45 protein-coding genes, 1 tRNA gene and 1 pseudogene (2 of these 47 cut by a window edge) are annotated in these 57671 nt (G+C 63.2%); 25 read left to right on the top strand and 22 right to left on the bottom strand.

The features are described from left to right. From AC6H0W_RS07845 to AC6H0W_RS07830, 4 genes are all read left to right on the top strand, one after another. Positions 1 to 933 carry the 3' portion of a CoA-acylating methylmalonate-semialdehyde dehydrogenase gene (locus AC6H0W_RS07845; protein ID WP_497576603.1) on the top strand. It extends 561 nt beyond the left edge of the window, so 933 of the gene's 1494 nt are visible here — the last part of the coding sequence; the start codon falls outside the window, past its left edge; its stop codon occupies positions 931 to 933. Between the two features lie 25 nt (positions 934 to 958). Further along, positions 959 to 2071: an S-(hydroxymethyl)glutathione dehydrogenase/class III alcohol dehydrogenase gene (locus AC6H0W_RS07840; protein WP_497576602.1), complete on the top strand. Its 1113-nt coding sequence runs from the start codon at positions 959 to 961 to the stop codon at positions 2069 to 2071. Continuing rightward, complete coding sequence (gene fghA / locus AC6H0W_RS07835) at positions 2071 to 2922, top strand: S-formylglutathione hydrolase (protein WP_497576601.1); 852 nt, start codon at positions 2071 to 2073, stop codon at positions 2920 to 2922. Before AC6H0W_RS07840 ends, fghA begins: the two co-directional genes overlap by 1 nt. A 153-nt stretch (positions 2923 to 3075) precedes the next feature. Next, on the top strand, positions 3076 to 5979 hold the full coding sequence (locus AC6H0W_RS07830) for an EAL domain-containing protein (protein WP_497576600.1): 2904 nt from the start codon (positions 3076 to 3078) through the stop codon (positions 5977 to 5979). Between the two features lie 307 nt (positions 5980 to 6286). On the opposite strand, the gene AC6H0W_RS07825 is transcribed toward AC6H0W_RS07830, so the two are convergent. From AC6H0W_RS07825 to AC6H0W_RS07800, 6 genes and pseudogenes are all read right to left on the bottom strand, one after another. Further along, positions 6287 to 6844, bottom strand: a complete 558-nt coding sequence (locus tag AC6H0W_RS07825; protein WP_497576599.1) for an invasion associated locus B family protein — start codon at positions 6842 to 6844, stop codon at positions 6287 to 6289. Between the two features lie 2 nt (positions 6845 to 6846). Next, positions 6847 to 17721, bottom strand: coding sequence for a hypothetical protein (locus AC6H0W_RS07820; RefSeq protein WP_497576770.1), 10875 nt, complete (start codon positions 17719 to 17721; stop codon positions 6847 to 6849). Positions 17722 to 17946: 225 nt separating this feature from the next. Then, positions 17947 to 18399 (bottom strand): annotated as a pseudogene (locus AC6H0W_RS07815) (two-partner secretion domain-containing protein); the annotation flags it as partial. 64 nt (positions 18400 to 18463) lie between these two features. Then, positions 18464 to 20092 (bottom strand): ShlB/FhaC/HecB family hemolysin secretion/activation protein, encoded by a 1629-nt coding sequence (locus AC6H0W_RS07810; protein ID WP_497576598.1) that lies wholly within the window; start codon positions 20090 to 20092, stop codon positions 18464 to 18466. A gap of 650 nt (positions 20093 to 20742) precedes the next feature. Continuing rightward, positions 20743 to 20835: transfer RNA gene (locus AC6H0W_RS07805), tRNA-Ser, on the bottom strand. A 60-nt stretch (positions 20836 to 20895) separates the two neighbouring features. Next, the gene (locus tag AC6H0W_RS07800) at positions 20896 to 22119 is read right to left on the bottom strand and encodes an aspartate kinase (protein WP_497576597.1); all 1224 of its coding nucleotides are present in this window, start codon (positions 22117 to 22119) and stop codon (positions 20896 to 20898) included. A 251-nt stretch (positions 22120 to 22370) separates the two neighbouring features. Between AC6H0W_RS07800 and AC6H0W_RS07795 the strand changes: the two genes are divergently transcribed. Beyond that, positions 22371 to 22673 carry a helix-turn-helix domain-containing protein gene (locus AC6H0W_RS07795; protein WP_497576596.1) on the top strand — a complete coding sequence of 101 codons (303 nt, stop codon included), beginning with the start codon at positions 22371 to 22373 and terminating at the stop codon, positions 22671 to 22673. A gap of 130 nt (positions 22674 to 22803) precedes the next feature. Continuing rightward, positions 22804 to 23268, top strand: coding sequence for a 6-carboxytetrahydropterin synthase QueD (queD, locus tag AC6H0W_RS07790; protein ID WP_497576595.1), 465 nt, complete (start codon positions 22804 to 22806; stop codon positions 23266 to 23268). 68 nt (positions 23269 to 23336) lie between these two features. On the opposite strand, the gene AC6H0W_RS07785 is transcribed toward queD, so the two are convergent. The 6 genes from AC6H0W_RS07785 to AC6H0W_RS07760 form a co-directional block, all read right to left on the bottom strand. After that, positions 23337 to 24506 (bottom strand): DesA family fatty acid desaturase, encoded by a 1170-nt coding sequence (locus AC6H0W_RS07785; RefSeq protein ID WP_497576594.1) that lies wholly within the window; start codon positions 24504 to 24506, stop codon positions 23337 to 23339. Positions 24507 to 24599: 93 nt separating this feature from the next. After that, a complete protein-coding gene (locus tag AC6H0W_RS07780; RefSeq protein ID WP_497576593.1) occupies positions 24600 to 25181 on the bottom strand; it encodes a phospholipase D family nuclease in 582 nt (193 codons plus the stop codon). Then, a complete protein-coding gene (locus AC6H0W_RS07775; RefSeq protein ID WP_497576592.1) occupies positions 25165 to 26493 on the bottom strand; it encodes an RsmB/NOP family class I SAM-dependent RNA methyltransferase in 1329 nt (442 codons plus the stop codon). The genes AC6H0W_RS07780 and AC6H0W_RS07775 overlap by 17 nt, the downstream gene beginning before the upstream one ends. 31 nt (positions 26494 to 26524) lie before the next feature. Beyond that, positions 26525 to 27214 carry a DUF3108 domain-containing protein gene (locus tag AC6H0W_RS07770; protein ID WP_497576591.1) on the bottom strand — a complete coding sequence of 230 codons (690 nt, stop codon included), beginning with the start codon at positions 27212 to 27214 and terminating at the stop codon, positions 26525 to 26527. Positions 27215 to 27249: 35 nt separating this feature from the next. Continuing rightward, positions 27250 to 27900, bottom strand: a complete 651-nt coding sequence (purN, locus tag AC6H0W_RS07765) for a phosphoribosylglycinamide formyltransferase (protein WP_497576590.1) — start codon at positions 27898 to 27900, stop codon at positions 27250 to 27252. Between the two features lie 9 nt (positions 27901 to 27909). Continuing rightward, positions 27910 to 28644, bottom strand: a complete 735-nt coding sequence (locus AC6H0W_RS07760; RefSeq protein WP_497576589.1) for a hypothetical protein — start codon at positions 28642 to 28644, stop codon at positions 27910 to 27912. Between the two features lie 102 nt (positions 28645 to 28746). Between AC6H0W_RS07760 and mutL the strand changes: the two genes are divergently transcribed. Then, positions 28747 to 30543: a DNA mismatch repair endonuclease MutL gene (mutL, locus tag AC6H0W_RS07755; RefSeq protein ID WP_497576588.1), complete on the top strand. Its 1797-nt coding sequence runs from the start codon at positions 28747 to 28749 to the stop codon at positions 30541 to 30543. Here the strand turns inward: mutL and AC6H0W_RS07750 are convergent, their stop codons facing one another. Then, complete coding sequence (locus tag AC6H0W_RS07750; protein WP_497576587.1) at positions 30544 to 31134, bottom strand: YqaA family protein; 591 nt, start codon at positions 31132 to 31134, stop codon at positions 30544 to 30546. Positions 31135 to 31262: 128 nt separating this feature from the next. Between AC6H0W_RS07750 and miaA the strand changes: the two genes are divergently transcribed. Beyond that, a complete protein-coding gene (miaA, locus tag AC6H0W_RS07745; protein ID WP_497576586.1) occupies positions 31263 to 32213 on the top strand; it encodes a tRNA (adenosine(37)-N6)-dimethylallyltransferase MiaA in 951 nt (316 codons plus the stop codon). 122 nt (positions 32214 to 32335) lie between these two features. On the opposite strand, the gene AC6H0W_RS07740 is transcribed toward miaA, so the two are convergent. Together AC6H0W_RS07740 and purM are read right to left on the bottom strand one after the other, a co-directional pair. Next, positions 32336 to 33193, bottom strand: coding sequence for an SDR family oxidoreductase (locus AC6H0W_RS07740; RefSeq protein ID WP_497576585.1), 858 nt, complete (start codon positions 33191 to 33193; stop codon positions 32336 to 32338). Positions 33194 to 33198: 5 nt separating this feature from the next. Continuing rightward, complete coding sequence (purM, locus tag AC6H0W_RS07735) at positions 33199 to 34233, bottom strand: phosphoribosylformylglycinamidine cyclo-ligase (RefSeq protein ID WP_497576584.1); 1035 nt, start codon at positions 34231 to 34233, stop codon at positions 33199 to 33201. A gap of 150 nt (positions 34234 to 34383) precedes the next feature. Here purM and AC6H0W_RS07730 point away from each other — a divergent pair, with 150 nt between their 5' ends. The 9 genes from AC6H0W_RS07730 (at position 34384) to AC6H0W_RS07690 (ending at position 43190) form a co-directional block, all read left to right on the top strand. Further along, a complete protein-coding gene (locus AC6H0W_RS07730) occupies positions 34384 to 35469 on the top strand; it encodes an AI-2E family transporter (RefSeq protein ID WP_497576583.1) in 1086 nt (361 codons plus the stop codon). Beyond that, on the top strand, positions 35466 to 36137 hold the full coding sequence (hda, locus tag AC6H0W_RS07725; RefSeq protein WP_497576582.1) for a DnaA regulatory inactivator Hda: 672 nt from the start codon (positions 35466 to 35468) through the stop codon (positions 36135 to 36137). The genes AC6H0W_RS07730 and hda overlap by 4 nt, the downstream gene beginning before the upstream one ends. Positions 36138 to 36156: 19 nt before the next feature. Beyond that, entirely contained in the window at positions 36157 to 36828 is a 672-nt protein-coding gene (locus AC6H0W_RS07720; RefSeq protein ID WP_497576581.1) for a histidinol-phosphatase, read from the top strand. Positions 36829 to 36920: 92 nt separating this feature from the next. Then, on the top strand, positions 36921 to 38279 hold the full coding sequence (pcnB, locus tag AC6H0W_RS07715; protein ID WP_497576580.1) for a polynucleotide adenylyltransferase PcnB: 1359 nt from the start codon (positions 36921 to 36923) through the stop codon (positions 38277 to 38279). After that, on the top strand, positions 38276 to 38770 hold the full coding sequence (gene folK / locus AC6H0W_RS07710; protein WP_497576579.1) for a 2-amino-4-hydroxy-6-hydroxymethyldihydropteridine diphosphokinase: 495 nt from the start codon (positions 38276 to 38278) through the stop codon (positions 38768 to 38770). Before pcnB ends, folK begins: the two co-directional genes overlap by 4 nt. An 11-nt stretch (positions 38771 to 38781) precedes the next feature. Then, positions 38782 to 39423: a deoxynucleoside kinase gene (locus tag AC6H0W_RS07705; protein WP_497576578.1), complete on the top strand. Its 642-nt coding sequence runs from the start codon at positions 38782 to 38784 to the stop codon at positions 39421 to 39423. Positions 39424 to 39543: 120 nt separating this feature from the next. Beyond that, on the top strand, positions 39544 to 40359 hold the full coding sequence (gene panB, locus AC6H0W_RS07700; RefSeq protein WP_497576577.1) for a 3-methyl-2-oxobutanoate hydroxymethyltransferase: 816 nt from the start codon (positions 39544 to 39546) through the stop codon (positions 40357 to 40359). Between the two features lie 91 nt (positions 40360 to 40450). After that, positions 40451 to 41278, top strand: a complete 828-nt coding sequence (gene panC / locus AC6H0W_RS07695; RefSeq protein WP_497576576.1) for a pantoate--beta-alanine ligase — start codon at positions 40451 to 40453, stop codon at positions 41276 to 41278. Between the two features lie 154 nt (positions 41279 to 41432). Then, entirely contained in the window at positions 41433 to 43190 is a 1758-nt protein-coding gene (locus AC6H0W_RS07690) for a methyl-accepting chemotaxis protein (protein WP_497576575.1), read from the top strand. A gap of 190 nt (positions 43191 to 43380) precedes the next feature. Here AC6H0W_RS07690 and AC6H0W_RS07685 read toward each other — a convergent pair whose 3' ends face one another. Next, on the bottom strand, positions 43381 to 44001 hold the full coding sequence (locus AC6H0W_RS07685) for a class I SAM-dependent methyltransferase (RefSeq protein WP_497576574.1): 621 nt from the start codon (positions 43999 to 44001) through the stop codon (positions 43381 to 43383). A gap of 120 nt (positions 44002 to 44121) precedes the next feature. Continuing rightward, on the bottom strand, positions 44122 to 45222 hold the full coding sequence (locus AC6H0W_RS07680; protein WP_497576573.1) for an NADH:flavin oxidoreductase/NADH oxidase: 1101 nt from the start codon (positions 45220 to 45222) through the stop codon (positions 44122 to 44124). Between the two features lie 107 nt (positions 45223 to 45329). Here AC6H0W_RS07680 and AC6H0W_RS07675 point away from each other — a divergent pair, with 107 nt between their 5' ends. From AC6H0W_RS07675 to AC6H0W_RS07665, 3 genes are all read left to right on the top strand, one after another. Continuing rightward, a complete protein-coding gene (locus AC6H0W_RS07675; protein ID WP_497576572.1) occupies positions 45330 to 46217 on the top strand; it encodes a LysR family transcriptional regulator in 888 nt (295 codons plus the stop codon). 93 nt (positions 46218 to 46310) lie between these two features. Beyond that, on the top strand, positions 46311 to 47105 hold the full coding sequence (locus AC6H0W_RS07670) for a hypothetical protein (RefSeq protein WP_497576571.1): 795 nt from the start codon (positions 46311 to 46313) through the stop codon (positions 47103 to 47105). Next, positions 47017 to 47295: an HNH endonuclease gene (locus tag AC6H0W_RS07665; RefSeq protein ID WP_497576570.1), complete on the top strand. Its 279-nt coding sequence runs from the start codon at positions 47017 to 47019 to the stop codon at positions 47293 to 47295. The genes AC6H0W_RS07670 and AC6H0W_RS07665 overlap by 89 nt, the downstream gene beginning before the upstream one ends. Positions 47296 to 47419: 124 nt before the next feature. On the opposite strand, the gene pdxR is transcribed toward AC6H0W_RS07665, so the two are convergent. After that, entirely contained in the window at positions 47420 to 48907 is a 1488-nt protein-coding gene (gene pdxR, locus AC6H0W_RS07660; RefSeq protein ID WP_497576569.1) for a MocR-like pyridoxine biosynthesis transcription factor PdxR, read from the bottom strand. Positions 48908 to 48936: 29 nt separating this feature from the next. Here pdxR and AC6H0W_RS07655 point away from each other — a divergent pair, with 29 nt between their 5' ends. Further along, complete coding sequence (locus AC6H0W_RS07655) at positions 48937 to 49446, top strand: carboxymuconolactone decarboxylase family protein (protein WP_497576568.1); 510 nt, start codon at positions 48937 to 48939, stop codon at positions 49444 to 49446. A 254-nt stretch (positions 49447 to 49700) separates the two neighbouring features. On the opposite strand, the gene AC6H0W_RS07650 is transcribed toward AC6H0W_RS07655, so the two are convergent. From AC6H0W_RS07650 to AC6H0W_RS07635, 4 genes are all read right to left on the bottom strand, one after another. Next, positions 49701 to 49916: a hypothetical protein gene (locus tag AC6H0W_RS07650; RefSeq protein ID WP_497576567.1), complete on the bottom strand. Its 216-nt coding sequence runs from the start codon at positions 49914 to 49916 to the stop codon at positions 49701 to 49703. 56 nt (positions 49917 to 49972) lie between these two features. Further along, positions 49973 to 52645, bottom strand: coding sequence for an aminopeptidase N (gene pepN, locus AC6H0W_RS07645; RefSeq protein WP_497576566.1), 2673 nt, complete (start codon positions 52643 to 52645; stop codon positions 49973 to 49975). Positions 52646 to 52881: 236 nt separating this feature from the next. Next, complete coding sequence (locus AC6H0W_RS07640) at positions 52882 to 53361, bottom strand: RDD family protein (protein ID WP_497576565.1); 480 nt, start codon at positions 53359 to 53361, stop codon at positions 52882 to 52884. Between the two features lie 40 nt (positions 53362 to 53401). After that, the gene (locus AC6H0W_RS07635; protein WP_497576769.1) at positions 53402 to 53647 is read right to left on the bottom strand and encodes a hypothetical protein; all 246 of its coding nucleotides are present in this window, start codon (positions 53645 to 53647) and stop codon (positions 53402 to 53404) included. Here AC6H0W_RS07635 and AC6H0W_RS07630 point away from each other — a divergent pair. From AC6H0W_RS07630 to pssA, 4 genes are all read left to right on the top strand, one after another. Continuing rightward, entirely contained in the window at positions 53537 to 55228 is a 1692-nt protein-coding gene (locus AC6H0W_RS07630; protein ID WP_497576764.1) for an acetolactate synthase 3 catalytic subunit, read from the top strand. The two genes, AC6H0W_RS07635 and AC6H0W_RS07630, sit on opposite strands and share 111 nt — an antisense overlap. A gap of 147 nt (positions 55229 to 55375) precedes the next feature. Continuing rightward, positions 55376 to 55867, top strand: a complete 492-nt coding sequence (ilvN, locus tag AC6H0W_RS07625; protein WP_497576564.1) for an acetolactate synthase small subunit — start codon at positions 55376 to 55378, stop codon at positions 55865 to 55867. Between the two features lie 84 nt (positions 55868 to 55951). Further along, positions 55952 to 56968, top strand: a complete 1017-nt coding sequence (gene ilvC, locus AC6H0W_RS07620) for a ketol-acid reductoisomerase (protein ID WP_497576563.1) — start codon at positions 55952 to 55954, stop codon at positions 56966 to 56968. A 114-nt stretch (positions 56969 to 57082) separates the two neighbouring features. Further along, a protein-coding gene (gene pssA / locus AC6H0W_RS07615) for a CDP-diacylglycerol--serine O-phosphatidyltransferase (RefSeq protein ID WP_497576562.1) crosses the window boundary here: on the top strand, positions 57083 to 57671 show its 5' portion. 224 nt of this gene lie beyond the right edge of the window; only the first 589 of its 813 coding nucleotides appear in the window; its start codon is at positions 57083 to 57085; its stop codon lies beyond the right edge, outside the window.

Below are 57671 nucleotides of genomic sequence, written 5' to 3'. Positions count from 1 at the left end.
CTGACCGAAGCCGGTCTGCCGCCGGGCGTGTTCAACGTGATCAACGGCGACAAGGAAGCCGTCGATGCGCTGCTGGCCGACCCGCGCGTGAAGGCCGTGAGTTTCGTCGGTTCCACGCCGGTTGCCGAATACATCTACACCACCGGCACAGCCCACGGAAAACGCGTGCAGGCACTGGGCGGCGCGAAAAACCACGCCGTGGTGATGCCCGACGCCGATCTCGACAACGCCGTGAATGCCATCATGGGCGCGGCCTACGGCTCATGCGGCGAGCGCTGCATGGCCATTTCGGTGGTGGTCGCGGTGAGTGATGCGGTGGGCGACGAGCTTGCCCGGCGTCTGGCGCCACGCGTCGAAAGCCTGCGCATTGGCAACGGCACGCAGCGCGGCCTCGACATGGGCCCGCTGGTGAGCGGTCCGCATCGCGACAAGGTACGCAACTACATCGACCAGGGCGTGGATGAAGGCGCGAAGATCGTCGTGGACGGTCGCGCACTGCGCGTGTCGGGACATGACCACGGGTTTTTCCTGGGCGGCACGCTTTTCGACCACGTACGACCGCACATGCACATCTACCGCGAAGAGATCTTCGGCCCGGTGCTCGGCATCGTGCGCGTGCGCGACCTTGCCGAAGCGATTGCGCTGATCGACGCGCACGAGTTCGGCAACGGCACCTGCGTGTTCACGCGTGACGGTGCCGTGGCGCGCCACTTCACCGATGCGGTGCAAGTCGGTATGGTCGGGGTGAACGTGCCGCTGCCGGTGCCCGTGGCTTGCCAGAGCTTCGGCGGCTGGAAGCGTTCGCTGTTCGGCGACCTGTATGCCTATGGCCCGGACGCCGTGCGCTTTTACACACGTCGCAAGACAATCACTCAGCGCTGGGCCGTGCGCGGCGTCGAGAAGGCGCAATTCGCCTTCCCGAGCAACGGCTGAACACCCTCAAAATCAGGAGAATCGCATGATCAAGTCCCGTGCCGCAGTTGCCTGGGCCGCCGGCCAACCGCTGGAAATCACCGAAATCGACGTCGCCCCACCGCAGGCCGGCGAGGTGCTCGTGCGCATCGTCGCCAGTGGCGTTTGCCACACCGACGCCTTCACGCTGTCGGGCGACGACCCCGAAGGCATCTTTCCGGCCATTCTCGGCCACGAAGGCGGCGGCATCGTCGAGGCAGTCGGCCCCGGCGTGACGTCAGTGGAAGTCGGTGACCACGTGATTCCGCTCTACACGCCGGAATGCCGCACCTGCAAGTTCTGCACCTCGGGCAAGACCAACCTGTGCCAGGCCATCCGCTCGACGCAGGGCAAGGGCCTCATGCCCGACGGCACCACGCGTTTCTCGAAAGACGGCAAGCCCATCTACCACTACATGGGCACCTCGACCTTCTCCGAATACACCGTGCTGCCCGAGATCGCGCTGGCCAAGATCAACAAGGAAGCCCCGCTGGAGAAGGTCTGCCTGCTCGGCTGCGGCGTCACAACCGGCATCGGTGCGGTGCTCAACACCGCCAAGGTCGAAGCCGGCGCCACGGTGGCGATCTTCGGTCTGGGCGGCATCGGTCTTGCTGCCATCATCGGTGCCGTAATGGCCAAGGCCTCGCGCATCATCGCCATCGACATCAACCCGGACAAGTTCGAGATCGCCCGCCAGCTGGGTGCCACCGATTGTGTGAACCCCAAGGACTACGACAAGCCCATCCAGCAGGTCATCGTGGACCTCACCGACGGCGGCGTGGACTACTCCTTCGAATGCGTCGGCAACGTGCAGCTGATGCGCGCCGCGCTGGAATGCGCCCACAAGGGTTGGGGTGAATCGGTAATCATCGGCGTGGCCGGCGCCGGACAGGAAATCTCGACCCGCCCGTTCCAGCTCGTCACCGGCCGCGTGTGGCGCGGCTCGGCCTTCGGCGGCGTGCGCGGGCGCACCGAACTGCCGCGCTATGTCGAGCAAGCCCAGAAAGGCGAGATCCCGCTCGACACCTTCATCACCCACACGATGGGGCTCGACGACATCAACCACGCCTTCGAGCTGATGCATGAAGGCAAGAGCATTCGTTCGGTGGTGCACTTCTGATGAGCACCCCGACGCTTGAAACCGTAGCGGCCAACAAGAGCTTCGGCGGCTGGCACAAACGTGTGCGCCACCATGCGGCGACGCTCGGCTGCGACATGATCTTCGCCATCTACCTGCCGCCGCAGGCCGAGGCCGGCCCGGTGCCGGTGATGTACTGGCTGTCAGGCCTGACCTGCAACGACGAGAACTTCATGCAGAAGGCCGGTGCCCAGCGCATTGCCGCCGAACTCGGCATTGCCATCGTGTGCCCCGACACCAGCCCGCGCGGGGAGAACGTGCCGGGCGACCCGGCCGGCGGCTGGGACTTCGGCCTCGGCGCGGGCTTTTACGTGAATGCCACCCAAGCGCCCTTCGACCGTAACTACCGCATGTATGACTACGTGGTGAGCGAGCTTCCGGCGCTCGTCGAGGGCAACTTCCCGGTAAGCGAGCGGCGCTCGGTCGCAGGGCACTCGATGGGGGGCCACGGCGCCCTCATCTGCGCCCTGAAGAACCCTGGCCGCTACTGCGCCGTATCGGCCTTCGCGCCGATCGTGCACCCGGCCGGCGTGCCGTGGGGTGAAAAGGCCTTCAGCGGCTATCTCGGCAACGACCGCTCCACCTGGAAAGCCTGGGACACTTGCGAGTTGATCGCCAACGCGCCCGAACGCCTGCACCTGCTGGTGGATCAAGGCTCGGCCGACGGTTTTCTGCAGAACCAGCTCAAACCCGAGTTGCTGCAGGCGGCCTGCGACCAGGCAGGCCACCCGCTGACGCTGCGCCTGCAAGACGGCTACGACCACAGCTACTACTTCATCGCCAGCTTCATCGGCGACCACCTCCTGCACCACGCCGCAGCCCTGCGCGCATGACCACCACGCGGCCGTTGTTTGCACAACAGCGGCCGCGTGCATTCTTCCGGCGAATTGACCCGAATCAATAAAGGGTTTTTCGCTTGTCTCATGGTTTGAGCTTTACCTCTACACTCGTTGCCGAGTCAGCGACGCGTAAGGCGGCAGCACCGGATGTCGATCCGTCATCTTTTCTTCACCATGATTGCCCTGCTCACCGCCCTCGCGGTCGCCATTGCGGCACGCGAAGTGGTGGACATGAGTGCGCGCAGCTCGGCCATCGACTGGCTCGAGCACAGCAACCACGTCTCTGGCCTGGCGCAGCGAGCGGGCGGTGCGTTGGCGCGCGAGCGCGGCCTGACTCTGATGCTTCTGTCTGCAGGCCAGCCAACGCCACCACTGCACGGGCAATTGGCCGAGGTTCGCCAGTCGGCCAATCAGGCGCTGGAGGCCCTTACCAAGCAGGCGGCCACCACTGCGCGCATGGCGCCGGAGCATTCTCTGGTGAGCGGACTGCTGGAAGTACGCGCGCTGCAGAGCGAACTCGAAAGCTATCGCACTGCGGTGGATGCCAGCCTGGCGGGCCGGGCGCCCGGGGCCGAGATCGACCCACGCCGCTGGATGGAGCTGGTCACCCGGCACATCGAATTCCTGCACCACGTGGTGAGCACAAGCATTGCCCCGGTCGGCGACAACAGTGCACGCACCACGGCTCAACCCCTGATCAAGGACGCGCTGTTCACACTGAGTGAGCTGCTCGGGCAGGAGCGCGCCCTGATTGCCTCGGCGCTCGCACGCGAAGAAGCGATCGGCCCGATACGTCAGCGCGAGCTTGAGCATTTCCGCTCGAACATTCTCCACACCTGGAAGCGGGCTGACAGCCTGTTGGGGCATTTCGCGGGCCAGCCGCGCATTGAAGAAGCGGTGGACCGCTTCTGGGCAGACCTCTTCGTGCATTACGAAGACCTTCGCCGCTCCGTGCTCGACGCCAGCGAGAGCGGGCAGCCCTATCCCGTCACAGCGAGCCAGTGGTTCGCCGACGCCACCCGCGGCATCGAGGCCGTGCTGGCCCTGTCGGATGCGCTCGGGACCGAGATCGAATTGCGTGCCAAGCGCCTGCGCGCAGAAGCCAACGCCGAGTTCCTGCTGGCCATGGCCACTCTGCTGCTGACCTTGGGGGCCTTCGTAATCGCCGCCCTGGTGATTCAGCGGCGCGTGCTGCGCCCTTTGCTTACGCTCGAACAGTCTGCGCGGGAGATCTCCTCGGGCAAGCTCGACCACCCCATTCCGCCCTTCGGCAACGACGAGTTGGGGCGGCTGGCCAACGCTTTCGAGCACATGCGCCAGTCACTGCTGGCCGTCATGCAGGAGCACGAAGTGACCCTGCATGAGATGCGCAAGCTCAGCACGGCCATTGAGAACAGCGTCAGTTCCATCATCATCACCGATGCTCTCGGCATCATCGAGTACGTGAACCCGCAGTTCACCATCACCAGCGGCTACCGCCCCGAGGAAGTCATCGGAAGTCACGTCGGCATTCTGAAATCGGGCTACACGCCACCCGGCCATTATCAGGAGATGTGGGGCACGTTGCAGGGCGGCAAAGCCTGGAAGGGCGATCTGCTGAACCGTCGCAAGGATGGCGAGCTGTACTGGGAGGCGGTGTCGATCAGCCCGATCTGCGATGAAGAGGGGCGCACCATCCACTTCATCAGCATCCAGCACGACATTTCCGAACGCAAACGCATCGAGGCGCGCCTGGATTTCATGTCGTCGTACGATCCGCTGACCCGTCTGCCCAATCGGGCCTTGCTCAATCTGCGCTTCAGTGAAGCACGCTCCAGCGCCCGCCAGATGCAGCAGCAAGTTGCCCTGCTCACCCTCGGCATCCGCCACTTCAAACGCATCAATGACAGCCTCGGCCACGATGTAGGTGATCAGCTTCTGTGCGAAATCGCAACGCGCCTGAGCCACGCCACGCGGGAGCACGACACCGTCTCGCGCCTGTCGGGCAGCGAGTTCGCCGTGCTGCTGACGCACATCGACAGCATCGAAGAGGCCACGGCACGCACGCGTGCCTTGCTCGACTGGCTGCGCAAGCCGCTCAACATCGACGACCACGTGCTGCAGCCCAATCTGCACGCCGGCATCGCCATGCTGCCGGCCGACGGCGACACGCTCGATCAGTTGCTCGCCAGCTCCAGCATGGCTTTGCACCAAGCCGAGCGCGAAGGCAACGAGGCCTTCATGTTCTTCACCCAAGCGCTCAACGCCGAGGCGCAATCACGACTCGCGCTCGAATCGGCGTTACGTCAGGCTCTGGCAACCGAACAACTGGAGCTGCACTACCAGCCCAGGGTCGATCTGTCGTCGGGGCAGATCATCGGCGCAGAAGCACTGGCACGCTGGCGCCACCCGGAGACGGGTGAATACGTGCCGCCCGACCGCTTCATCGCAATTTCCGAGGAAAGCGGCCTGATTCACGCATTGGGTGAATGGGCTCTGCGTGAAGCCTGCCGACAGAACCGCGCCTGGCAAGACGCCGGCCTGCCGGCCATCACTGTGGCCGTGAATATCTCGGCGCTGCAACTGCAACAGCGCAGCCTGCCCGAACAGATCGCGCACACCCTGCAGCAAACCGGCCTGACCGCAGGGCATCTCGAGATCGAACTGACCGAAACCACGGTCATGGACAACCCGGAAGAAGCCGTCATCGCCCTGCAACGCCTCAAATCGATCGGCTTGAGCATCTCGATCGACGACTTCGGCACGGGCTATTCCAGCTTGGCTTACCTCAACCGCTTCCCGGTGGATCTGCTCAAAATCGACCGCAGCTTCATCCGCAACCTGGACACCGACCCCAACGCCGCCACGATCGCCAGCTCAGTCATTGCGCTGGCCCATCGCATGGACCTGCGCGTGGTCGCGGAAGGCGTCGAAAACGCGCTGCAACTCGACTTCCTGCGGTCGCAGGCGTGTGACGAAATTCAGGGGTATTACTTCAGCCCACCCATTCCACCCGAGGCGTTCGCGCGGCTGCTGGCCGAGCGCCCGGCTCTGACGGCTGCACTCGACTGAGCTCTGCCCGCGCCTCTTTGCGCGGCGCCGGCATCCTTGAGCCGAGCGGTCCGTTGGTCCTCGCACGGCCCCGGCGTCCGTACAGGCGCTCATTCAACATGCCACAGCGGTCTTGTCACCCGGCCAAAACGCACTGGGCGCAAACCGGCTCAGCCAGGCATGTGACTCCACAAAAAAACACCGGCTCAAGGCCGGTGTCGGGAATCAAAGACTTGTTCGTTCAGCTCACAAGCATCACCACTCGTGAAGACCACGCCCAAGTTCGTTCCAGGGTACGGAAGTCACGATGTGTGTTCGGCACGTCGGATCAAATACCGGCCAATGCCTTGGTGACGCCATCCAGCGACACCTCCACCACCATCACGTTTTCCGAGCCCAGCGGGCGGAAGCCGACTTTCATTTGCTTGCCTGCTCTGAGCTGCTGCCGCAATTCATCAGACAGCAGGGTGCTTGCAACGCATCCGCCCGGCGTGCATACGAGGAAGGGAAGCGCCGCTTCAGCGTTTGCATCGATCTGATAGACCATGCCCGGCCGCAGGTCGAGGCCCAACGGCAACTCGAAACTGAAGACCATGCCTTGCGCCCCGCGCTGGGCGACAACCCGCAGCAAGCGGCGGCCGGTGGCCGCCCCCTCCCCTTCACCTGTCATTTGCAGCACTTGCACGGCCTGGCATTGCTCTTTGCCGCCCAGCGTGGCGCAGATCACCTCCCACTTCCCGTGGGTCGCTTTCTGCTTCCACTCCGGCGCCGGTGCCGGCCGGGTGGGCGTGGCCGAGGGGGCTTGTGCGAACGTCGCACCACCCACCCCCAGGCCAGCCATCCAGCACGCCAACAGCGCAGCCTTGCGAACAGCAAGCGGTCTCATGATCACTGTGCCTGCTCCGTGCTCTCTTCCGCGCTTTCCTCCTCCATGCGCAACCCACCGTCGAGGCTGACGATGTACGTCCTCAAACGAGAGTTCTCATCGGCCGCGATCTGCGCTACCGCCAGATTGAGCAAGGATTCGCTGGACTGGTTTGAAGAACCCACCCCAGCTCCGCCCGGAGACGTGACATTCACCAGATTCAGATCACCGACGCCTGGCTGTTGCGAACCAGTGTTGTTCTGCTGCGCAAAGGCCGTGGGCGGCAGGGTGCCATTGCTCTGTGCATGCTGGTTACCCAGCGAGAACAAGGTCGGCAGGTAGCTCTTCAGGTTGTCCAGATTGCCCGGGCGACCGAACTGAATGCGCCCGCCTGCCGTCACGTCCAGCAGCGATTTGCCGGTTTTCGCATCGCCGTAGAACAGCGCGTCGCCACCGACGTTCACCACCACCGGATTATGCACATGCACCGGCTCTTCAAAGGTCAGCGTGCCGGTCAGCGTGATGGACGGACCTTGCAGATCGATCTTGCCCCTGCCCGAGCCTCCGTTCAGGTTGGCCAGCGGTGCCGTGCTGCCGATGGCCCCGCCGAAGGTCGTCACGCCCGGAGTTCTGACGGTGACGTCCCACGGGCCGTCCAAGGTGCTGACGAAGGTGATCGGGCCGTTGGACGAGAACACCGTGTTCGCGCCGACCGTGACGCCGTCGTTGAAGGTCTGCGCGCCGGTCGTGCGGATCAGGCCGCCGTTGATCACCGCCTCGCCATCGGCATCGGTGGTCAGACTGCGCAGCGCCGTGACATTGCCGACTGCGCCGTTGAAGACCGAGGCGCCGCCGGTTTCAACCATCAGGTTGTGCGCACCATTCAGCGTACCGTTGAAGGTGATGTCGCCCTGGTGGCTGCTTGCCAGCACCGTATCCGCGCCAAGCCGCACGGCATTGCCGTAGGTCTGATCACCGCGGGTCTTCACGCCACCGCCGTTGATCGCCACGCTGCCCGCGCCGCCGGTGGTCAGGCTGAGCAGCTCACTCGTGTCACCAACCGCCTCATTGAAGCGCGCAGTGCCGCCAGTGATCACCGTCAGATCATGCGGGCCATCGACCGTGCCGTTGAACACGATGTCGCCGTCGTCGGTGCTCTCCAGGACGGCGTTTGCGCCCAGGGTCATTGCATCGCCGTAGGTCTGCTCACCGGTCGTGATGACCCCGCCACCGCTGATGACAACGCTGCCGCCGGCATCGGTGGTCAGGCTCGCCAGCGCGGTATTTCCACCCACCTGTGCCTCGAACTCCGTCTTGCCATCGGTATTGACGGTCAGGCCAGCCGGGCCATCCAGCGTGCTCTGGAAGGTGATGTCGCCGCCGTCGGTGCTTTCCAGCACGGCGTCCGCGGTGATTTCCACGGCATCGCCATAGGTCTGCGCGCCGGTGGTCGTCACGCTGCCGCCACTGATTTTGGTGACACCCGGGCCATCGGTGCTCAGACTGGCCAGCGCGATGGTGCCGCCCACCGCTGCCGCGAACACGCTTTCGCCAGCGGTATTCACCGCCAGATCGTGCGGCCCGTCGACCGTGCCGTTGAACACGATGTCGCCGCTGCCCGTGCTCGAGAAGGTCGCATCAGCGCCCAAGGTGACTGCGTCGCCGAAGCTCTGGTCACCCGAGGTGCGCACACCGCCGCCGTTGACCTCGACACTGCCGCCCTCATCGGTCGTCAGGCTGGCCAGTTCGGTCGTGCCGCCGACCATGCCGTCGAAGCGCGTCACGCCGGAGGTAGCTACCGTCAGAGCGCCCGAGCCATCGACGGTATCGCCGAAGACGATGTCTTCGCCGTATTCGCTGGTCAGCACTGCGTCCGCGGTGATCTGTACCGCATCGTTGTAGGTCTGCGCACCGGTGGTGGTCACGCTGCCGCCGCTGATCGTGGTCAGGCCGGGGCCATCGGTCGTCAGACTGCTCAGCGCCGTGTCGCCACCCACGATACCGGCCAGATTGGTGGTGCCGGCGGTATTGATGGTCAGGCCGTGCGCGCCATCGACCTTGCCCAGCGTGATGTCGCCGGCAGCGCCAATGCCCGTGCTCTGCAGCACGACATCCGAGCCGAGCACCACGTCGCTGATGTAGGTCTGCGTGCCGGTGGTGGCGATGGTGCCGGTGACGTTGGTGACACCCTCGCCGTCGCTGGTCAGGTTGCGCACGCCGGTGAATTTCTCACCCTCCAGCTCGGTCGGGCCGGAGAAGCGCAGCGTGAGGTCATTGCCTTGGCCGTTGAGGCCGACGTCAAACGTACCGGTGGTGCCGGTCAGAATCGCGTCGTTGCCAAGTGCCACCTGCTGGCGATACACCTGCGTGCCAGCGGTATTCACGCCTCCGCCGTTGATCCGCACGGTGCCGTCGATACTTTCGCCAGTGTCGAGGCTGGCCAGACGCTGGTCGTTGTCGCCAACTGCGCCGTTGAAGACGATGTCGCCGGAGGTATCGACGGTCAGCGACTGCACGCCGTCGTCCTTCGCGCGCACCGGCCCCTGGAAACTGATCGTGCCCTGCCCCAGGCTCTTCAGCGAGGTGTCAGTGTCAAGAATCGCCAGTTCGCCGTAGGTCTGGTCGCCCAGCGTGATCACGGTGCCATTGGCGAAGCGAACCGTGTTGGTGGCCGACGGTGCGCCATCAGTGGTTACGCTCCACAACGGCCTGTAGGTGCCGACTGCACCGCCGAAGACGGTCTCGCCCTGGGTCAGTACATTCAGGGACGCCACGGTGCAGATTGCCGCATCGACGTCACCGTTGAGCGCGATGGAACCGCCGAGGGTGCTCTGCAACGTCGTGTTTCCACCGAGGATGATGGTACCGCTGTTGTAGGTCTGCCCTTCCGTGGTGATGAAGTTGCCGCCGTTCATCAGAAGCGTGCCGTGCTGGGCGGCTACTGCGATGGACGACAGCGCGCGGCTCGCACCCATCGCACCGTTGAAGCTCGTGGTTCCCTCAGTATTGACCGTCAGACCGTAGTGGCTGCCGGCAACACTGTTGACGGTGCCACCGAAGGTGACGGCATCACCGCCGGTGCTGGTGAAGGTGGTGTCCGCGCCCAGTTGCACGTTGTCGGCGTAGGTCTGGCTGCCGGTGGTAGTGACGTTACCGTTGAACACGGTGGTCCCGTCTGCATCCGTTGCGAGGCTGGTCAGGGCCGTCGTGCCGCCGACCGCGCTGCCGAAAGTCGTGGTGCCGCTGGTATTAACGGCCAGGTTGCCTGCACCGTTGACGGTACCCCAGAGCGTGACCTCTCCCGAGCCTCCGTTCAGCGTGGCGTCGCCGCCCAGAATGACCGCGCTGCTGTAGCTCTGGCCCTGAGTCGTATTGACTTCCGCGCCGCCAGCCAGCGTAGTCGTTCCACCACCGCGGGTGAGGCTGCGGCTGCTGAAGGCGTTCAGTTCAAGATCTTGCCCCGAAGTCAGGCCCACATTACCCAGCGCCTTGTCCTCGCCGACCGCAGCGTTGAACACGATCTTGCCGCCGCCCGTGATGATGGACAGGGTGCTGTTGTCCGATGCGAGTGCGCTGTCGAGCGTGCTGCCGAAGACGACGTTGCCGCTTGCCGTCGAACCGGTGTAGAGGTTGAGGTTGCCGTTCGTCCGGGTCGCACCCGTGAAGCTGATGTTGGTGTCGTCGGTGGTAATCCTACCGGCCAACAGGTTGTCGCCTGCACCGTTCTGGATGAAGCCGCCGTTCGTGGTGATGTTGGCAGACGGGCCGGTCGTGAACAGCCCGGAGTTGGTCACCGTAGCGCTAGCCGCGGTGAGAGCCTGATTGATGGTCAGCGCGTTGCCGGTAAAGCTCAACGCGTTGTCCAGCGTGCTCGTGCCGCCGAAGGTCGTGGTGCCCGCACCCGCGTTCTGCGTGAACGACGCGGCCTGGAAGGTGCTCGACGTCGTCACGTTGTTGGCGGAATTGACGGTCACGGCGCCCATCTTGCCGGTATTACCGACTTGGCCGTTGAAGACCACGTCACCGCCGGTGCCGGCCGTGATCGTCAGATCACGCGCGCCGCCGCTCGAATCGAGCTTGCCGCGGAATTCGACATTGCCGCCCGTTGCGACAGTGCCGCCCCCGGTGGTATCGATCGCCAGGTTGTTCTGCACCGTCGTGTCCGAGCGGAAGATGACGCCCGAGCCCGCGGTTTGCATCGTTCCGCCGGAGAGCGTGATGCCGCCGTCCGCCTTCAGGTCGATGTTGCCCTTTGCGTTGAAGGCCGAGGTGTTCGCCAGGGTCAGCACACCCTTGGTGGCAAGCTTGATGTCGCCGCCCGTGGCGGTGTAGACCATGCTCGGATTGGCGCTGATGGCATTGCTGTCGATGCTGATGCCGTTTGTGCCGCTCGTCGTGAGATTGCCGTTTGCCGTTGCGGTGCCCTTGTTGGTGATGGAAAGGCCGGCGCCGCGGAAGCTCGTCAGGCTCACGTCCTGCACGTTGTTCAGCGTCAGGTTGCCGATCGCTTCGCCATTTCCTATCGTCGAACCGAAGGTGACGCTGCCATACGACGGCGTGGTGCCCGAACGCATGGAACTGATCGTGAGATTGCTGCCGACACCATCGCGGCCGTTCACCACGCTGTTGAACGTCACGTTGCCGCCACCGGCATCGATCTTCGCGCTGGAGGTGGTCCCCGTCAGCGAACCGAGCATGACGATGTCGTTGAAGGTGAGGTTACTGCCCGCACCGTATGCGCTCTGGCCGTAGCCGCCAGTCAGGTTGATCTCGGTGCCGTCGAGCAGAATGGTGCCGCCAACCTCGGTTGCATCAACGATCAGCGAGCCGGCGGCTCCACCGGTGCCGCCGTTAGTCGAGTTGTAGGTTCCGATGCTGTTGATCTTGGCATTGCCAAGCTCGACGATGCGGCCGTACAGCCTGATCGCCCCGCCCTGCTGCGCTTGGTTACTGCTGTACGAGTACCCGTTGGAGGTAATGTCGCCCTGCACCCGCAGCGTGGCGCCACTCGAAGTGAGCGTAATAGTGCCGCCCGTTGCATTTACTCCGTTTCCGCTTGCCGTGGCATTGACGGCCGAGCTGACAATCATGTTGCCGCTCGTGATGACGTCAATACTGCCGCCGTTGCTGGTTATCCCTTTTACATCGAGATAGCCGCTGCTGTTAACCAGGGAAACGTTCCCTCTGGTGCTTGCCGTGAAGCCTGCAAGCTCATTCCCGGTCTGATTCAAGACGACGTTGCCGCTGTTGAGCGAGACGTCGAGTGCGCCGACTTTGAACGCCCCGCTCTGCCCCACCGAGCCGGACCAACTGCGCAAGTCGATCTGCTGGATATGCGCATTCGTCAGATCCGCTACGGCCAGCGTGATGGCGCCGCTCGTGGCGTAGGTCTGGCTGTTGCGACCAATCACTAGCTTGCTGGCCTCGATCCGACCGAGTTCCGCCGCTGTCAGCGACAGGCTGCCCGCCGCGTCGGATGCGCCACCGATCTGAATGGCCCGACTGGAGGAAACTTCAGCACGCGTGTCGATGGATACGGTTCCATCCCCGCCATTCGCGATCAACTTGCTGCCCGAACCGAGCGCGACATCGTCCGCCGAGATGTTGATATTGCCCGTGCTCGACAGCGTTCCGCTGCCGACCTCAAATACGCCGCCGACCCCGTCCGCGCGCAAGCCCAGAGTGCCGGCCGCGTTGAGGGAAGCGGTGCCGTTGAAGCCAATGTTTGCGGCCGCCTGAAGACTGGTATTGCCGCTGGAAATCGCGACACCGTTGTTGACCGTCACATCACCGGACGTGGCGCGCAGAGTGAGTGCGCCACCATTCAGGTTCGAGCTGGCATCCACCGCAATCGAGCGATTGCCCACGAAGCTGAAATCAATCGGCGAAGAGCCCGTCGCGTTGGCGTTGACGGCATAGCTGCTACCGGTACCGGTAGCCATATAGCTCAAGCCACCGCCGACAATGCGGTACGTCAGGTCCAGACCGGTAGACGACGAGTTGATGCTCACCGAACGCAGGTCAATCAGGTCTGTTGCAGACGTGTCATCGGTATATGCCTCGACATTGAACTGCCCGGGAGAGGACACGTTCAGCCGGTTGGCACCGCGTACGAGGATTGCGTTGGCGAGGGAACCCGCGCTGGCGCCGTTGAGCGTCAGCGTGCCTTGGTTGTTGGTGTCCGACAGGGTCAGATAGTTTGCCCCTGCATTGGAAATTGCACCGGTGGCGCTGAGCGTCAGCGCGTTGATGTGCTTGAACTCGGTATCGGCGGTAACGGTGGCCGTGCCTGTGGTCGCCAGCTCCAGTTCGTTGGCGTGGATCTTGTCGAGCAGCTCACTGGTGAAGCCCAGCGCCGCTCCGTTGTTGCTGCCGACATCGATGTTCCGGGCGGCCGTAGCACCATCCGAACGGCCGGTCATCCAGACTTTCACGTTGCGGTTGTCGTCATTGGTTACGCGGTCGCCAATTCGCTTGCCGTCGGCGATGCCGACCGTGTTGGCTGCGATCTTCAACGTGCCTGACGCCATTTCGATCGATTCATTGACCGTCAGCGTGTTGATGTCAAAGAGGCCGACTTCGGACGTGGTGGTATCGGAGAAGCCTTCACGGCCGTTGACTACGCCAATCGTCAGGTTGTTGCCGCCGTTGTCGAAATGGAAGCCGCCGCGCACGTCGCCGGCCAACGTGCCGACGTTGTTGTTGTTCGTCAGATAAGCCCAACCGCTGGTCGTCACCACTTCCAGGCCGGCTGCAGTGATGATGCCGGCGCCGGACTGGTCGATTGCCCGTGCCGGAGTATTGTTGATGCCGGAGGTTGCCGTGGCGGTCAGCTTGACGCTACCGGAGGAGTTGGTGATCGCGCCGCCCGATGCCAGGACGATGCCGTCGCTGGTGCCCGTGGACACATGCCCGGACCCCGACCCTCCCGTGCCGCTGATGGCGATGGTGCCGCCCGCCGCCTCCACGCGCGAGTTGGTACCGGTGATGACGACGCCGTCGCTGTTGCCGCCATATTGGCCGGTCTGGTAGTTGGCACCGGTAGAGCCGCCCCGGCCGGTGATATCTACCGAGCCGGAACCGGTCGCGCGCACGCTGGCGCCGTTGGCGATCTGAACACCGATCTGGTTGGAGCTCGTCGAATACTCGTCGCTGTTCTGGCCGGTGCCGCCCCTGCCGTCGAGCGTAACGCTGCCGTTCGTGGTGGCGATCGAAGTGCCGTTCAGGTTGATACCGATGTAATTGCCGGTCGTACCGCCAGCCTTGAGCGAGATTGCTCCGGTAGTACCCGTGATGTTGCCCAGGACATTGATACCGTAGGTCGTCTGCACGGCAAAATCGGCGGCTCCAATGTTCGAAGCGCCAACGTTGATCGGTGCGTTACCGATAAAACGGAAATCGAGCCCGTCGGCGTTGCTCAAGTCAAGGTTATAGGTGCCAAGCGCCGGCGGATTCGTTCCCCGGTACCAAGTGGGTCCAGCGTCGGTTGTCAAAGCAAGCGTGGCGCTCGACAAAATACTGAAGTCACTGTTGCTCGCTGCGGCTGACTTCGAATCGATGTGGAGTTTGTCCAGATTGGCTGAGCCGGAGCCGCCCAAACGGGTGCGGGCATCAACATGGATGTCGCGCGACGAGGTGAGGGTGAGCTCCGATGCACCCACCGTAACTAGGCGGTTGGCGGCGGAGGTACCGATGCCTTGACCGTCGGCAGTGCCGGTACTCGCCAGGGTCAGCGAGCCATTGTCGATATGACTGAAACCGAGCTGGCCGGTACCCGAGCGGGTGATGCCCTGACCGGCCTCGATCGTCATGGCCGCCACTGCGCCTGCGCGCACATCTGCAGAGTTGGTAACGTTGCCGCTCGTCTTCAGCGTCAGCGACTGTGCCGAGATACGGTCGATTTCAGCGTCGGTCAGCGAAAGCCTGGCTTCGTCTTCAGTGCCGAGATCGATATTGCGGCTGGTCGTGACGGTCACGCCTGTGCCGGCGCTGACGTTTTCCGTGATCTCCAGGTCGCGGATGTTGTTGAGGGTGACGGAACCGGTGCTGCTCACGCCGACGGTATCGCCAACTGTGCCGATGGTCAGCGCGCCGGAGATCTTGCCGCTGTTATTGAACGTGAAGTTGCCACCGTTGGCATCCACGGCCAGCGTACCGACGTTGTTGCCCTGGTTGAGCGAGACACCGCCGTTGGAGGTGGTGACCTCCAGCGCTTCTGTCGTGATCAAGCCCCAGTTTTGGTCAATGGAACCAGCATGCAGGTGCACCGAAGCGCCTGACAAGTTGCCGTTCAAGTCGAGGTGGTTTCCACCGTTGTCGAAGGTGATTGCCCCGGTTGCCGTCGCCGCCAGAGCACCAACCGAGTTGCTGGCACCTTCCAGCGTGATGTGGCCACCATTGCTGCGCAAATTGGCCGAACCCAGCGTAAAGCTGCCGCCCGTTTCGGACTGGTTGATGTTGCCGGATGCCGTCGCGGTCAGGTTGCTGGCGGCAATCGCGTCATTCAGATCGATGTTTCCGCCGATCAGCGTGATCGAACCACTGTCCATATCGAGCGCCAGCGACTGATCGATCTCGATATCCGCCGTGTTGCCGCTCTGCCCGATCGCAAGCGCCCCCAACTCGCTGAACCCACTGCTGGTGGTGCCGCCATTGTTGACGTTGAAGCCTTCGGTGAACTCCGACAGCTTGAACGGCGACTCAAAACTCGATGCGGCCTTCACGGCCAGCGTGCCTGTGGTGTTCAGGCTGATTTGGGCATCACCGCTCACTCCCTGCGTATTACCTTGCAGGGTCAAGTCACTGGAGCCGGCCGTGATGACAGCCCCCGCTGCGTCGGTGGCGAATGCCGTGCTGCTGTCGCCAGCGCCCGCTTGGGTGGTGATGGACACGGCCTGATCACCATCCTCACGGCCGATTCGCGCGAAATTGCGGAAGACGATTGCATTGTTGTCGTCGCCACCCGAGCCACCCGTCGCCCGCAGGTCAATGTCGCCACCGTCCGTGAGGAGGCTGCTGCCTTCGATGACGAGTCCGTGGTTTTCACCCGCTTCACCGGAGCCACCCGCGGCAACCACTTCCAGGCTGCCAAGACCGCCTGCCGATACGGTCGCGTTGGTGAGCATCACACCGTTTTGACCACCATCGGCAGCATCACCGCCTCGGCCGTAGATATAGATGTGCCCGTTGGTCGTGCTGACCTCGGTACCGTTGATGACCACCCCGCTGAAATCCCCGGGCTGCAGGCCCTGATCGCCGTCGAGCGTGATCGAGCCGTTCTGGCTGGAGACCCGGGAGTTGATCAGCAGATTCCGTGCGCTGAGCTGAATGGCTCCAGCACCACCGGTGGACACACCACTGGTGCCCTCGATGTCGGTCACGGTCAAACCGGCCGTCCCCACATTGCGGAAGTAGATATCGCCCGAATCGGACGAGGCTGCGAAGGCCTCAACCTGGTTGCTGCCGTCATCCAGATAGATGGAACCGGCACCGGCCTGCACGAGCAACTCACGCCCGACAATGCGGCTGCCCCCGTTCTGAGTAATGTCGTTGTTGGTGGAGATGAGGCTGACGCGCCCGCCTGCGCCGGTCGCGCCACTGCCATCGGCAGCACCACCCTGAGCAAGCAGCTGCCCATTGTTCAGTCGGATACCCGCCGTGCTGTTGAGTGTAATGGCGCCTGCCGCACCGCCAGCGGCATCACTGCCCGCCACGGCGGCCGAACCGCCAGTGTTGATGACAGCACCATTGCCGAATACGACGGCGCCGTTGCCGGTAGTCAGATTGACGTTACCACCCACCAGGCCCGCCCCGGTGGCTGCACCACCGCTGGTCGTGATGTTGGCGTTAACGTAGATGTCGCCGTTGTGTTGCGTCGTGCCGGCGATAACGTTGAAGTCACCGCCCTTCGCACCGTCAGCGCCGATCGACGTGATGGCTGCGTTGATGGTCACGCTGCCGGTCGCGTCCAGCGTCAAGGCGCGGCCGCTGTTCCAGGTGATGGCATCGATAACCGTAATGTTGCCGGCACATTCGGAGATATCGCACGCGGACTGAACAGTAATGTCGTTGTTGGCCAGCGCGGCCAGCAGCACGTCTACGCGTAGGAAAGAGAAGTCGTGCGCGGGGTTCGGGTCGGTGTCGTTAGTGAAGTCGCCGAACGTGTTGTTTTCATTCGTGATCCAGCCGGACGTACCGACGTTCCCGATGGTCAGGTTGGTCGGGTCGAGCAACAGTGTGCCATTGCGGCCGTTCGCGGCAGAGGTATCGACCGTACCCTGGAAATCTAGGAATTGCTTGCCCGACACCTCGACGAAGCCGCCGTCACCGCTCGCGGCGCCACCTTTTGCCTCGATCGTGCCGCTGAAGGCCGTACGGTCGTCCGACCAGACGATGACCTGGCCGCCATCGCCCTCGCGCGTTGCATTGGCGCGGACTGTCGCGCTTTCACCCACGAAGGTGCGCTTGGCGTTGGCCACCTCGGCATTCTTGCCCTGATAATCACCGCCCAGCAAAACGGTACCGCCACCGGTGGCACCGGACGCATCGACCACGCTGCCATCAAGAATGCCGACGACTTCGCCGGTCACTTCGATGTGGCCACCCTTGCCGTCGGCCGCGCTCACGTTCAGCACACCACTGTTGGCGACGGTGCCTCCGTCCGCGAACAGGCTGATCGTGCCGCCATCGCCGCGCGCCAGGCTGGTAGCCTCGATCATGCCTTCGTTGTTGATGGCGAAGCTGGCCAGCTCCCCGGCCGCCTTGACCGTCATCATGACGGTACCGCCTTCAGCCCTGATCAGACCGCCGTTGCGGATGTAACCCTCCACCACCGCTTCATCGACTTCGATCTTGGCCGGGCCGCCAAGGTCCAGGCGCACCTTGCGGCCGGAGCCCATCAGCACTTCACCGCCGCGCACGCTGATGTCGCCCACGTTCTCGATCTTCGCCGCGATCAGCGCAACGAAACCGCCGTCGGCCGCCGTGATCGAGCCCTGGTTGACGACCGACTTCAGCGAGTCGCCTTCCAGGCGGAAGTTGCCCGACATGAAGTCTTCGTTGGTGATGTTCAGCGTCGATGCCAGCAACGACGCCACTTCGACGTTGGAGGTAGGGCCGAACATGATGCCGTTGGGGTTCAACAGCACGACACGGCCGTTGGCGCTGATCGTGCCGCGGATGACCGAGGGGTCGCCACCGAGCACGCGGTTCAGCGCGATCGCATCAGCCGAGGGCTGGATGTACTGGACGCTGTTGCCGCTGCCGATGCTGTAGCTGGTCCAATCGATGACCATCTTGTTGCTGTTCTGGTTGATCACCAGGTGGCCGTTGGTCGGCGTGCCGATCTGGCCGTTGCCGGCGGTGATCTGCCCACCTGTAGGTAGTTCCGCCAGTGCCCCTGTGCTGCACAGCATCAGGATGCTGCCAGCAGCCAACGCTGCCAGACCGCGCGCACCGCTGCGCTGCGCCTTGGTTTTTCCTCGGCCACGCGCGTGCTCGGAGGCCACTTGCCATTGGCCAAGAGCGACGTTCCAGACGATGCGGAAGATACGATTGAGTGAGCCGTGGCCGTTCATTGTTTTTTACCCTAGAGGTGAAATCTTTAAGTCGTGACTGCTGCGATTGGATCGGTCAGGAAAATCAGAAGCGCTTGACCAGCGACGCCCAAACGCGCGCTCCGCCATCCTTCCGGTCGACTTGCGACGGCGAGCCTCTTTCGGCCCACGCCGCCATCACGTCGAAGCTCCAGTCGCCGTTAAAGTAGCGCGCACCGACGCCGTAGCCCGCCAAGGTGCGACTCAAGGTGGTGGTGGTGTTCCGGGCGTAGCCCTTGTCATAGAAAACGTACGGCGAGACGTTGTACTTGGCGATGTTGTAGGCCAGCTCCGTCTGAGCGGCCCAGCCACGATGCCCGCTGAATTCACCCACGGGGAATGCACGCACGGCGTTCGGGCCGGAGATCGACAGAAACTCGGTCGCATCAATGTCGTCATCGGTGTGCTGACCGGACAGCCGAACGGTGGCCTGCAGGTTCTGCGTTACGCGTTGGATACGCGCCACGTCGAGGTTGATCTTGCTGAAATCGCGGTCCCGACTTGCGGTGGGGGTGTTGTCGTTGCTGACGCGCCCGTTCAAATACGTCAGCGCACCGAATGTGATGGCACCGCCGTTGAAACCGTCACGCGCATCGAAGTTCAGCGTGACCGGCACTGCATTGACGTTGTAACGCTCACGCGTGCCGATTTCGTTGACATACTTCTTGTGCTGAAAACCACCGCTAATCGACAGGTTGCGACCCTGCGAGCGAATGATGGGGTAGCTCAGCGCGGCCCCCATGATGTCGGCCTTGCCCTTGAACCCCGCGCCGGTCATCCAGTCGCCGGACAATTCGTAGCGGCTGTGAATGGCGGACAGATCCAGCCTCAAGCCATTCGGTGCCACCGGCACGCTGTAGCCGAGCGCCGCCAGGCCGGTGTCGCCGTTGGTCAGCAACCCGGTGACACGCAATTCGTCACCGAAGACGAAATTGCGCGAACGCGCTACATCAACACGTGCGCGATTGCGGCCGGTGAAACGGCTACCGTGGTTATCCAGGCCGATCGAGCCACGCGTCTGTTGGCCCTCCACCATGCGCAGTTCAAGATCGCCGGTACCCACTTCAGCACCCGGCCGCACGATGGGCACGGCGGTGTAACCGGGCAGGTCGTTCATGATCAAGGCGATGCGCTCGATTTCCGCGGCGGAGATCACTTCGCCCGACTTCAGCGGCTTAAGGTACTTCTGCGCCGCAGCGTCGGGGCGCTGCACGCCGTCTGACTCGACCGTTGCCGCCACATCACCGAAGCGCCCTTCGACCACAGCCATGACGACCACACCGCCGGAGATATCCTGCCGCGGCAAGTACGCCCGAGCGAAGGGATAACCAGCGGCACGGTAGCGCTCACTCACCAACCTGGCGATGTTCTGCAATCCGGCGAGATCCACCGGTTTGCCGATGAAGGGATCAACCACGGCAGCCAACTGCTCATCGCTGAATTGCGTGTTCCCCTCAAACCGCACATCCGCGAGGGTGAATGTTTCACCCCCCGGCGCGGTCGCGCCCGGCAACGGCGAACCATCCAGATTGAACGACGGAGAGGGCTCCGGCGGCGCCAGGCGCGGCTTCGTCTCGGGATACAACACACTTGCGTCGGGCAACTGCTGCGCGTGTGCGCAAACAACCGGAGCGAGCAGGATCGTGGTGAGTGCAAGTTTCAGACGAGGCAGCATATGGATTCAGGGTGAAGATTGAAGGCCCTTCCGGTCGCCCGGCCTCTGAACCGAAACGACGCAACAGCTTTGCTTGAAGGAGCGGGTGGCTGCAGCCCCAAATTTACATTTGGAGACATGCCGCGAGAATTTTTGTGAGAGTACGGATTAATTTCTTAAAACTTGCGAGCAACTCGAAAAAAACGTGATGTAGTTGTCGAAAATCACAAAAAACTGCAGCCCTTTTACAACGGTAATTTTTACCGCATCAGAAGGGCTGGGAAACCCTGCCTTTTCAAGCAGGGCGCGGCTTCCACGAGGCTGAAGATTCTGAAAAATCGACTAATGAAGCGGAGCTTTTATGACGTAGCGCGAAAGTCCTGCGCTGATCGCGCGCCCACTTGTCATAGGCGTTGAAGCCCCCTGAAAACGCCTGGGGTTGAACCGTGACACTCACGTTCGAGCCTGGCCATTCCGGGCAAGGACTTCAAGCAGCGGACCTGCGACCAAAGTCCGATGCAGACAGTCTCGGTATGGACCGCTTTTCGCGGCGGGCGACCGTCCCGCGGCTCTCGGCACGCAAGACAAGCATTTGAATCCCGGGGAAGGTGGGCGGGGATGGATTGCGCAGACGAAAAAAAACCGCCGGAACCGGCGGTTTTTTCTCGTACTGGCGGAGACGGAGGGATTCGAACCCTCGAGACAGGTTTTGCCCGTCTGCTCCCTTAGCAGGGGAGTGCCTTCGACCTCTCGGCCACGTCTCCTCAAACAAGAGGCGCGATCATAGCGATTCCGCGCCCCCCGGTCAAACCTGCAATGCGGCTTCAGTCCTTGTCCAGACCGAAAGCCTTGTGCAGCACGCGCGCTGCCAGTTCGAGATACTTCTCTTCGATGACCACGGCGATCTTGATTTCGGAAGTCGAGATCATCTGGATGTTGATGCGCTCGTTGGCAAGCGTCTCGAACACCTTAGACGCCACGCCCGGATGCGAGCGCATGCCGACCCCGACCACCGAGATCTTGGCCATGGTGTCGTCGATCTCGATTTCCTTCGGCTTGAACTCGGCCGTACTGGCCTCAAGCACTTTACGGGCCTTGGCCAGGTCACCACGGGCAACGGTGAAGGAGAAGTCCGTGGCACCGGCATGACCGACGTTCTGCACAATCATGTCTACGTCGATGTTGGCATCCGCGATGGGGCCGAGAATCTTGTAGGCAATGCCCGGCACGTCAGGCGCGCCGACCACGGTGATCTTGGCTTCGTCGCGGCTGAACGCGATACCGGTGATGACGGGTTGTTCCATTTTGCTATCTTCCTCAACGGTGATGAGCGTGCCCTCGCCCTCTTCTTCAAAGCTGGACAGGACACGCAGCTTGACCTTGTACTTGCCGGCGAACTCGACCGAGCGAATCTGCAGAACCTTCGAACCCTGGCTGGCAAGCTCCAGCATTTCCTCGAAGGTGATGGTGTCGAGCTTGCGTGCTTTGGGCACGACACGCGGGTCAGTGGTGTAGACGCCATCGACGTCGGTGTAAATCTGGCATTCGTCAGCCTTCAGCGCGGCGGCCAGCGCCACGCCCGTGGTGTCGGAGCCGCCACGACCCAGTGTGGTGATGTTGCCGGCAGCATCCATGCCCTGGAAACCGGCCACCACCACCACGGAACCCGCTTCGAGATCCTTGCGGATCGGAGCGTCGTCGATCTCGAGAATGCGCGCCTTGGTGTGCAGCGAATCGGTCAGGATGCGCACCTGGCCGCCGGTGTAACTCTTCGCGCTCACGCCCTCCTCGTTCAGGGCCATACACAGCAAACCAATGGTGACTTGCTCGCCGGTGGAGATCACCACATCAAGCTCACGCGCGAGCGGATTGGGCGAAACTTCCTTGGCCAGACCGATGAGGCGATTGGTCTCCCCGCTCATTGCGGAAACCACCACGACCACCTGGTCGCCGCGCGCATGAAACTTCGCCACGCGCCTGGCGACATTTCGGATGCGCTCCGGCGAGCCCACCGAGGTACCGCCGTATTTCTGAACTATCAGAGCCATGTCTGCAACCAACCTGCTAAATGCAAAAGTTCATGATTTTACCCGTCTTCCGGAACAATTTGGAGCCCGGCAAATCCCTTGCTACAAAGCATCTTTGACGCCATCAGGGTTAGTAAAAACCCATATCAGTTAGTTCTTGTATGTGAAACGAATGCGCCCTATACTGCCATGTCACTATGACCTTAGTCATACATGTCAGGCGTCGCGAAAGCGGCTGGGCACAACCCAAAAAGACCATAGAGGAAACGGAAATGAAAGCAACCGACAAGATCGACGTGCGGGAAATCCGTCGCAAGCTCGGCATGAATCAGTCGCAGTTCTGGTCCAAGATCGGCGTAACTCAGAGTGGCGGCTCCCGCTACGAAAGCGGCCGCAACATCCCGCGCCCGGTCCAGGCTCTGCTGCGCTTGGTACATATCGAGCAGATCGACATCAGCAAGATCCGCAAGGAAGATGTCGAAGTCACCGAATACCTGAAAGCAAGCGACCCGGACGCCTACAAGACGTTGAAGAAAGAAGCTCGCGCCGCCCGCAAGGAAAAAGCCTCCCGCTGAGCGCTTTGCCGGATCAAGCGGCCAGTTCGGCTGATGCCCGAACTGGCCGCTTGCCGTTTACCGCAGCCGATCCGGCCCCACGCCTGACGATGCTATACTGCACGCCCTGTTTTCTCAGGATTCGCGCAGCATGCGCATCACCCGCAAACTCGAATTCGACGCCGGTCACCGCATACCCGACCACGCCAGTCAGTGCAGGCACCTGCACGGCCATCGTTATGTGCTCGAGGTGACCCTTGCGGGCGACATCATCCGTGCCGACGGCCAAGCCGTTAACGGCATGGTGATGGACTTTGCCGACGTCAAGGCGGTGGCGGCAAAGCATGTGGTCGATCCTTGGGATCATGCCTTTCTGGCCTGGCGCAACGACACCGTGGTGACCGACTTTCTGGCCTCCATGCCCGGCCACAAAACGGTGCTGCTGGATGTCGTTCCGACAGTTGAAAACCTCGCCACCGAAGCCTTCCGCATCCTCGACCGGCACTATCGCGATGTGTACGGCAATGACCTGCGTCTGGAGCGCGTGCGCATGTATGAAACGCCCAACTGCTGGGCCGACGCGCTGCGCTCCGAGATCAAGCCGGACGAGTGTTGAGCTTGCGCCCTGGCCAAAAATGAAAAAGCCCGCTTTCGCGGGCTTTTTTGCTGCTGCGGGTCACTCGATCACATCGCGTAACGACGCAGCTTCATAGAGAACTCCTGCAGTTGGTGGATACCGCTCTGCTCCGCGCGGGTTATCCAATCCTGCAGTTGATGCAGCAGCTGCTCGCTGGTAGCCGTCGAACGCCCCCAAATGGCGCTCAACTCTTCCCGCATCGACTTGATGGTGGCCAGCGCCTGGCTGTTCTGCAGCACGCTTTCGAGATGGGCACGCTCCTTGTCGCACAGCTTGCGCGTATTCGACGACAGGATGAGGCGGCGCAGGCTCTTGGGGTTGAAGCTCTCACCACTCCCCGCCGTGAGGCGCTCGATCTCTTCACCGCAGGTATGACGCAGCGAGCGCACGTAGCGCGTCATCACATCGTAGCGATGGGTCAGCACCGCCTGCAGCGTATCCAGATCGGCCACGCTCTTGTCGTCGGCAAAACGCGGCGTCGGAATCACGCGGCGCGCCTTGGCCAGCCCCACCATTTCAAGCAGGCGGATATACATCCAGCCAGCATCGAACTCGTACCACTTGGCCGACAACTTGGCCGAGGTGGCAAAGCTGTGGTGGTTGTTGTGCAGCTCTTCGCCGCCCACGATGATGCCCCACGGCACGAGGTTGGTCGAAGCGTCGGTGCAATCGAAGTTGCGATAGCCCCAGAAGTGCCCCAGGCCGTTGATGACGCCGGCAGCCCAGAACGGAATCCAGATCATCTGCACGGCCCAGATCGTCAAGCCGATGGCGCCGAACAACAGCACGTCGATGATCAGCATCAAGCTCACGCCCAGCACCGAGTGCTTGTAGACGTTCCGCTCCAACCAATCATTCGGCGTTCCGTGCCCGTAGCGTTCCAGCGTCTCGAGGTTCTTCGACTCGGCGCGATACAGCTCGGCCCCCTCCCACATCACCTTGCGGATGCCCTTGACCTGCGGGCTGTGCGGATCTTCTGCGGTCTCGCACTTGGCGTGGTGCTTGCGGTGGATGGCGGTCCACTCCTTCGTGACCATACCGGTGGTCAGCCACAGCCAGAAGCGGAAGAAGTGACTCGGAATCGCGTGCAGCTCAAGCGCACGGTGCGCCTGGTGACGATGCAGATAAACGGTGACGGAGATGATGGTGATGTGGGTCAAAACAAGCGCTACGACCACATATCCCCACCAGGGGAGATCAATCAAACCACTGAACATTCGGCTGTACATCCGGGAGTTGCAATAATTTGATTCTACGCCATCCCCTGAAAATTGCAGGACAGCCGACAAATCGCTTGCGTGCGGAAGGTCTCAGCGTGCCTCGAACGGCAGGCGGGTGACCTTGACGGCCTCGGCGCGATGCCGCAGCCAGTTGCTGCGATACAGCTGCGCCAGCTCGCAGTGATCGCGCAGCACGATCATGTTCTCGGAGTTGCGGTTCTCCGCCGACCACGTGAAGTTGTACGACCCCGTCAGCACCGCGCAACCGGGGCCGTCGGCATCGGCAATCAGCACCTTGTTGTGTGCTGCGGCGTACTTGGTCTCGTACGCCACCGGCACACCGGCCGCCAGCAGCAAGGGAATGGCGTTGCCGCGCTCGCGCGCATTCATCTTCGCGTCGGCCAGCACTTCGACCTTCACGCCACGTCGATGCGCGGCGATCAAGGCGTTGGCAATCGGCTTGCTGGTGAATACGTAGGCCTGCACGTGCAGGGTGCTGCGCGCGGACTCGACTACACGCAGCAGCATCTTCTCCGGCGCATCGGAAGGCGAGAACGCCACCTCGACTTCACCTCGCGCCGGCAACACCTCGCTCGCGCTCGCCAGCGCAGCCGCCGCACACATCCCTGCGCATGCTGCGAGCCGCAACAGCCGCTCAAACGGCAGGCGCATCTGCACGCTCGAACACGGTCGCGAAGAAGCCGTCGGTGTCGTGCACGTGCGGCAGCAGCTGCAAACGCGCGCCCATCTCGAGATCAATGCCCTGCTTCTTCAGCAATTCGCCCGCATCAACCTGACGGAACTCCGGGTGGGTCAGTGCAAAGGCATCGACGATGGCGTCGTTCTCGTCGCGCAACAAACTGCAGGTTGCGTACACCAGTCGGCCGCCTGGCCGCACCAGCGATGCCGCCGCGGCCAGAATGCGCGATTGCAGCATGGTCATCTCCTCGATCGAAGCGGGGCTTTGGCGCCACTTCAGATCGGGGTTGCGGCGCAAGGTACCGAGGCCGCTGCACGGCACATCAACGAGCACCCGGTCGGCCTTGCCGCTCAGGCGTTTCACACGCGTATCGCGCTCATGGGCGATCAACGCCGGATGCACGTTCGACAAGCCGGCACGCGCCGCGCGCGGCTTGAGGTTGGCCAGACGGCGCTCCGAGACATCGAAGGCATACAGCCGCCCGGTCGAGCGCATCATGGCGCCCAGATGCAGCGTCTTGCCACCGGCACCGGCACAGAAATCCACCACCAACTCGCCTCGACGCGGCTGCATCAGAAAGCCCAGCAACTGGCTGCCTTCGTCCTGCACCTCGAAGCTGCCATCCAGAAAGCGCTTGTGGTTCTGCAGAGCTGGCTTGGCCTCCAGGCGGATGCCGTGCGGCGAGTACGGGCACGGATCAGCGGCGATGCCGTCCGAGCGCAGGTCGGCAATCACCTCGTCGCGCGAAATGCGCGCGATGTTGACGCGCAGATCCAGCGGCGCCGGTCGGTTCAGTCCTGCCGCCAATGCCAGGATGTCCTCGGCCGGAAGCGTTTCGGTGAGCTTGGCGGCAAGCCAGTCAGGCATGTCTGCACGCTCGGCGAGGGTCTCTTGCGGCACCTCCACTGCCTTCAACGTGGCAATCCACTCCAGCTCTTTCGGCGACGCCAGGCCATCGAACTGCCGCGCCGACCATCCTTCGCCACGTGACAACCACGCCAACAGCAGCGTCCGAGGCGAGGCATCTTCTCCGCACAGGCCGCGCAGCCAGCGCAGTCGGCGCAAGATGCCGTACACGCTTTCCGCCACGAAGCCACGGTCCCGATGCCCGAGCGCGCGGTTCTCGCGAAAATAACGCGACAACACCGCATCGGCCGGGTGCGCAAACGAGAGCACCTCGCTCAGCACGATGGCCGCGTGGGCCAACGGCCCACGCACGGTATTCACTGGGGGCTTGCCACGCGAGTTGCGGGCACCCGAAGTAGGTCTGGAAGTTTTCTGCATGTCGGAAAGGCGCGCTTCAGCGCGCCAAAAATCATTTCTGCGTGGCGGGAGCCACATTCACGCTGACCGCACGCTGGTCAAGCACCTTGCCCTTCTGATCTTTCAGGCGCACACGCACCGGCACCCAACCGTGCTGCTCGGACAACCACAATTCCACGTCGAGCTTGCCCGAATGCGCTTTGAACATGACGTGCTGGGTGCGCAGCGTACCGACGGGCAGCGAGATTTCCTTCATGCCCAGCACCTCGAAGCTCACCGGGTCGGCGCCACGGTTGCTGACCAGCGTCATTTCGCTCGGATGCTCACGCCCCGGACGCACCGCCACCATGTGCCACGCACTCAGCACGTCGAGATCACCGCGTGCCACCGAATCGGTTTCCTTGCGCCCCTTGCGGCGCTCGACCAATACCGAGTTGCTGCGCCAATCGAAGGTGGCCGTTTCCGTTTCGCGCCCCTTCTGCTCGACCACGAAGCGGCGCGGCACCAAGCCATCACGCGTCACTTCGCCTTCGCTCGATTGCGTGTATTCGAAATCGGCCAGCATGGCTGCAAGGCCAGTCGTCTTGAGTTCGGTGCTCATGGTGTAGCTGCGGCCGTCGTGCTTCCAGCGATGCACGCCCTCGCCGAGCTTCATGCCCCGATCACCCTGCGAAACGTCGAACACCACTTCACCACTCGTCGGCCACTGCGGTGCGGCCGCCCACAGGGGCTGAGCCAGCAACGCACTTCCTGCAATCAACAACGCAACCCATCGAATCACTGCGACACCTCTCTTTCATGCGGCGACACCAACGGCACCTGCGGGGCTTCTGCCCCGGCAGCGTGCACGCGTGCCCCCTGAATCCTCAAACGCCCTTCGACGAACCAACGCACCGCCATCGGGTAGATGCGATGCTCTTCTTTCAAGACCCGGGCGGCGAGGCTTTGTTCATCGTCGTCATCGCGCACCGCCACGACGGCCTGCACCACGATCGGCCCGACATCAAGCTCGGGGGTCACGAAATGCACCGTCGCTCCGTGAACACGCACACCCGCCTCGAGCGCCCGACGGTGCGTGTGCAGGCCGGCGAAGGCCGGCAGCAGCGAGGGGTGGATATTCAGCATGCGCCCCGCATACCGCGTGACGAAGTCCGCATCGAGCAAACGCATGAAACCGGCCAGCACGACCAGCTCCGGCTGCAACCCATCCACCACGCGCGCCAGCGCAGCATCGAAATCGGCGCGCTGCGCGTAGCTGGCTGCCTCCACCACCTCGGTGCGAATGCCGTGGCGCCGGGCAATCTCGAGCCCGCCCGCGTCAGCACGGCTCGAAACCACCGCCAATACGTTTGCACCGGGTATTCGGGCGCTCAGAATGGCCTCTAGGTTGCTGCCACGCCCCGAAATCAACACCACCATCGACGTCATTGCAGCACCTCAAGGAATCGGCAGGAAGGCCGCGGTGGCCACGCCTTGCATCATGCGGATGACCAGTCGCTCGGTCTTGATCTCGAGCAGGTCGCTCAAGGCTTCGAGAATGCCGATCATGCGCCCCAGCTCGCGCTCGAAACTGAGGTTGTTGATGTCCCCCATCTCGTTCGACAGCAACAACAGATTGCCTTGTTCGTCACGCACGGTCCCAAGCCGCCAGGCAGCAATCTCGACGTTGCGCGCGGCGTTGTAGAAGCCTTGTGGCGACAGATCGTTGAGCACATAGAAACCGACCATGTTGCCGAAGGCCGACTGGATCATGCTCGACATGCCCACCATCAGCGCTTGCACGCGGTCCCCCTGAAATTCGGGGGTGAACGCCATCGTGAGGGCCTCGATGTTGCGGCGATTATCGAGCGAGGCGAGCCGCCAGCCGTGGTTGACGTCGAAGATCAGACTCATCGCCTCCTCGAGCGAATCAGCGCTTTTGCGCCATTCACGCGGGTTACGGCGATACAGCTTTTCGGTGAAGCGCCGCAGGCTCATGAAGATGCGGCGCTGGCTGGCTTCGATGTAGTGATCGACGTCGGTCTTGAACAGCTGCTCGCCGAAGGTCGGCCTGCGCGATGCGGCGCCGGGTGACGTCCCCGGTATGCTGCACCCTGCCGCCGACGCGGCCAGACCGGCCATCAAGACCATGAAGCTGCGCCGGGACAACTCTGGCGATGAGGTCGGTTTCATGCGCACTCACGCTCGTTAAAACGCCGCGATGATACCGGAAGGCGCGCCCTCCGGGGCCGCCCGCCACGCACGTATAATCGAGGTTTTGGCGCTGGAGCCCCGATGCCGACGATCCGCCCCCTGCCGGACATCCTGATCAACCAGATCGCCGCTGGCGAGGTGGTCGAGCGCCCTGCGTCGGTGGTCAAGGAAGTGCTGGAGAACGCATTGGACGCAGGCTCGCGCGCCATCGAGATCCAGCTCGAAGAAGGCGGCGTGCGCCGCATCCGCATCAGCGACGACGGCTGCGGCATCGACAAGGAAGAACTCGCGCTGGCGCTCGACCGCCACGCCACCAGCAAGATCGCCAGCCTCGACGACCTCGAGCGCGTAAACACCATGGGCTTTCGTGGCGAGGCGCTGGCCGCCATTGCCGCGGTATCGCGCACCGTCATCACCAGCCGCGCCGGCGGCGCGGCGCACGCCTGGCGCATCGACGGCGCCGACCGCAGCGTGGCCCCGGCCGCCCTCAATGCGGGCACCGTGGTGGATGTGGCCGACCTGTATTACAACACCCCGGCGCGGCGGAAATTCCTCAAGACCGAAGGCACCGAATTCGCCCACTGCGACGAGATGTTCCGCCGCGCGGCGCTGGCGCGGCCGGATGTTGCCTTCCAATTCGCGCACAACGGCCGCGTGTCGCACCGCCTGCAGCCGTCCGACCCGGCGCGCCGCATTGCCGCGCTGATGGGCGACGACTTCCTCGAACACGCCCGCGCAGTCGAAGCCGATGCCGGCGCCCTGCGCCTCACCGGCTTCGCGTGTGTACCCGCCTACTCGCGCGCCAACCGCGACGCGCAATATTTCTTCGTCAATGGCCGCTACGTGCGCGACAAGCTGCTGTCGCACGCCGCACGCCAGGCCTACGCCGACGTGCTGCACGGTCAGCGCCATCCTGCCTATGTGCTGTTTCTCGAACTCGACCCGGCCGGTGTGGATGTGAACGTGCATCCGGCCAAGATCGAGGTGCGCTTCCGCGAATCACGCGCCGTCCATCAGTTCGTGTTTCACGCCATCAGCCGCGCACTGGCCGAATCCGGCGCCGCATTGGCCGCCGAACGCGAAACGCCGCCCACCGATGCCGTACGCTACGCCGCACCCGAAGCCCGCTGGGCGCCGCCGGTGCAGACGCGTCTGGCCATGGAATCGGCGTCGCGCAGTTATTTCGACTTCGCTGCCGCCGCACGCCCCGACGAAGCACCTGCCTCGACACCCGCAACGGCGGCCATGCCCTACGCGCCACCCTCGGCAACGCCCGTACAGCCGCCTGCTGCCGATGAAGCGCCGCTGGGTTACGCCATCGCCCAGCTTCACGGCATCTATGTGCTGGCGCAGAACGCCAAGGGCATGGTCATCGTCGACATGCACGCCGCGCACGAGCGCATCCTGTACGAAAAGCTCAAGACCGTACTGGACGGACGGCCGTCGATCCAACGCCTGTTGATGCCTGCGGTGATTTCGCTCGGCGCACGCGACATGGCCGCGGCCGAAGAGCATGGGGAAGTGCTGGCTGGCATGGGTTTCGAGGTAGCGCCGGCCGGCCCGGAGCAACTTGCCATTCGCAGCGTGCCGGCGCTGCTGGCACAGGCCAATGTGGGTGAGTTGGTGCGCAATCTCCTCGCCGAACTGCGCGAGTACCCCGCCACCGAGGTCGTCACCGCACGCCGCAACGAGCTGCTCGGCACCATGGCGTGCCACGGCGCAGTGCGCGCCAACCGGCAATTGTCGATTCCCGAAATGAACGCGCTGCTGCGCGACATGGAAGCCACCGAGCGCGCCGACCAGTGCAACCACGGTCGCCCGACCTGGACTCAGTTCTCGCTGGCTGAAATGGACAAGTTCTTCATGCGTGGGCAGTGATCAACCCGCCGAGCCCGTTTGCAGAATCACCACGGCCAGGACCACGATGACCACAACCGCCCAGCCCAGCCATTCAACGTAGCGTTGCAGCACGGCCTCCATGCGCGGGCCGCCGAGCTTCATCAGGCCAGCCACCAGAAAGAAGCGTGCGCCCCGCCCGATCAGCGAAGCGGCAATGAACGGCAGCAGGGCCATTGATGCGACGCCGGCTGCAATCGTGAACACCTTGTAGGGAATCGGCGAGAAGCCGGCAATGAACACTGCCCAGAAGCCGTACTGCTCAAACCACGTCTGCGCCAGCACGTAGCTGTCCCAATACTTGGTAGTCGCCAGCCACGGCTCGATCATCTCGAACGCGAACATGCCGATGAAGTAGCCCAGCACACCGCCCGCCACCGACGCCACCGTGGTGATCAGTGCAAACAGCCACGCCCGCGATGGGTTGGCGAGGCTCATAGGCGCCAGCATCACATCCGGCGGAATCGGAAAGAAAGAGGATTCGGCAAAGCTCAGACCGCCCAGATACCACGGCGCACGCGGGTGACGCGACCACTGCATGGTGCGCGCGTAGAGAGAGGAAAACAGCTTCAAGGTGATCTCGATGCGATGGACGACGCGGCATCATACCAATCACTCCGGGCAAGCCGCGCCACCGAACGTGAGCAGAAGTTGCCATCGCGAGCACCAGGTGTCGCGGGCATCCCTATAATCGCAGCCTCATGACCGAAGCCCCGCCCGCCATCCTTTTGCTCGGCCCCACCGCCAGCGGCAAGACCGCCAGTGCGCTGGCGCTCGCACAGCACTTTCCGGTGGAGATCATCAGCGTCGATTCGGCGCTGGTGTATCGCGACATGGACATCGGCACGGCCAAGCCGGACACTGCCGAGCGTGCGGTGTGCCCGCACCACCTGATCGACATCGTGTCGCCCGAAGAGCGCTACTCCGCCGCGCAGTTTCGCAGCGACGCGCTGCGCCTCATGGACGAAATCAGCGCGCGCGGCAACATCCCCGTGCTGGCCGGCGGCACGTCGCTGTACTTCAAGGCCTTGCGCGACGGCATCTCCGATCTGCCGCAAGCCGACGCCGAGCTGCGCGCAGCCATCGACCGCGACGCCGAGCGCCTCGGGTGGCCGGCCCTGCATGCCCGTCTGGCCACGCTCGACCCACACGCCGCCGCCGCACTGGAGCCGACCGACGCCCAGCGCATCCAGCGAGCACTCGAAATCGTCGAGCTCACCGGCCGACCGTTGGCGGACAGCTACGCCCGACGAGAGGAAGGCGGCATCCGCCATCGCACCCTCACGCTGGCGCTGGCGCCGTCTGACCGCGCCGTGTTGCACCGCCGGATCGAGCAGCGCTTCGACGCCATGCTCGAAGCCGGCCTGCTCGACGAACTGCGCGCGCTGCGCGAAAAATACCGCCTCGACCCCGCCCTGCCGTCGATGCGCTGCGTCGGCTACCGCCAGGCGTGGGCGCATCTGGACGGCGAAGACGACTTCGCCAGCATGCGCTTCAAAGGCATCGCCGCCACGCGCCAGCTCGCCAAACGCCAGCTCACGTGGCAACGCCAGTTCCGCGAGAACTGGGCCGATCTGGAAGAGATGGATTGCCTGGACGGGAAACTGGCGGACACGGTGCTGACTCGCGCCCGGCGCTTCATCGAGGCCTGAACGCCGCCAGTCTCGCGTCATTGCTTCGTAGGGCGCAATAACCGAAGGGCATTGCGCCGAATGAGCTTTTCTTGCTCACCTGGCGTACCGCTGCCGGTTGAACGCGCAGCCCCGCCGCCAACTCAGGGCCGGCGCTCGCTTGCAGTCGAGCGCAGCAGCACGGCATCCATCCAGCGCGTGGGCAGAAGCCGCTTGAGCACGCCGAACAGATGCGTCGGAAAGGTCACATAGTAGCGCGCCCGCGGACGCGGCGACTCGATGGCGTGGATGAGCTTGTCTACCACGGCGTCGGCAGGCAGCGTGAAAGGTGTCTTGCCGGCCTCGCCACGCAGGCGGCGCTCCAGCGTCCGGTAGGTGACGGCGTGCGCGCTGCTCGCACGGTCGATGTGGCGCTCGTACGCCGCGTAGGCGTTGTCGCGAAAGCGCGTGGCAATGGGACCCGGCTCGATCAGGCTGATGTCGATGCCGCTGCCGCGCAGTTCGAGGCGCAGTGTGTCGGTGAGCCCTTCGAGCGCGAACTTCGAACAGTTGTAGGCGCCGCGATACGGCAAGGCGGCAAAACCCAGGATCGAGCTGTTTTGCACGATGCGGCCATGGCCCCGACGACGCATGGCCGGCAACACGCAGCAGGTCAGTTCGTGCGTGCCGAGCAGATTGGTTTCGAGCTGTTCGCGCAGTACCGCGCGGGTGAGGTCTTCGACGGCGCCGGGCTGGCCGTAGGCGCCGTTGTTGAACAAGGCGTCGAGCGTGCCGCCGGTGCGCTGCAGCACCTCATCGACCGCCTGACGAATCGAGGCACTGTCGGCCAGATCGAGTTGCAACGCTTCAAAGCCCGCTTCACGCAAGCGCGCCACGTCCGCCTGAGCGCGCGCAGTGGCGAACACCCGCCAGCCGCGATCACGCAGGCGGCGGGCGGCCGCATCGCCGATACCACTGGAGCAGCCGGTGATCAGGATGCTGCGCGGGGTATCGGCCGCCATCGCGATTACTCGACGATGGTCTTGGGCTGATCGCCTTCGAGGCCTTCGATGCGGCCGATGCGGAACACCGTCTCGCCCTGCTCGCGCAGGAAGGCCTCGGCCGTGTCGGCGTTGTCGGCCGACACGATGACGGCCATGCCGATGCCGCAGTTGAACACGCGGTGCATCTCGGCATCGGCGATGTTGCCGGCCTGCTTGAGCCACTGGAACAGCGGCGGCAGGTCCCAGCTCTTGGAATCGATGCGCGCCGTCAGGCCATCGGGAATGACGCGCGGCACGTTTTCAGTGATGCCGCCGCCGGTAATGTGCGCCATGCCATGCACGATGCCGGCATGCGCCTGCAGCAGCGCCAGCAACGGCTTGACGTAAATGCGCGTGGGCGCCAGCACGGCGTCGGCCAGCGGGCGGCCGTGGAAATCGGCGTTCAGGTCGGCTTTGCTGACTTCGATGACCTTGCGGATCAGCGAATAACCGTTGGAGTGCGCGCCGCTCGAAGCCAGGCCGAGCACCACGTCACCGGCGGCGATCTTGCTGCCGTCGATGATGTCGGCTTTCTCGACTGCGCCGACGGCAAAGCCGGCCAGATCGTATTCGCCGTCCGGGTACATGCTGGGCATCTCGGCCGTCTCGCCGCCAATCAGTGCGCAACCCGCCAGCTCGCAGCCTTTGGCAATGCCTTTGACGACATCGGCGGCGGTATCCACGTGCAGCTTGCCGCAAGCGAAGTAGTCGAGGAAGAACAGCGGCTCTGCACCCTGCACCAGGATGTCGTTGACGCTCATGGCCACCAGATCCTGCCCCACGGTGTCGTGGCGGTTGAGCTCGAACGCCAGGCGCAGCTTGGTGCCGACGCCGTCGGTGCCGGACACCAGCACCGGCTCACGATATTTCTTTGACAGTTCGAACAAGGCCCCGAAGCCGCCGATCCCGCCCATCACCTCCGGCCGCATGGTGGCTTTGGCAAACGGTTTGATGCGATCGACGAGTGCGTCGCCGGCATCAATGTCCACGCCGGCATCACGATAAGTCAGAGAGGTCAAGGCGATTCCTTCTTGTCGGGAACACCTCTGGCGCGCGCCGCGCTTGAGGGCGTAACAGCCAGGGGATACATTACGGGGCTCGACGATCCGCACCGGTCGTCGCTCAAACCCGAGAGTTTACTCGAAATGCCATTTCCCCGTGCCAACCTCATGCACTCCCTCCTCTGGGGCGCCACCGGCATCGCTGCGCTGATCCTGCTGTGGCTACTGGGCCCGATCCTGATGCCGTTCATCGTCGGCGCAGTGTTCGCCTACCTCAGCGACCCGGCAGTGCGCTGGCTGGTGAAGCGTCGCTGGCCGCGCACGCTGGCGGTGGTCGTGGTCATTCTGGCCGTCGGGGCCACCATCACGCTGCTGCTGCTGATTCTCGTACCGCTGTTCTGGCGTGAAGTGGCCGCACTGATTTCACGCCTGCCGGAGCTGCTCGACCTGATCGATGCACGGGTACTCCCCATCGTCAATGAGCGCCTGGGCACCGATCTGCGCATGGACATCGAATCCGCCCGGCGCGTGTTCGAGGAAAACAAGGAACAAGCAGGCGATCTCGTGCCAGCCATTCTCGTGCATGCCCGCGAAGGCGGCATGGCGCTGGTGCGCATGGTCACCAACCTGGTGCTGATTCCGGTGGTGATGTTCTACCTGTTGCAGGAATGGCCGCGCATCATCCCGGCCCTGCGCGACGCCATTCCACGCCCTGCGCTCGCCCGCACCACGCATATCGCCCGGGAAATCGACAAGGTGCTGTCGGAATTCCTGCGCGGACAACTGTCGGTGATGCTGATCCTGGCGGTGTATTACTGCATCGCTCTGTGGGTTGCCGGGCTGTCGTTCGCCCTGCCGGTGGGCATCATTACCGGCTTGCTGTCCTTCATACCGTTCGTCGGCTTCGGCGGGGGCCTGGTGCTCGCGGCCATCACCGCGCTGTTGCAAGGTGACGGCATGTCGTTGCTGATCGGTGTTGCGGTGGTTTATACGCTTGGTCAGCTCATCGAGAGCTACGCCCTGACGCCCTACCTTGTCGGTGAGCGCATCGGCCTCCACCCGCTGGCCGTCATTTTCGCGTTGATGGCCTTTGGTCAGCTCTTCGGCTTCGTCGGCATGCTCATCGCGCTGCCCGTCAGTGCTGCCGCCTTGGTCGGACTGCGCGAGGTGCGCAGCGCCTGGCTGCTCAGTCCGATCTACCTCGGCGACCCGGACAAGGTCGAACGCATCGACAAGGTTGAACGCATCGAATGAAGCAATTGCTGCTGGATCTGCACTCGGACACGCCGCCGACACTCGACAACTTCATTCCCGGCGAAAACGGCGAATTGATCGCTGCACTGCATGAAACCGTACTCGGCGCGGGCCACCTGTACCTGTGGGGCCCCGGCGTCAGTGGCCGCAGCCATCTGCTGGCCGCCACCGTGGACGCCGCAGCACAAGCTGGCCGTCCGGCACTGCACTTGAAGGCACAGTTGGTCGGCAGCGCGCTCCCGGAGACGCCCGGGCTGCTGATGGCCATCGACGACATCGAGCAACTTGGTGAGGAGGCGCAGATCGCGCTGTTCAACGCCTTCAACCGGGCGACCACCTACAATCAGACCCTGTTGATGGCCGGCCTGCGGCCGCCGCGCGAGCTGGCGGTGCGCGAAGATCTGCGCACGCGCGTCGGTCAGACGCTAGTGTTCGAACTACGCCCGCTCGACGACGCCACACGCACGGCCATTCTGGCCACGCTGGCCGAACGCCGCGGCATGAAACTGCCCGATGAAGCCGTCGCCTACCTGTTACGTCACGGACGCCGCGACCTGCCAAGTCTCGTCGCGACCGTCGAAGCGCTCGACGCCGCCTCGCTTGAACGCAAACGCCCGGTAACCCTCGCCCTGCTGCGCGAGGTCATGCAACCCGCCCTGCAAACCTGAAACCTACAAAGGATTTTCCGTGGATCTCGTGCTTTTCGACCTCGACAACACCCTGCTTGCAGGCGACTCGGACTTCGAATGGGCCCAATTCCTCATCAGCAAAGGCGTGGTCGACCCAGAGGTGCATGAAGCACGCAACAAGGTTTTCTACGAGCAATACAAGGCCGGTACGCTCGACATCTTCGAATTCCTTGAATTCCAGCTGGCTCCGCTGGCGCGCCACGACCGCGCGCAGCTCGACGCCTGGCACGCCGAATACATGCGCGAGCGCATTCGCCCGATGATTCGCGACGCCGCACGCGAACTGGTCAACAAGCACCTCGCCAGCGACGCCGTGGTGGCCATTGTCACCGCCACCAACAGCTTCGTGACCGGACCGATTGCCCGCGAATTCGGCATTCCGCATCTGATCGGCACCATCCCCGCGCACGAGAACGGCCAATTCACCGGCAAACCGCGCGGCATGCCCTCGTTCAAAGCCGGCAAGATCACCCGCGTCGAAGAGTGGCTGGAGAGCATCGGCATGTACTGGGGCAGCTTCGACAACACCTGGTTCTACAGCGATTCGCTCAACGATCTGCCGTTGCTCAAGCTGGTCAGCCACCCGGTGGCGGTCGACCCCGACGACACGTTGCGCGCGCACGCCGAGCAAGCTCGCTGGCCGGTGCTGGCGCTCAATTGCGCGGCCTGACCATCGCCGTCTCCGCTGCATCTGCACGCCATGACGGAGCCCTGCTTCGGTTATGATTCGTCCCTTATGAACATCATCACATTCCACCACCGATGATCCGCAAGCTGCTGCGCAAAGTGTTTCGCGGCGCCGGATCCGGCCAGACCGCCCTCAACGAACCCGCCCTGATTGCGCCCGAGACGCACGGCATGCGCCGTTCCGACATCTCGCCGGCCGCGGTCAAGGTGTGCTCCGTGCTGCAGGATTCCGGCCACAAGGCCTTCGTGGTGGGTGGCGCCGTGCGTGACGTGCTGGCCGGCTTGCCGCCGAAAGACTTTGACGTTGCCACCAGCGCCACGCCCGAGGAGGTGCGCGCGCTGTTCCGCCGCTCGCGCATCATCGGCCGACGCTTTCGCATCGTGCACGTGATGAACGGGCGCGAGACGATTGAAGTCTCCACCTTCCGCGCATTGCGTGAAGAAGGCGACACGCCCACCGACGAACACGGCCGCGTGCTCGCCGACAACGTCTTCGGCAGTCAGGCCGAAGATGCCACGCGGCGTGACTTCACCGTCAACGCGTTGTATTACGACCCGGTTTCCGGCGTCATCGTCGATTACCACCACGGCGTAGCCGACCTGCAGCAGAAAACCCTGCGCATGATCGGCGAGCCGCGCACGCGTTACCGCGAAGACCCGGTGCGCATGCTGCGTGCCGTGCGCCTGGGCGCCAAGCTGGGATTGATCATCGACCCGGCAGCGCGCACGCCGATCCGCGAAATGGCCTCGCTGCTTGAGAACGTGCCGGCTGCACGGCTGTTCGACGAGATCCTCAAGCTGCTGTTGTCGGGCTACGCAGTGAAATGCCTCCAACAGCTGCGCGAAGAAGGCCTGCACCACGGCGTGCTGCCGCTGCTCGACGTCATTCTCGAACAGCCCATGGGCGAGCGCTTCGTGTGGCTCGCGCTTGAGAACACCGACGAACGCGTACGGGACGGCAAATCCGTCTCGCCCGGTTTCCTGTTCGCCACCTTGCTGTGGCACGAGGTGCTGGCCGCCTGGGAAGCGCGCAAGAAAGACGGCGCGCCCGCCCAGCCCGCACTGTTCGACGCCATGGATTACGTGCTCGACGTGCAGGCCCGCAAGCTTGCCATCACACGCAAGATCGCCGGCGACATCAAGGACATCTGGGCCATCCAGCCGCGCTTCGAGAAACGCGCCGGCCACGCGCCCTACCGCCTGATCGAACAACCGCGTTACCGTGCCGGCTGGGATTTCCTGCGTCTGCGCGCGCAGGCTGGCGAAATCGACATGGCGCTGGTCGAATGGTGGGACGACTTCGCCGGCGCAGGCCAGGAAAAGCGCGAGGCGCTGATCCGCGAGGCGCCCACCGCGAGCGAAGGCGCGCCGCGCAAACGCCGCCGTCGCCGCAAACCCAACGCAAAGCCCGCCCAGCCGGCCGACGCAACATGAGTGCAGCAGCAGCCTCCGCGCGCGCCTTCATCGCGTTCGGGGCCAATCTCGGCGACCCGTCCGCCAGCTTCGACCATGCCTGCTCTGCTCTCGCGGCCTTGCCGGACACACGTCTCATACAGCGCTCATCGCTGTATCGCACCGCGCCTGTTGGCGTGGAAGGCCAGCCCGACTACATCAACGGCGTGATCGAACTCAGCACCAGCATTGCCGCCACCGTGCTGCTCGATCATCTCCTGCACATCGAAGCCGAGGCCGGGCGCGTGCGCGAAGGCCACTGCGCTCCCCGCACGCTCGACCTCGACCTGCTGCTCTATGATGCTCAGCAGATTCACACCGCTACGCTCGACGTACCGCACCCGCGCATGCACCAGCGTGCGTTTGTGCTGGTACCACTGGCCGAAATCGCGCCGGAGGTCGTCATCCCGGGCCACGGCCCGGTGGCCGATTTGCTGTCGGACGTAACGGATCAAGCCATCACCCGCCTCTGAGGAGTCGCGACATGCTCGACAAGGCCCGCTATATCGTCGTCGAAGGCCCGATCGGGGCCGGCAAGACTTCACTCGCCCGCCGCCTTGCCGAGCGCCTTTCTGCCCAGACCGTGCTGGAACAACCCGAGCTCAACCCGTTTCTCGGCCGCTTCTATCAGAACATGGAGCGCTGGGCGCTGCCCACGCAGCTGTCCTTCCTGCTGCAGCGCACGGAACAACTGCGCGACCTCGGCACGGCCTGCGAGACCGGCGAGCGCATCGTTTCGGATTTCCTGTTCGACAAAGACCCGCTGTTCGCAGAGCTCAACCTGCCCGCTGACCAATACGACTTGTACCAGCGCATTCACGATTCGATGGCGCCGGTGTCACCGCTCAAGCCCGATCTGGTGATCTACCTGCAGGCCAAGCCCGAAACCCTCATCGGCCGGGTCTTCCAGCGTGGCATGGACGCCGAGCGGCGCATCACCGAGAGCTATCTTGAACGTGTTGCAGAGCGCTACGCTCGCTTCTTCTATGAATACGACGGTGCGCCGGTATTCATCGTCGATGCCGAAGTGCTCAACCCGGTCGACCAGGACGACGACTTCGACCTGCTGCTTGAACGCCTGCGCGCCATGCGCAGCTTCCGCGAATTCTTCAACTACGCGGCGTGACCTGCCCGGCCATCGCAGCCGATGGCCGCGGCCCGGCTGCGTGACAGCCGCAACCCCGCCCTGCACTTGTGCCACGCAGTGTTTTGCGAAACACTCGCGCCCTCGGAGGAATAGCACGCCATGACCTATCTGCAGAACGAAAAGCCGATCACGCTGCATGAACTCGGCAAGATGCGCGCCGAAGGCCGCAAGATCACCATGCTCACTGCCTACGACGCCAGCTTTGCGGCCATGATGGACCGTACCGGCGTCGATACCGTGCTCATCGGCGACTCGCTCGGCAACGTCATCCAGGGCCACAAATCCACGCTGCCGGTCACGCTGGAACAGATGGCTTATCACACGGAATGCGTCGCCCGCGGCAGCAACCGCGCCTTCATCATTGCCGACATGCCTTTCGGCAGCTACCAGGAAGGCCCGGTGCAGGCCATGCGCAACGCCGCCAAACTGATGGAAGCCGGCGCGCAGATGGTCAAGCTCGAAGGCGGCGAATACATGGCCGAGACCGTGCGCTTTCTGGTCGAGCGTGGCATCCCGGTGTGCGCCCACGTGGGCCTCACGCCGCAGTCGGTGAACCAACTCGGCGGCTACCGCGTGCAAGGCCGCGACGAAACCGGCGCAGCCAAGATGAAGGCCGATGCCCTGGCGCTGGAGCAGGCCGGCGCCGCGCTCATCGTGCTCGAAATGGTGCCCTCCAAACTCGCAGCCGAAATCACTGCCAGCCTCACCACCATGGCCACCATCGGCATCGGCGCCGGCCCGGATTGCGACGGCCAGGTGCTGGTGCTGTACGACATGATCGGCGTCTTCCCCGGCAAGAAAGCCCGCTTCGTGAAGGACTACATGGTGGGCGCCAGCAGCATCGAGGACGCCATCGCCACCTACGTGCGCGAAGTGCGTGAAGGCGCTTTCCCCACCGAAGCACACGGCTACTGAGAGAGGGCTGTCATTGCGAGACGCGCAGCGACGCGGCAACCCCGCAGCCTCGAATCAAACCCTTCATCCGCCAACCTCACCGAATCCAGGCATGCACATCCTCGAAACCATCGACGCCTGCCGCAGCGCCCGCCGCAACGCGGGCCGCGTGGCCTTCGTACCCACCATGGGCAACCTGCACGACGGCCACATCGCGCTGATGAAGCAAGCGCGCGAGCACGCCGACACCGTGATCGCCAGCATCTTCGTCAATCGCCTGCAATTCGGTCAGGGTGAAGACTTCGGCCGCTACCCGCGCACCTTCGAGGCGGACTGCGACAAGCTGCGTGCCGTCGGCGTCGACCTGCTCTTCGCGCCAGACGAATCGGTGATGTACCCCTCGCCGCAGCAGTACCACGTAGACCCTGCCCCGGCCCACGTTGGCATCCTCGAGGGCGAATTCCGCCCCGGCCACTTCGGTGGGGTCGCCACCGTAGTGCTCAAGCTCTTCGCCATCGTCCAGCCCGACGTCGCGCTGTTCGGCAAGAAGGATTACCAGCAGCTCATGGTGATCTCGAACATGGTGCGTGAATTCGCCCTGCCCATCGAAATCGTGCGCGGCGACACCGTGCGCGCCGCCGACGGCCTGGCGCTTTCATCGCGCAACGGATATTTAAGCGAAGCTGAGCGCGCCGAAGCCCCTGCGCTCTACCGCGCACTCTCGGCCATCCGCGACGCCGTGCGCGCCGGCAACCACGACTTCCTGCACCTCGAAACCGAGGCCATGCGACACCTCGCTGAACACGGCTGGCAGCCCGACTACATCACCGTGCGCCGTCAGGCCGACCTGCAGCCCCCGGCCAGTGAAAGCGACCCTCTGGTGATTTTGGCAGCCGCCAAACTGGGAACCACCCGACTGATCGACAATCTGGAGATCTAGTTCGGCCCTGGAGCTGGCGAAGCAAACGGGGACCGTTCGCGACCTCCCGCGCCGGGCAGAAGGCATCTCCAACTCTCCCCGCCTCCTATCCGGCAGTTCGTGCCGTAAAGGAGCATGTCGTCAAGTTCAAGACTCTTTCCCAACGGATGCACGCATGCTCAGCCTTTTCAGCCGCAATTCCTCGGACATCCTGTCTGCCATCGAGCAAACCCAAGGCGTCATTGAATTCACACTCGACGGCACTATCCTCCGTGCCAATAAAAACTTCCTGCACCTCATGGGTTATTCGCTGGAGGAGGTTCGCGGCCAGCACCACCGCATGTTCGTGCCTGACGACGAAGCCAACAGCGCCGAGTATCGGAACTTCTGGAGCGACCTGCGTGAGGGTAAGTCGCAGACTGCAGAATTCCGCCGGCTGAACCGTAACCGAGAGCCGGTGTGGATACAGGCCACCTACACTCCCATCCGCCAAGGCAACCGCGTCACACGCATCATCAAGTTCGCCACCGACATCACGGCACAGGTCATTGCTCGTGCCGACCTCGAATCTCAAATCGCCGCCATCAATCGAGCCCAAGCGGTCATCGAGTTCCTGCCGGACGCAACCATTCTGCTCGCCAACGACAACTTCCTCGGCCTGATGGGCTATACGCTTGCGGAAGTGCAGGGCCAAAAGCACAGCCTGTTTATCTCCGAACAGGAGGCGCATTCCCGCGCGTACAAGGAGTTTTGGGATCGTCTGCGCAACGGCGAATACCAGACTGCCGAATACCGTCGTCTTGCCAAGGGTGGCCGGCCAGTTTGGATTCACGCCACCTATAACCCGATCCTCGACCCGGAGGGGCGGGTCGTGAAGGTCATCAAGTTCGCCAATGACATTACCGCAGAGATGAAGCGCAAAAAGGAGTTCGAAGTGCTCTCGCTTGTGGCGAATGAAACCGACAATTCCATCATCATCACGGATGCCGACGGTTTGGTGCAGTACGTTAACAGTGGCTTCGAAAAGCTCACCGGCTATTCACTGAACGAAGTACGCGGCAAGAAGCCCGGCCCGATACTTCAAGGCCAGGCAACCGACGCCGACACCGTTGCGCGCGTCAGAAAATGCATTAGCGCCGCCCAGCCTTTCTACGACGAAATCCTGAACTACGACAAGAATGGCAGCCCATACTGGATATCGATGGCCATCAACCCGGTTTTCGGGAAGGACGGCAAACTCGAGCACTTCATCTCGATCCAGGCCAACATCACCACCACCAAAGAAATGTCACTCGAAGCCGCGCGCCGCTTTGCCGCCATCAGTGTGAGCAACGGCATCGCCGAGTTCGCCACCAGCGGTCAGCTGCTAAAGACAAACCGCTACATGCTCGAGCATCTGGGCTTCGCTGAAGAACAGCAGCTCCTCAAGCAATCGAGCGCGCTGACAGCCATCGTCGGCGAAAAAAACATGCAACGCCTGCTTGCTGGTGAGCAAATCGTCAGCGAATTCGCCATGAACAACGCGCAGGGCAGCCCTAATCAGTTCAAAGGTACGTTTTGTCCGATCACGGACTCGGAAGGTCTGATTCGGCTCGTGGTGGCGTACTGCACTGACGAGCAGGCCAAGCACGAGGCCGCGCAGGTCACTGATCGCGAGATGAGCCAGGTACAGGAATCGAGCCGAAAGGTGGCGGACATCATTGGCAGCATCAACGAGATTACAGAGAAGACCAACCTGCTGGCGCTGAATGCGGCCATCGAGGCCGCCCGTGCCGGAGAGACCGGCAGAGGCTTTGCCGTGGTGGCGGACGAGGTGCGCAAGCTGGCTCAGCAGTCTTCGTCCTCGGCCCAACAGATAACGCACCTGATTGGCGAGAGCAGCGACCGCATCGACCGCTTAAGCGCCTCCTTGAAACACCTGCGGGGCGCATAACGCAGCCTCTTCAGTCAGAACACTTTGCTGCAAGCCATCCCGCCAAAGCCTGATCATCGCCAAACGACGGTACATTGGCTCACGCATAGTGGCCGCAAACGCCCCGATGGCAACTTCGGGAAAACAGCCGACATCAAGGGGCTTGAAGGCGCCCGGCGCAACCGGGCTCCATTTATTCAACAACGCAGGCTCAATCAGCCAGCTTGCGGCAATAGCAATAAATGAACTTCTGCTTGGTGCCAAACGGTGTTTGGTGTTCCTCGCGCTGATGCGCCTCCAGCCTGAACGGTGCGCCGAACTCCGCGTGCAGGCCATCCGGGCTGTAGCGCGCCACGGGCAGCCCGCTGCATTCCAGCGGCCCATCCTCTGCGAAGGTCGCCACAATCACGTGCCCGCCCGGCTTCACCGCGTGCAATACCTGCTGTACGTAGGCCTGTCGGTCTTGCGGATCTGTCAGGAAGTGGAATACCGCGCGGTCATGCCACACCTCAAAAGCATGCTTGGGCAAACCCACACGCGTGATGTCCCCGGCCACCCAACGCACCGCTCTCGCGTGCTCAACCAGCCGATCACGCGCTTTTTGCAGTGCCGCCGCAGACAAGTCCAGCACGGTGACGTCACCGTAGCCATCCGCCAGCAAATCGTCGACCAAGGTCGACGCCCCGCCACCTACATCGATGATCGGCTCCGTGTGCGGCACCTTCGACTCCCGAATCAGGCGCAGCGATTGCTCTGCATGCTCCTGAAACCAGCTCACGCCATCCGGCGGTTTTGAAGAATAGACCTGCTCCCAATGCTCTTTGAGTTGCACGGCGACCCTCGCTCAAGTCATACGATCTATTTCAGCTTACTCTAATGCTTCGCTCTTGAGCGGGCGGGATCGGCGCATTACCTGTTACTGCCCCCGCCGTTCTACACAGGAACAGCCCTCTCAAGCCGCCCGGTAATACCGCTCCAGCCAGTGCGCATACGGCGCCGGCAGCACCCAGGTGGGCTTGTCGAGTTTGAGTTCGCGTGCCACCTGCATCGGCCAGTGCGGGTTCGCGAGCATGGCGCGGCCGACCATCACGAGGTCCATCTGGCCGCTGGCAATCACACGCTCGGCGTCGCTCACCACGTCAATGCCCCACGACGAAGCCACCGGCAGGCCGGCTTCGCAGCGTACACGCTCGGCCACCGGGGCAAGGAATGCCGGGCCCCAAGGAATGTTGGCAGTGGGTGTGGAGAAGCCGACGCTGACGTTGAGCATGTCCAGCCCACCCGCCTTCATCTGGCGCACCAGTTCGATGGACTCAGCCAGCGTCTGTTCGTCGCGGCCGTCGTATTCGATGACGCCGAAGCGCGCCGTCAACGGCAAGTTGGCCGGCCACACTTCGCGCACAGCGGCCAGGGTTTCGAGCAGGAAGCGGCTGCGGCCAGCCAGATCGCCGCCGTACTGGTCGGTGCGCTGGTTGGAATCGACGTTGAAAAAGCTCTGTGCCAGATAGCCGTGCGCAAAGTGCAACTCCAGCCACTCGAAGCCGGCGTCGCGGGCACGCGTGGCGGCCGCCACGAAATCCGCCTTCACGCGCGCAATGTCATCCAGCGTCATGGCCTTGGGCTGCTTGGGCAAGCCGGCGCCAAAAGCCACCGCGGACGGGGCAATGGTCTGCCAGCCGCGCGGGTCGCTGTCGGCAATATGGTCATCGCCTTCCCACGGCCGGTTGGCGCTGGCCTTGCGCCCGGCGTGGGCGATCTGGATGCCCGGCACCGCGCCGTTGTGCTTGATGGCGGCGGCGATGCGCGCCATGCCCTCGGCCTGCGCGTTGTTCCACAAGCCCGTGCAGCCCGGCGTGATGCGCCCTTCCGGCGACACCGCCGTGGCCTCGACGATCACCAGGCCTGCACCACCGCGCGCGAGCCCCGTGTAATGCGCCAGATGCCAGTCGTTGGTCAGGCCATCGACAGCGCTGTACTGGCACATCGGCGGCACCGCGATGCGGTTCTTTAGGGTGACGTTTTTGAGTTGGAACGGCGAAAACAACGCGGACATGCGGGACTCCTTGATCTTCACGCCACAACGGCGAACACCACGGAGTTTAGGCAGGCAAACGTATAATGAAAACACACCACCACTTATCACTTGGATAAGAGATCGTTATGCTCAACCCGCAGTGGCTGAAGAGCTTTTCCACTCTGATCGAAGCCGGCAGCTTCACCCGCGCCGCTGAGCGCCTGCACCTCACGCAAGCCGCCGTCAGCCAGCACGTGCGCCACCTTGAACAACACACCGGCCCGCTGCTGATCCGCCGCCCTCGGCAGATTGAACTCACGCCCGCCGGCACCGCGCTGCTCGAATATTGCGCAGAGCTGGAAAACGCCAACCGCCGCCTTGACACCCGCCTCACCGCCGCCGAGGCCGACTGCGGCGAAATCAGCATCATCACCCCCGGCAGCATCGGCCTGTCGCTCTACCCCGCCCTGCTCGACCTGCAGCAAGCGGTGCCCGGCCTGTCGGTGCGCTACCGCTTCGCCCCCGACCGCGAAGTGCTCGACGCCGTGCTCGGCAACCACTTCGAACTCGGCATCGTCACCCTCAAACCCGACGACCCGCGCCTTGCCGCCAGCCACTTCGCCGAAGAACCCCTCGAACTCGTCATCCCCGCCGGCGAACAGGTGCGCGGTTGGGATGACCTCGAGCGCATCGGCTTCATCGACCACCCCGACGGCCGCGCCATGCTCGCCCGCCTGCTCGCCCGCTGGTACCCCGGCAACCCCGGCGTCAGCCGCATTCCTTCTCGCGGCTTCACCAACCAGATCGCCCTCATGCCCGAACCCGTCGCCCGCGGCCTCGGCTTCACCGTCCTCCCCCGCCACGCCTGCGAAGCCTACCCACGGCAAGACGCCATCCAGATCGTGCCGTGCAGCACGCCGGTGATTGATACCTTGTGGTTGATTCATCGAGCGGAATGGCCGCTGACGGCACGGGCGCAAAGGGCGGTTGAGTGTTTGAGAGGGGTTTGTCCAAAGAAGAGGCGCGGAGGATGACGGGGCTGTTACTGCCGACTTTGGACCGACATGCGGCGCAATGCTCTTCGGTTACTGCGCGCTACGCGGGCTGCGCCGCCCAGATAGTGATAGGTGAGTAAATGGCTTGTCGCGCGTATGGAGTTGATGGTGGCGAGAGAGAATCAGCCGGAAGGCTGGGGCTCAACAAAAGCGGTCGATGGTCGAGAATGGAGGGAAAAGAGCATGCATATCGTGGCCAAGTTCTACGAGACCTACAGCATCTGCGATGTTGTCAGCGGATTATTGAAAAACACATTCGACCAGGCACTACTTCTGGAAGGCTTCCATTGCGATGACCGATGGGCAGACTGGATCGTGCCCTATCAAAAGCAGTCGGTCTTGCACCAGTTCATCGGCTTCGTAGTGCAGGGAGTGCACTCGGAGCAAGCCGACAGCTTTGACATCGACAAGCAAAAGAAGATTTACTCAAACTTCAAGAATATTCCGCCCGCGATCGCCGACTTGCAGCCGCACAAGTTACCGATTGAGCATGCCTTTGAGCACCACGGAATCGATCACCAAACCTTCTTTGAATTCTTAAAGGACAAAGACACGAAATTCGACGAAGCCGATGCTGACGACATCTACGAGTACATGAATGAAATATGGCTATCGGCGGCATACGAAGACCTTATGAAGCAAACGGTAAATGAGGTTTTTCATGTCGTCTTTCAAAACCGAGAGCTCATGATGAATTTCAACTCCTACGTCTCTGGCATACTTCAGGGTGCTCAGCGGGATCAGGTCGGAGACCTTGATCTCTCGCTGTTAGCATCCAATGGCACGCTTGCGCGCGTACGACCTCCCCGATGGGCGCAACGCGCCGTTTTTTTTTCGCGACCGCGGTCGCTGCGTACTTTGCGATAGCGATCTCACGGGGCTCATGAGCATTGAGAATGTTGAGAATTACGACCACATCGTTTCATTATCGAGGTGGGGGATCAACGACATTACTAACTTGCAGTTGCTGTGTGCTCCCTGCAATCAGCGCGACAAGCGCGATGGCGCCCCTATCACATCGGGGCGTTACCAGTCTTGGTATGCAATTGACGAATGATCTTCGTTATTCCAGCTCACGTAGGGCGCAATAAGCAAAGCGCATTGCGCCGTATATTGATCCGAAATGGACGGCGCGGCGCTAAATGCACCAACTCCGGCGGCTGACGGGTGTGGTCAAAGTTTCACGCTCTGACTTTGGCTGCCTGAGCAATCACGCTTTCCAGCTTTTCGCACGCTGCTTCGATATTGTTGGATTGAAGATTCGTCACACTCAGAATAAAGCCGCGCTTGCACGCCGTAGGGCTCGAGTACCACGACGACAAGGCCGAAGGTGACAGCCCTTGTTCTCGTGCCGACATCACGAGCTTCAGGTCATCGACGGTGCCCGGAAGGTAAGCAATCAGCCCCAGACCAGAGCGCACGAGCTCAGGAAAAAGGTCGCCCAGATGCTCCATCGCGAGCGCCCGGCGTTCGCAATACAGGTCTTTCATTTTTCCAAGATGGCGCAGGAAATGACCGTCAGCCAAAAATTCCGCGACGGCCAGTTGAGTGGTTCTATTGGGCGCGGGCAACATCACCGCGGCAACTTCGACAAATTTCTCGGCGACCGCTTTGGGCGCCACCACGAACCCAAGACCCAGAGACGGGCTCAGCGATTTACTGAACGTGCCAAGGTGAACGACACGTTCAGCGCCAGCGCCGGAAGCCAGCGCGGGAACGGCCCGACCATCCAGCTGCAACTCCCCGAGATAGTCGTCTTCGACAATCCATGCGCCCTGGGTCTTCGCCCAAGCGAGCAGATCGCGTCGCCTTGCCTCCGACAAGGTGCTTCCCAACGGGGCCTGTTGCCCCGGAGTCACCAACGCAACGAATGCATCCACAGCTCGGGCGACGCCCTCCCGAACGCACAGTCCCTCGGAATCGACCGGGATCGGCTCTACCGTCAAGCCTGCAAGCTCCAAGGCCCGCCGCCCCAATGGATAGCCCGGATCCTCCAACCAGGCCTTGTGGCCTCGCGCCTGCAGCGCGGTCAAGGTGAGCATCAGACCTTGTCGGTAGCCGCCCGTAATGATGATTTGATCGGCGTGACATTGAATTTTCCGGCTTACCGCCAAGTAGCTCGCGATTTGGGAGCGGAGCTCCGGCTCGCCCCGTGGGTCGGGGTACGTATTGTAGGAATGTGCGTCCGCACGCACCGCACGCGCCCGCAATCGCTCCCACGTCTTGGCCGGAAACGCGTCATGAGCAGGCACCCCCACCTGAAAAGGCAGCGGGGCACTTGAATAGGGGCGCGTGAAGTTCGCCAGAGGGCGATCCAAAGACAATTGTTGTTCAGCGGGCTCAAGGGGACGCGTCGAACACACCCGCGTACCGGCGGAGCCGGCACCGTAAATCAAGCCTTCATCAATCAAGCGATCGTAGGCCAATCGAATGGTGCCGCGGGAGACACCGAGTTGGGCAGCCAATGCCCGACCGGACGGCAAGCGACTGCCTGCAGCGAGCGTTCCGTCCCGGATCGACGAACGGAGGCTGGCATAAATCTGCTCTCCAAGCGGTTCAGCAAGCGTCCGCTCAACCTGAATGGAAGCAGCATCAAGGATCGTTGGGCCAGTCATGACGCTGATTTTTGGGCCTTTTCCAAGTGAATCTGCGGGAGTAACTTTGCCCATCAGATTTGTCACCCCTGTCGACACTTTGCGTGATCGACCCGAAGCCGCAACGAATGCCGGCTGTCTTCCGTTTCAACAAAAGGACCGCAAACATGACGCGATTGAATTGGCACGAAATATCGCCGGATGGCGCCAGGGCGTTATTCGGCGTGCATCGCTACATCACCCACAATACAAACTTACCAGAGCAACTGATTCACTTGGTGTTCCTGCGCATTTCGCAGATCAACGGCTGCGCTCACTGCATCGACCTTCATACGCGTGATCTCAGGGCAACGATGACGGTCGAGAAAATTGCGTTGATCCCGGTGTGGCACGAAGTGCCGCATCTTTTTTCCGAGCAAGAGGCTGCCGCCTTGGCGTGGGCAGAAGAAGTGACCCTGCTCAGCGAAACACATGCCTCCGATGCGGCGTATGCAAAGGCGTCTTCAATCTTCAGCGATAAGGATCTGGTTGATCTCACAATCGCCATTGCAGCCATGAACGCATTCAACCGCCTCGGAGCGCCTTTCCGGCTTCCGGTGTCGGCACAGGCGTAATCCACTCGGGACCCTGCTGCCTCGGGCCTTCGGGTCAGGCACGGAGCGCTGCGAGATGGATATTGATTTCTCCACCTGCTTGGCCGCACTTCACTCGCCGAGAAAATGCAGTGCATCAGGCAGGGTCATCGTGCCGGGCTCACCCGAAATCTTCCTGCCAAGTGGATGGCGACCGGGCCAGCCAGCGCACGGAGGCCAAGGTTGACCGAACAGGGGAGCTCTCGCTCCCCCATTCCTTTCCAAATGCCGCGCGCCTAACCCGTGCTCGGCGGGCCCACCACCTCTGTTGTACGCCAGCGGAAGTTGTCGTTGTCCGCCGGAATCCATTGCTGGCACCACGGGTTGATGCATTCCTGCCCGTCGGTGCCCGGCGCCACGGCGAGAAAGCTCTCTTCGTCGTAGTGCTGCACCTCGGAGCGCTGCCACTGCTGGCAGAACTTGCAGCGGATTTCACCGTAGCCTTTCTTCATACCTCAGGTCCTGAATGCAGGGGCATTCGCCCCTTGGTGCTATCCGGCGTTGGCGGTCAGTCGGCCAGCGCCTTGCCGACAATCTCGGCCACATCCGGCGACAGGCCCGGCGCGGCCTTGACGCGCTCCAGCTGCTTGCGGATGGAGGCCTGCAGCTCCGGCGTGTAGCGGCGCCAGTTTTCCAGTGAGCGCGCCATGCGCGACGCCACTTGCGGGTTGCGGCGGTCGAGGTCGATGACCTGATCGGCCCAGAAGGCGTGGCCGGCCGGCGTGTGGAATTCCGCCGCGTTGCCGCGGAAGAAGGTGCCGAGCAGCGAATACACCTTGTTGGGGTTGGTGATGGCGAAGGCCGGGTCGGCCATCAGGCCGCGCACACGTTCCAGCACCGGGGCGGATTCAGCGTCCCAGCGCCAGGCGCCGGCTTGCAGGGCGAACCATTTGTCCATCACCAACGCGTCCGCCGAGAAGCGCGTGTAGAAGCTGGCCAGCGCGTGCTGCGCGGCGCGGCTGGCGCTGTGCACCAGGGCCACCAGCGCGCCCATTTGCTCGGTCATGTTGGCGGCGTGGTCGAACTGGGTTTCGGCCATGGCGAGGCCGCGCGGGTGAGCAGCGGCAGCGAGGTAACGCAGGGCCAGGTTGCGCAGCGCGCGGCAGCCGGCGTCGCCCGGGTGGTAGCGGTACGCTCCCTTCACTTCAAGGCGGGCGTACAGCGCCAGCCATTGGTCGGCAAAGCGCTCACCGATGGCGCGCATGGTGCGCATCAACGCGGCGCGCAGCGCGGCCGGATCGGCTTTACCCATGCGTTCGAGCAGCCAGCCCTCGCCCGGCAGCGTGGCCGCCATGGCGAGGAAGGCCGGGTCGAGGCGCTCGTCGGAGATGAGCACGCCCCAGGCATCCAGGAAAGCCGTCGGCACCGGCGCCGACGGGTTGGCGGCCAGCGCCAGCACCACGCGCTCGCCGAAGCGCTGCGCGGCGTCCCAACGGTTGCAGGGGTCGGAGTCGTGCGCCATGCGGAAGGCCAGGCGCGCGTCGTCTTCGTCGATCTCCAGCATCACCGGCGCCGAGAAGCCGCGGAACAGCGACGGCACGGGCTCGGCGGCAACGTCTTCGAAGACAAAGCTCTGCTTGGCCTCCACCAACTCCAGCACGCGGGTAGTGGCGCCAGCAGTGCTTTCGCCAGCCAGACGCAGCGGTACGTCGTTGCCGTCGGGGCCGATGAGACCGATGGCGAACGGGATCACCAGCGGCAGCTTGTCGGGCTGGCCGGGGGTGGGCGGCGTACGCTGGGCTAGCGTCAGGGTGTAACGGCGCGTGGCGGCGTCCCACGTACCGTCGGCGGTCACGATGGGCGTGCCGGCCTGCGAATACCAGCGCATGAACTGCGTCATGTTGCGACCACTGGCGTCGGCCATGGCGGCCACGAAATCGTCGCAGGTCACGGCCTGACCGTCGTGGCGCTGGAAGTACAGGTCCATGCCCTTGCGGAAGCCTTCGGCGCCCAGCAGCGTGTGCTGCATGCGGATGACTTCGGCGCCCTTCTCGTACACCGTGGCGGTGTAGAAGTTGTTGATTTCCTGATAACTATCCGGGCGGATGGGGTGTGCCATCGGGCCGGAATCTTCGGTGAACTGGGCAGCACGCAGCACACGCACATCGTCGATGCGCTTGACGGCGCGGGCCGAGTCGGCGCTCTCCGCGCCGGCCGCGTTGGCCAGCATGTCGGCCGAGAACTGCTGGTCACGGAAGACCGTGAGGCCCTCTTTCAGGGTGAGCTGAAACCAGTCGCGGCAGGTGACGCGGTTGCCCGTCCAGTTGTGGAAGTACTCGTGCGCCACGACGCTTTCGATGCCTTCGTAATCCACGTCGGTGGCCGTGTCGGGGCGCGCCAGCACGAACTTGGCATTGAAGATGTTGAGGCCCTTGTTCTCCATCGCACCCATGTTGAAGTCGCCTACGGCGACGATCATGAAGCGGTCGAGGTCCAGCTCAAGGCCGAAGGTCTCTTCATCCCAGCGCATGGAGTGCACCAGCGAATCCATGGCGTGGCCGGCGCGATCAAGGTTGCCGTGCTCCACCCACACCTGCAGCAGCACGTCGCGGCCGCTCATGGTGGTGACGGTGCGCTCAAGCACTTCGAGGTCGGCCGCCACCAGCGCGAACAGGTACGAAGGCTTGAGGAACGGGTCTTCCCACTCGGCGAAGTGACGGCCATCCGGCAAGTCGCCGGAGGCCACCAAATTGCCGTTGGAGAGCAGCACCGGGTAACGCGCCTTGTCGCCTTCGAGGCGCACGGTGAAGCGCGACAGCACGTCCGGGCGGTCGGGGAAATAGGTGATGCGGCGGAAGCCCTCGGCCTCGCACTGCGTGAAGAGACCGTTCTTCGAGGCGTACAGGCCCGACAACGTGGTATTGGCTGTGGGATTCACGCGCGTGACGATCTCCACCATGGCTACGCTGCCGGGGATGTCGAGCTCGATGCCGGCCTCCGTGCGCTCCAGCGCATCGCCAGCATCGACGCCGTCGATGCGCAGCGACACCAGCTCCATGGCCTCGCCGAACAGCACCAGCGGGCCGTCCTCGCCGCGTTTGCGCACGCAAGCCAGCCGGCTTTTCACCAACGTGCTTTCGGCGTCGAGCGTGAAATGCAGTTCAACGCTGTCGATGCGCCACGGCATCGGGGAGTAATCAGCGCGTTGGATGGTGACGGGGGTGGAGAGCGAGTTGTCCATGGTCTTCCAGTTCAGGTCTTGGATTCACGATGCCGCAGCCATGCTTTGTCTGCCAACGAAGCAGAGGCACACCGCATCCGGTCCGGGCGTGCACCATCAAGGCAATGAAGCGTCAGGCAGAGAGGGGCCCCTGCAACGGGGCTCATGCGCAAAGCCCCGCGCACGCAGAGAAGCACAGCCACTCTTGTGCCGATGATACTCCAGCGCCCCGCAGGCCACCGGCGAGGGCAGCCGCCTCAGCCTTTCTTCATCGGCGGGGTCAGGACGATGCAGGTGCCCGCCAGACGGTCGTGCAGAAACTGCCGATCAGTGTCGAAGATCATCCACAACAAACCGGCACCGAAGCACAGCACCGAAGGCCACGACAAAGCGTAGCGCAAGGCTGCGCGCCCCAGGGTGGGCGGGCGCCCCGTGCGCGCATCAAGCACCTTGAGGCGCCAGGTCTGCATTGCCAGCGTGGCGCCATGGCGATGCCAGTACCACACGAAGTACGCCCCGCACACCAGAAACACCCACGCGAGCTGCAGCAACGGCCCCGGAATGATCTGGATCGCCATGCCCAGCAAGACGTTGGGCAGCATGTAGAACAGCCCGAGCACCCCCAGCAGCAACAGCACTTCATACAGCATGCTGGCGAGGCGACGGCGCAGGCCGGCGAGCTCGACCACCGGGCGCTCGGTCGCCGCAGGCGCCTGTACGGGGGGCTTCTTCTTCATTGGGACCTAACAAACGAAAGGGTCGCAAAACCCTTGAGATTCAGGGGGAAATAGACAGGCGAAGCGGCCTTGCGCACCGCAACAACCCTTGACCGCGGGGCGCGCTGAAGCTACTCTTCGCCGTTTCTGATTTGTGCGAAAGCGAGTCATGTAAATGGAACTCACCGGTGCGGAAATTGTAATCAGGTGCCTGCAGGAAGAAAAGGTCGAGTACGTATTCGGCTATCCGGGCGGCGCTGTTCTCTATATTTATGATGCTCTTTTCCGCCAGGAGCAGGTCCGTCACGTATTGACTCGTCATGAGCAGGCCGCCGTGCATGCTGCCGACGGTTATGCGCGCTGCACCGAGACGGTGGGCGTAGCGTTGGTGACCTCCGGCCCGGGCGCGACCAACGCCGTGACCGGCATCGCCACCGCCTATTGCGATTCGATCCCGATGGTCATCGTCACCGGTCAGGTGCCGACCGCCGCCATCGGCCAGGACGCCTTTCAGGAAGTCGACACCGTGGGCATCACCCGCCCCTGCGTGAAGCACAACTTCCTCGTGAAGGACGTGAAAGACATCGCTGCCACCATGAAGAAGGCGTTCATGCTGGCGCGCACCGGCCGTCCCGGCCCGGTGCTGGTCGACATCCCGAAAGACGTATCCACCCACAAGGCGGTGTTCGAGTACCCGGCCGAGGTGTCGATGCGCTCGTACAACCCGGTGGTCAAGGGCCATCAGGGCCAGATCCGCAAGGCCGTGCAACTGCTGCTCGAAGCCAAGCGCCCGATGATCTACTCCGGCGGCGGCGTGATCCTGTCCAACGCCTCGGAGCAGCTCATCAAGCTGACGAAGCTGCTCGGCGCTCCGATCACCAACACCCTGATGGGTCTTGGCGCTTACCCGGCCAGCGACAAACAGTACCTGGGCATGCCCGGCATGCACGGCACCTACGAAGCCAACATGGCGATGCACTTCAGCGATGTGCTGCTGGCCGTGGGCTCGCGCTTCGATGACCGCGTGATCGGCAACCCGGCGCACTTTGCCGAGCAGCCGCGCAAGATCATCCACATCGACGTCGACCCGTCGTCGATCTCCAAGCGTGTAAAGGTGGACGTGCCCATCGTGGGCGACGTGCGCGACGTGCTGGACGAGATGATCCGCCAGATCGAGTCCGGCGAAGCCCGCCCGGACAAGGAAGCGCTCAACGCATGGTGGAAGCAGGTCGCCGAATGGCAGAGCCGCAACTGCATGCAGTACAAGAATTCCGACGAGATCATCAAGCCGCAATTCGTGGTGCAGAAGCTGTGGGAAGTTACCAACGGCGAAGCCTTCGTGACCTCCGACGTGGGCCAGCACCAGATGTGGGCCGCGCAGTACTACCGCTTCGAAAAGCCGCGCCGCTGGCTCAACTCGGGCGGCCTCGGCACCATGGGTGTCGGCCTGCCCTACGCCATGGGCGCGCAGCTTGCGCACCCGGACGCTCAGGTGGCGTGCATCACCGGTGAAGCCTCGATCCAGATGTGCATCCAGGAGCTGTCTACCTGCAAGCAGTTCCGCCTGCCGCTGAAGATCGTGAACCTGAACAACGGCTACCTCGGCATGGTGCGCCAGTGGCAGCAGTTGTTCCACGGCGGCCGCTATTCCGAGTCGTACATGGATTCGCTGCCCGACTTCGCCAAACTGGCCGAATCCTACGGCCACGTCGGCATCCAGGTGAAGAGCCCGGCCGATGTCGAGGGCGCGCTACGCAAGGCATTCGTCGAGCACAAGGATGAAATGGTGTTCCTCGACTTCCTCGTGGATCCGACCGAAAACGTATATCCGATGGTTCAGGGCGGCAAGGGTCTCACCGAGATGATCCTGTCGGCCGAAGACCTCTAACCTGCCGACGCGCCAACGGGCTGCGACTCACCCATGCCGCAGTCTCCGACGGAGCCCCACCCGGCCCCGTCGGCGCGGAGCACCCTCTGGCGGTGCTCCGTTGCGGTGAGCAGAGCGGCTCAATACGACCCTCCCCGGGAATTGAACATGAGACACGTCATCTCCTTGCTGATCGAGAACGAAGCCGGCGCCCTGTCGCGCGTCTCGGGCCTGTTCTCGGCCCGCGGCTACAACATCGAATCGCTCACCGTCGCGCCGACCGAAGACCCTTCGATGTCGCGCATGACCATCGTCACCACCGGCTCCGATGACATCATCGAGCAGATCACCAAGCAGCTGAACAAGCTGGTCGAGGTGATCAAGGTGGTCGACATTTCCGAGTCCGCCCACGTCGAACGCGAGCTGATGCTGATCAAGGTCCGTGCCACCGGCAAGGACCGCGAAGAAGTCAAACGCATGGCCGACATCTTCCGTGCGCGCATCATCGACGTCACCGAAGCCTCATACGTCATCGAACTGACCGGCGACCAGGGCAAGCTCGACGCTTTCGTGGCGGCCATCGACACCGACCTGATCCTGGAAACCGTGCGATCGGGCGTGTGCGGCGTGGGCCGCGGCGACCGCATCCTGAAGATCTGATTTGAACCGTGGCCCTTCGCACTCCGTGCGCGAAGGGCTGCACCCTTTCTGCCTGAAGAAGCACCCGAACAAAGCGAGGAAACGATGAAAGTTTATTACGACAAGGACGCCGACCTTTCCCTCATCAAGAAGATGAAGGTCACCATCGTCGGTTACGGCTCCCAGGGCCACGCCCACGCCCAGAACCTGTCCGAATCCGGCGTCAAGGTCACCGTGGCCCTGCGCAAGGACGGCGCTTCGTGGGAAAAAGCCAAGGCCGCCGGCCTGAAAGTCGAGGAAATCGACAAGGCCGTGAAGGGTGCCGACCTGGTCATGATGCTGCTGCCGGACGAGAACATCCCCGAGGTCTACAAGAACGCCGTTGAGCCGAACATCAAGAAAGGCGGCGTGCTGGCGTTCGCCCACGGCTTCAACGTGCATTACAACCAGGTCGTGCCGCGCGCCGACCTCGACGTGATCATGATCGCCCCGAAGGGCCCGGGCCACACCGTGCGCTCCGAGTACCTGAAAGGCGGCGGCGTGCCGACCCTGATCGCCATCCACCAGGACAAGTCGGGCAAGGCCCACGACATCGCCCTGTCCTACGCGGCTGCCAACGGCGGCACCAAGGGCGGCGTGATCGAGACCAACTTCCGTGAAGAAACCGAAACCGACCTGTTCGGCGAGCAGGCCGTGCTGTGCGGCGGCGCCGTCGAGCTGATCAAGGCTGGCTTCGAGACTCTCGTGGAAGCCGGCTACGCTCCGGAAATGGCCTACTTCGAGTGCCTGCACGAGCTCAAGCTGATCGTCGACCTGATGTACGAAGGCGGCATCGCCAACATGAACTACTCGATCTCGAACAACGCCGAGTACGGCGAGTACGTGACCGGCCCGGAAGTCATCAACGACGAATCCCGTGCTGCCATGCGCAAGGCTCTGAAGCGCATCCAGACCGGCGAATACGCCAAGATGTTCATCTCCGAAGGCCGCACCAACTACCCGTCCATGACGGCGTATCGTCGCCTTAACGCTGCCCACCAGATCGAAGTCGTCGGCTCGCAGCTGCGCTCGATGATGCCGTGGATCAGCAAGAACAAGCTGGTCGACCAGTCGAAGAACTGATCGGCTCACGCTGACAAAGCGGGGCGGGTGCGACGCGGTTTTCCGCGCGCCCCGCCCCGCTTCCGTTTACGCCTCGGCGCGCTGCGCAGCCGGCCTGCGCTACAATCGAGTCATATGAACGAACGAGCTGACCACAACGTGCAGGAAGACAACTACTCGCCGCCCGCCTCCCCGCCCAGCCGTCGCAGGGGTATCTACATCCTGCCGAACCTGTTCACCACCGCCGCATTGTTCGCCGGCTTCTACGCCATCGTGCAGGCTATGCAGGGGCGGTTCGACATCGCCGCCGTCGCCATCTTCGTGGCCATGGTGCTCGACGGCCTCGACGGACGCGTGGCACGCCTGACCAATACGCAAAGCTCGTTCGGCGCGGAGTACGACTCGCTGGCCGACATGGTTTCCTTTGGCGCGGCACCGGCGCTCATCGTCTATGAATGGGCGCTGAAAGACCTCGGCAACATCGGCTGGATCGCCGCCTTCATCTACTGCGCCGGCGCGGCACTGCGTCTGGCGCGCTTCAACACCACCATCGATTCGGTGGATAAACGCTTCTTCCAGGGCTTACCCAGCCCGGCTGCCGCGGCGCTGGTTGCTGGTCTGGTGTGGGTGGTCACGGACAACGACATTCCGGGCACGGACGTGATGTGGCTGACCGCCTTCCTGACGGTCTTTGCCGGCCTGTCGATGGTCAGCAACGTGCTGT

The sequence above is a fragment of the Pseudazoarcus sp. NS20 genome, from assembly GCF_059703745.1.
The sequence above is the reverse complement of the archived record's forward strand: the minus strand, read 5'-3'. Positions and strand labels throughout refer to the sequence as shown.

Excerpts from the sequence above, each read along its gene's own strand:
- ilvC (WP_497576563.1), top strand. The coding sequence starts at position 55,952 with ATGAAAGTTTATTACGACAAGGACGCCGACCTTTCCCTCATCAAGAAG.
- AC6H0W_RS07800 (WP_497576597.1), bottom strand. The coding sequence starts at position 22,119 with ATGGCTCTGATAGTTCAGAAATACGGCGGTACCTCGGTGGGCTCGCCG.
- AC6H0W_RS07650 (WP_497576567.1), bottom strand. The coding sequence starts at position 49,916 with ATGAAGAAAGGCTACGGTGAAATCCGCTGCAAGTTCTGCCAGCAGTGG.
- pepN (WP_497576566.1), bottom strand. The coding sequence starts at position 52,645 with ATGGACAACTCGCTCTCCACCCCCGTCACCATCCAACGCGCTGATTAC.
- queD (WP_497576595.1), top strand. The coding sequence starts at position 22,804 with ATGCGCATCACCCGCAAACTCGAATTCGACGCCGGTCACCGCATACCC.
- AC6H0W_RS07780 (WP_497576593.1), bottom strand. The coding sequence starts at position 25,181 with ATGCGCCTGCCGTTTGAGCGGCTGTTGCGGCTCGCAGCATGCGCAGGG.
- AC6H0W_RS07820 (WP_497576770.1), bottom strand. The coding sequence starts at position 17,721 with ATGGGCTCCGGCCGCAAGGTGCGCCTGGACCTTGGCGGCCCGGCCAAG.
- AC6H0W_RS07680 (WP_497576573.1), bottom strand. The coding sequence starts at position 45,222 with ATGTCCGCGTTGTTTTCGCCGTTCCAACTCAAAAACGTCACCCTAAAG.
- ilvN (WP_497576564.1), top strand. The coding sequence starts at position 55,376 with ATGAGACACGTCATCTCCTTGCTGATCGAGAACGAAGCCGGCGCCCTG.
- panB (WP_497576577.1), top strand. The coding sequence starts at position 39,544 with ATGACCTATCTGCAGAACGAAAAGCCGATCACGCTGCATGAACTCGGC.
- AC6H0W_RS07830 (WP_497576600.1), top strand. The coding sequence starts at position 3,076 with ATGTCGATCCGTCATCTTTTCTTCACCATGATTGCCCTGCTCACCGCC.
- AC6H0W_RS07665 (WP_497576570.1), top strand. The coding sequence starts at position 47,017 with ATGGCACGCTTGCGCGCGTACGACCTCCCCGATGGGCGCAACGCGCCG.
- pcnB (WP_497576580.1), top strand. The coding sequence starts at position 36,921 with ATGATCCGCAAGCTGCTGCGCAAAGTGTTTCGCGGCGCCGGATCCGGC.
- mutL (WP_497576588.1), top strand. The coding sequence starts at position 28,747 with ATGCCGACGATCCGCCCCCTGCCGGACATCCTGATCAACCAGATCGCC.
- AC6H0W_RS07840 (WP_497576602.1), top strand. The coding sequence starts at position 959 with ATGATCAAGTCCCGTGCCGCAGTTGCCTGGGCCGCCGGCCAACCGCTG.
- AC6H0W_RS07810 (WP_497576598.1), bottom strand. The coding sequence starts at position 20,092 with ATGCTGCCTCGTCTGAAACTTGCACTCACCACGATCCTGCTCGCTCCG.
- pdxR (WP_497576569.1), bottom strand. The coding sequence starts at position 48,907 with ATGGGCAAAGTTACTCCCGCAGATTCACTTGGAAAAGGCCCAAAAATC.
- AC6H0W_RS07730 (WP_497576583.1), top strand. The coding sequence starts at position 34,384 with ATGCACTCCCTCCTCTGGGGCGCCACCGGCATCGCTGCGCTGATCCTG.
- fghA (WP_497576601.1), top strand. The coding sequence starts at position 2,071 with ATGAGCACCCCGACGCTTGAAACCGTAGCGGCCAACAAGAGCTTCGGC.
- miaA (WP_497576586.1), top strand. The coding sequence starts at position 31,263 with ATGACCGAAGCCCCGCCCGCCATCCTTTTGCTCGGCCCCACCGCCAGC.
- AC6H0W_RS07690 (WP_497576575.1), top strand. The coding sequence starts at position 41,433 with ATGCTCAGCCTTTTCAGCCGCAATTCCTCGGACATCCTGTCTGCCATC.
- AC6H0W_RS07675 (WP_497576572.1), top strand. The coding sequence starts at position 45,330 with ATGCTCAACCCGCAGTGGCTGAAGAGCTTTTCCACTCTGATCGAAGCC.
- AC6H0W_RS07795 (WP_497576596.1), top strand. The coding sequence starts at position 22,371 with ATGAAAGCAACCGACAAGATCGACGTGCGGGAAATCCGTCGCAAGCTC.
- AC6H0W_RS07825 (WP_497576599.1), bottom strand. The coding sequence starts at position 6,844 with ATGAGACCGCTTGCTGTTCGCAAGGCTGCGCTGTTGGCGTGCTGGATG.
- AC6H0W_RS07740 (WP_497576585.1), bottom strand. The coding sequence starts at position 33,193 with ATGGCGGCCGATACCCCGCGCAGCATCCTGATCACCGGCTGCTCCAGT.
- AC6H0W_RS07785 (WP_497576594.1), bottom strand. The coding sequence starts at position 24,506 with ATGTTCAGTGGTTTGATTGATCTCCCCTGGTGGGGATATGTGGTCGTA.
- AC6H0W_RS07640 (WP_497576565.1), bottom strand. The coding sequence starts at position 53,361 with ATGAAGAAGAAGCCCCCCGTACAGGCGCCTGCGGCGACCGAGCGCCCG.
- hda (WP_497576582.1), top strand. The coding sequence starts at position 35,466 with ATGAAGCAATTGCTGCTGGATCTGCACTCGGACACGCCGCCGACACTC.
- folK (WP_497576579.1), top strand. The coding sequence starts at position 38,276 with ATGAGTGCAGCAGCAGCCTCCGCGCGCGCCTTCATCGCGTTCGGGGCC.
- purN (WP_497576590.1), bottom strand. The coding sequence starts at position 27,900 with ATGACGTCGATGGTGGTGTTGATTTCGGGGCGTGGCAGCAACCTAGAG.
- AC6H0W_RS07705 (WP_497576578.1), top strand. The coding sequence starts at position 38,782 with ATGCTCGACAAGGCCCGCTATATCGTCGTCGAAGGCCCGATCGGGGCC.
- AC6H0W_RS07760 (WP_497576589.1), bottom strand. The coding sequence starts at position 28,644 with ATGAAACCGACCTCATCGCCAGAGTTGTCCCGGCGCAGCTTCATGGTC.
- AC6H0W_RS07775 (WP_497576592.1), bottom strand. The coding sequence starts at position 26,493 with ATGCAGAAAACTTCCAGACCTACTTCGGGTGCCCGCAACTCGCGTGGC.
- panC (WP_497576576.1), top strand. The coding sequence starts at position 40,451 with ATGCACATCCTCGAAACCATCGACGCCTGCCGCAGCGCCCGCCGCAAC.